Below are 56379 nucleotides of genomic sequence, written 5' to 3' on the forward strand. Positions count from 1 at the left end.
AGGGTTTGATCCATGCCCAGCAGTTTGGCGTAGGCACGCACATAGCCGCGCGCGAACGTGTGGCCTGGCAGTTGATCGAACTGTCCGGCTTCCAATTGAGTAAGGCGTTGGGTGGTCAGATTGAGCTGACCGGCCACGTCGGCCAGCGACCAGTTCCGGTTTTCGCGGGCTTTACGCAGCGTCTCGCCGGGGTTACTGCGAGGGACCGCTAGAGCTTCTGGATGCACCGCTTTCATCATTGCTCCGACATGTATTGCTTGTATTCCGGCGTACCGGGATAGAGACGTTTGAGCTGCAGGCCAAGCGTCGCCGCTTTGTCGCGGTCATCGAAAATCTTGGCCAGTCGAGCGCCAAGCAGCAGGCTTTCAGCATTTTGTTCGGTGATCTTGCTGAAGGCGTCGTAATACTTGCGCGCAGGCACGTATTCCTTGTCTTCATAGGCCAGCTTGGCCAACTCCAAATGCGGGCGCGCCTGACGTTTGTTCAGACGAATCGAGCGTTCGAAGTATTGTTTGGCCTGGGCGCGATCTTTGAGTTTCAAAGACACCAGGCCAAGGTTCTGGAACACCCGCGAGCGCTCCGGGTACATGTTGTCTTTTACCGCTTCGAGATAGCGGTCTTTAGCTTCCTGGTAACGGCCTTGCTCGTACAGGAATGCCCCGTAGTTATTCAGAAAGCGCGGATCCGGACGGCTGGAGATGGCTTTACGAAAATGCTCATCGGCCAGTTCCGGTTCCATTTCGGTTTGGAACAGGATGGCGAGCGCGCCATTGGCGTCGGCATTGCTTGGGTCAAGCTCCAAGGCCTTTTTCAACGGCACTTTGGCCTGTTCGGTGTTGCCCTGATTGAGGTAGCCGATGCCCAGTTGAATGTACGCATCACGCGCTTCGTCACGCCCTTTGTCGGTTTTCATCGGGTCGACCTGACCCGTCGAGACACAGCCAAACAGTAAGCCAGTGAACAGAAGCAGCAGCGCAGTGCGCAATGTCATAGGTGTCCTACCTTAGGTTCGGTTTGCAGCGGTACGTGGAGCGTCAGCCTCGTTGCTCAGTTGGCGCACGGCAATGTAGCGCTCGCTACGGCGGGTGCGATCCATAACCTGGCCAACCAGTTGCCCGCAAGCAGCATCAATGTCTTCGCCGCGCGTGGTGCGCACGGTGACGTTGTGCCCTGCTTTATACAGCAGGTCTTGGAAGCGGCGAATACTGTTGTTGCTGGGCCGCTCGTAACCGGAATGGGGGAAAGGGTTGAACGGGATCAAGTTGATCTTGCAAGGAATGTCCTTGAGCAACTCGATCATCTCCTCAGCGTGTTCGGTGCGGTCGTTGACGTCTTTGAGCAAGGTGTACTCGATGGTCAATACACGCTTTTCGCCGAGGCGCGCCACGTAGCGTTTGCACGCGGCGAGGAGCATGGCCAGAGGATACTTCTTGTTGATCGGCACGAGTGTGTTGCGCAGCGCATCGTTGGGCGCGTGCAGCGACAGGGCCAGGGACACGTCGATGACTTCGCCGAGCTTGTCGATCATCGGCACCACGCCCGAGGTGGACAACGTCACCTTGCGCTTGGAGATGCCATAGCCGAGGTCGTCCATCATCAGGTGCATGGCGGCGACCACGTTGTCGAAGTTCAACAGCGGTTCGCCCATGCCCATCATCACCACGTTGGTGATGGCGCGATCAATTTTCGCCGGCACACTGCCGAACGATTTGTTGGCGATCCACACCTGGCCGATGATTTCGGCCGCCGTCAGATCGCTGTTGAAACCTTGTTTACCGGTGGAGCAGAAACTGCAGTCCAGCGCGCAACCGGCCTGCGAGGAAACGCAGAGGGTGCCGCGACTGCCTTGGGGAATGTATACGGTCTCGACACAGCTGCCAGAGGCCACACGCACGACCCATTTGCGGGTGCCGTCGGTGGAGATGTCTTCACTCACCACCTCCGGCCCACGAATCTCGGCACGGGCCTCGAGCTTTTCGCGCAAGACCTTGCCGACATTGGTCATGGCGGCGAAATTATCGACGCCAAAGTGGTGAATCCACTTCATCACCTGACCGGCACGAAAACGCTTCTCCCCGATAGAGTCGAAGAATTGTTCCATCTCAGGCTGGGTCAGACCCAGGAGATTAATTTTGCCGGTAGCTTCAGTCATGTCTTCACCCTCGCCCGTTCGCTGATTAGCGAGTACGTGCAGTTACTTCGGTTGCAGCGAAGAAGTACGAAATTTCGCGAGCAGCAGCGGCTTCGGAGTCCGAACCGTGAACGGCGTTGGCGTCGATCGAGTCGGCGAAGTCAGCGCGGATGGTGCCGGCGGCAGCTTCTTTAGGGTTGGTAGCGCCCATCAGTTCGCGGTTTTTGGCGATGGCGTCTTCGCCTTCCAGAACCTGAACAACAACCGGACCGGAGATCATGAAAGCAACCAGCTCGCCGAAGAAGCCACGAGCGCTGTGCTCAGCGTAGAAGCCTTCAGCTTCAGCTTTGGACAGTTGTTTCATTTTCGAAGCAACGACGCGCAGGCCGGCTTTTTCGAAACGGGTAACGATTTCGCCGATTACGTTTTTAGCAACGGCGTCGGGCTTGATGATGGAGAAAGTGCGTTGAACAGCCATGTGAAGCTCCAGAAACTGAGAGTTAAGCCAAAAATTAAACCCGCGAATTATACGCGGGTTCCTGTTAAATGCGTAGGGCTGGCGCCCAGCTGTGGTGCGCCAACTGAGGCGAAATCAGTCGGCTTCTTCGATCCACGCCGCCTGAATGGCCTCTAATACTTTCTCACCGCCACGTTGCGGATCGTCGTTGAACTCAGGCAATGCAGCGACCCAACGTTGCAGGTCGACGAAGTTGACGTAGCGCGGATCCACGTCGGGCTTGCTGTCAGCCAGTTGAATGGCGATTTCCAGAACATCAGTCCACTTCAGACTCATGACACTTCCTTGAATCAATGCGGCGCTTCGGCGGCGTGATTGAGCGAGTATTTCGGAATTTCGACGGTGATGTCTTCGGTACCAACAATCGCCTGACACGCCAGACGCGACTGAGCCTCAAGGCCCCAGGCACGGTCGAGAAAGTCCTCCTCGAGCTCGTCCGCCTCTTCCAGGGAATCGAACCCTTCGCGCACGATGCAATGGCAGGTCGTGCAGGCGCAGACGCCGCCGCAGGCGCTTTCCATTTCAATATGGTGCTCGTGCGCCAAATCCAAAATGGAAGTGCCCGGTTCAGCCTCGACAACCATGCCTTCAGGGCAAAATTTCGGGTGGGGCAGAAAAATAACCTGCGGCATCAGTTGTCCTCAATTTCATTCAGATTGCGCCCTGCCAGCGCGGCTTTCACCGTCGAGTCCAGACGGCGGGCAGCAAAGGCGTCGGTGACCTGCGACAGGCGCTTGGTCTGCTGCTCGATGGCATAACCATCCGAGCCTTTCATCAATTCACTCAGTTCCTGCATCTGCAGGTCGATGACCATGCGCTCTTCGGCGTCGAGCAACCGCTCGCCGTCCGCTTCCAGCGCGGCTTGAACGGCCTCAATCAAACGCTGCGCATCCACTTGCTGCTCGCGCAACACGCGGGCGACCTTGTCATCGCCGGCGTTCTGGAACGAGTCCTGAAGCATGCGGGCGATTTCGCCGTCGGTGAGCCCGTAAGACGGCTTCACCTGGATGCTGGCTTCAACGCCGGACGCCAATTCGCGTGCGGCAACACTGAGCAGGCCATCGGCATCCACCTGAAAGGTCACGCGAATTTTCGCCGCGCCGGCCACCATGGCGGGAATGCCGCGCAGCTCAAAGCGTGCCAGGGAGCGGCAGTCGCTGATCAGCTCGCGCTCGCCTTGCAGCACGTGAATCATCATGGCCGTCTGGCCGTCTTTATAGGTGGTGAAGTCTTGCGCGCGGGCAACCGGAATCGTGGTGTTGCGCGGAATGACTTTCTCCATCAAGCCGCCCATGGTTTCCAGCCCCAGGGACAGCGGAATGACGTCTAGCAACAGCAGCTCTTCGCCATTGCGTTTGTTGCCTGCCAGGGTATCGGCCTGGATCGCGGCACCAATGGCCACCACTTGATCTGGGTCGATGTCGGTTAGCGGCGTGCGGCCAAACAGCTCGCCTACCACGGTACGCACACGCGGAACGCGAGTTGAGCCACCAACCATGACCACGGCTTTGACTTCATCCACTTCGATGTTTGCGTCTCGCACGGCGCGGCGGCAGGCTTTGAGGCTGCGCTGCAACATGGGCTCGATAAGGCTATCGAAATGGGCGCGCGACAGCTCACCGCTCCAGTCGCCGAAGCTGACGCCCACAGAATCGGCGTCGGTCAGCGCTTCTTTGGCAGCACAAGCGGCCTGCAACAAACCGCGCTGCTCACCGGGGGCGATGTCGGTGGAAATACCCGCCTGCTCAACAATCCAGCCAGCAATGGCATGGTCGAAATCGTCGCCGCCCAGCGCGGTATCGCCGCCGGTGGCGAGCACTTCGAACACGCCGCCAGTCAGGCGCAGAATCGAGATATCGAAGGTGCCACCACCCAGGTCATAAATGGCAACTACGCCTTCAGCGTTCTGATCCAACCCATATGCCACGGCGGCGGCCGTCGGCTCGTTGAGCAGGCGCAGCACGTTAAGGCCGGCCAGGCGGGCGGCGTCCTTGGTGGCTTGACGCTGCGCGTCGTCGAAATAGGCGGGAACCGTAATGACTGCGCCGACAAGGTCGCCGCCCAAAGCAGCTTCGGCACGCACACGCAGCACTTTTAGGATTTCGGCAGACACTTCCACGGGGCTTTTAGCGCCCTGCACCGTTTCGATAAATGGCATGTGCGATTCGCCGCTAACAAAACGGTAAGGCAGCTGTTCACCGAGCTGCTTCACGTCAGCCAGGCCACGCCCCATAAGGCGTTTGACCGACAGCACGGTATTGAACGGGTCACTCGCGGCGGCGGCTTTGGCAGCGCCCCCGACCTCAACGTGATCGCTGTGATAACGCACGGCGGACGGCAGGATGACCTCGCCATCGGCGTCGGCGATGGGCGCCGAAACGCCACTGCGCAACGCCGCTACCAGCGAGTTGGTGGTGCCCAGGTCGATACCAACGGCCAAACGCCGTTGATGCGGTTGCGGGCTTTGCCCGGGTTCAGCGATCTGCAGTAATGCCATGCTTGTCTGCGCATCAGGCGCGCCGCCTGGGCGGCGCGGAATTAATCGTCGAGGCGCTCTTCCAACTGGCGCACTTCGTAGCTGAGCTTGTCGAGGAACTGCATGCGGCGAACCAGGCGCTCGGCCTCGTCTATGCGCGCAGTCTCATCCCAACAGGCGGCAAAACGGTCGCTGAGCTCATCCTGAGCAGCCTTCAAGCGACGTTTGAATGTGGCGACACCGGCCAGGTCGGCGCTGTCTAGCAGGTCTTCAAGTTCCTCGCGCCATTGCATTTGCTGCATGAGGAACTCGGGATCCTGCACGGTGACTTCCAGCGGCAGCTCGTGGCCACGCAACGCCAGCAGATAACGCGCCCGTTTTGGCGCGTTTCTCAGCGTCTGGTAGGCGTCGTTTAGGCTCGCCGAATGCTCCAGCGCCAACCGCTGCTCACGCTCAGAGGCGTCGGCGAAGCGGTCGGGGTGCACGCTACGCGCCAGCTCGCGATACCGCGTAGCCAGCTGCTCAAGATCCAGACGGAAGCTGGGTTGCAGGTCAAACAATGCAAAGTGACAAGGGGTGCCCACAGCCAGCCTCAGATGTTGAAGCTCTCGCCGCAGCCACATTCGCCGCGCACGTTAGGGTTATTGAACTTGAAGCCTTCGTTCAAACCTTCTTTGACGAAGTCCAGTTCAGTACCGTCGAGGTACACCAGGCTTTTCGGGTCGATGATCACTTTCACGCCGTGACTTTCGAACACCTGGTCTTCGCCTTGTGCTTCGTCGACAAACTCCAGGACGTAGGCCAGGCCCGAGCAGCCGGTGGTGCGAACACCCAGGCGAATACCGTCACCTTTGCCACGCCCGTCGAGGGAGCGGCGTACGTGTTGGGCCGCCGCTTCGGTCATGCTGATAGCCATGAGAACTCCTTAGTCGCAAACGACTGCTGGTTAGAGCAGGCCTTTCTTCTGCTTGTAGTCGCGAACGGCCGCCTTGATGGCGTCTTCGGCGAGTACCGAGCAGTGGATCTTCACCGGTGGCAGAGCAAGCTCTTCAGCCAACTGGGTGTTCTTGATGGTTTCGGCTTCATCCAGGGTTTTGCCCTTCATCCACTCGGTGGCGAGGGAGCTGGAGGCGATAGCCGAACCGCAGCCGTAGGTTTTGAACTTGGCGTCTTCAATAACGCCCTGATCGTTAACCTTGATCTGCAGACGCATCACGTCGCCGCACGCCGGCGCGCCGACCATGCCGGTGCCGACATCAGGATCTTCCGCGTCCATCTTGCCGACGTTGCGCGGGTTCTCGTAGTGGTCGATGACCTTTTCGCTATAAGCCATGATTCATTTCTCTCTCATCAGGAGCAGGTGCCGCTCTTATTGGCAGCTAATTAATGTGCCGCCCATTCCACTTTGGAAATATCGACACCTTCTTTAAACATGTCCCACAGCGGCGACAGCTCGCGCAGTTTGGTAACTGCCTCGCGTACTTTGGCTGCGGCGTAGTCAACTTCTTCTTCGGTGGTGAAACGGCCGAAGGTGAAACGGATCGAGCTATGTGCCAATTCGTCGTTGCGGCCCAGGGCGCGCAGTACATACGAAGGCTCCAGGGAAGCCGAGGTGCAGGCCGAACCGGACGAAACCGCCAGGTCTTTAAGCGCCATGATCAGCGACTCGCCTTCCACATAGTTGAAGCTCAGGTTCAGGTTGTGCGGCACGCGAGCGGTGCTGCTGCCGTTCACATACAGCTCTTCCAGGCCGTCGACCTGCTTGAAGAAGCGCTCGTTCAGGGCAGCGATGCGCTGGTTTTCCTGAGCCATTTCTTCTTTGGCGATACGGAACGCTTCGCCCATGCCGACGATTTGGTGAGTGGCCAAGGTGCCCGAACGCATGCCGCGCTCGTGACCGCCGCCGTGTGTCTGAGCTTCAAGACGTACACGTGGCTTACGGCTGACATACAGGGCGCCGATGCCTTTAGGACCATAGGTTTTGTGCGCCGAGAAGGACATCAAATCGACCTTCAGCTTGCTCAGATCGATATCGACCTTGCCGGTGGACTGAGCCGCATCGACGTGGAACAACACGCCGCGCGAGCGAGTCAGCTCACCAATGGCCGCGATGTCGTTGATAACGCCGATCTCGTTGTTGACGTGCATGATCGACACCAGAATGGTGTCTTCACGCAGCACCGCTTCGATCATAGCCGGAGTGATCAGGCCATCTTCCTGCGGGTCGAGATAGGTCACTTCGAAGCCTTCGCGCTCAAGTTGGCGCGTGGTATCGAGCACGGCTTTGTGCTCGATCTTCGAGGTGATGATGTGTTTGCCCTTGCTCTTATAGAAGTGCGCAACACCTTTGATTGCCAGGTTGTCCGACTCGGTGGCACCGGAGGTCCAGACGATTTCGCGCGGGTCGGCATTCACCAACTCAGCCACCTGACGGCGACCGTTTTCCACGGCTTCTTCAGCTTTCCAGCCAAACACGTGGGAGCGCGAGGCCGGGTTACCGAAGTTACCGTCGACCAACAGGCATTCGCTCATTTTCTGCGCCACACGAGGATCAATCGGTGTAGTCGCGGAGTAATCGAGATAAATCGGCAATTTCATTGATGTCTCCTAATCAGGTGTAGGCCGGTCAGCCTGGCGCCCTACTCAATCGATGGCGGACGCTTCAATTTTATCCATGCGTGGCGTTCTGCCTGAGCAGTGACGCTGATCCTGGCGCCTGGCGATGTCTTGCACCTCGTGACGGGTGACAAGGTCGGCCAAACTGATACCACTAAGAAATTCGTGAATTTGCTGGCTCAGGTCGGACCACAAGTGGTGGGTCAGACAGGTGTCGCCATCGTGGCAACCGCTCAAGCCTTGGCAGCGCGTGGCATCGACCGACTCGTTCACCGCGTCGATCACCTGCACAACCTGAATGCCGCCCATGTCACGGGACAACTGATAGCCGCCACCGGGACCACGCACACTGGAAACCAGATTTCCGCGACGCAATTTGGCGAATAGTTGCTCGAGATACGACAGGGAAATGCCCTGGCGCTCGGAAATATCCGCCAGAGAAACCGGACCATGCTGGGCATGAAGTGCCAAATCGAGCATGGCGGTCACGGCGTAACGGCCTTTGGTAGTCAGTCGCATGGCTTGTACCGCAAGATCACTGAATATGCCGTAAGTATGCTATTCCCGAGTATTTAGGTCAACTATAAGACCGATTAAAACACTCGGGATTGCGCAAAATGGAGGGCGCGAATCATAGCAAAAAACGCATAGCGGCGCGCGTCAGGCGGCGGGCTTGTCGTCCAGACCTTTGCAGACGTCGTTGAAGTCTTCGTCACGCAATGTCGGCAGATCTTTCGCGCAATAATCGCTACCCAGCGCCTTGAGCGCCTCGCACATGCCTTCCAGGCGACCGTCTACCGCCTGCAGGTGATCCAGCATCTGGCCGATGGCTTTGGCCACGGGATCGAGGCATGTCAGGACTGACGCCATAAGCGTCGAACCCGAGCTTTTCGGCGATGGCCTGGCGCTTGGCTTCTGCTTCGTCATCAGCCTTGACGATGATGCGCCCCGGAATGCCGACAACCGTCGCACCGGCCGGCACCGGCTTGGTTACCACCGCATTGGAGCCAACCTTGGCGTTCGCGCCAACCGTGAACGGCCCGAGCACCTTGGCGCCCGCTCCCACTACCACACCGTTTTCCAATGTTGGGTGACGCTTGCCTTTGTTCCAACTGGTGCCGCCCAGGGTCACGCCTTGATAAAGGGTAACGTCGTCGCCAATCTCGGCGGTTTCGCCGATGACGATGCCCATGCCGTGGTCAATAAAGAAGCGCTTGCCGATTTTGGCGCCCGGGTGAATTTCGATGCCGGTCAGCCAGCGACCGAAGTTCGACACCATGCGCGCCAGCCATTTCCAGCCGGCCAACCACAACCAGCCAGACAGGCGATGCAACCAAATGGCGTGCAGACCCGGATAGCACGTCAGAACTTCGAAAGCGTTACGCGCCGCCGGGTCTCGGTGGAATACGCTTTGAATGTCTTCTCGTACGCGCTCAAACATCGTCACTTCTCCGCTTGTGTGGCTCACCGCGAGCGGCTTTTTGAGTCTCGGTCAAAATGCCGCGCAGAATATTCATTTCCGACTGACTTACCGCGCTACGGGCAAACAGCCGACGCAAGCGCGACATCAAATGCCGGGGGTTTTCCGGGTCGAGAAAACCGATCTGCACCAGCGTCGTTTCCAGATGACCGTAAAACCGCTCTAACTCGTCCATGGTCGACAACTGCTCGCTGCGCGGCGACGCCACTTCTGTTTTTTCCGCGCGCTTGCTTTGCCCCTGACTCGCAAGCCATGCCATGCGTACCTCATAAGCGAGCACTTGCACGGCGGCAGCGAGATTGAGCGAGCTGAAATCCGGATCGGACGGAATGTGAACGTGGTAATGACAGCGCTGCAGCTCTTCATTGGTAAGGCCGGCATATTCGCGACCAAAAACCAGGGCTACGTCACCACCCTCGGCAGCGCGCTCCACGGCGTGCACGCCACATTCGCGCGGATCCAGCATCGGCCATGGCATACGACGATCGCGGGCACTGGTGCCCAGCACAAGCGTGCAACCGACCAGCGCCTCTTCCAGCGTGGCGACGACTTGCGCGGCCTCAAGAATGCCATCGGCACCGGAGGCCCGTGCACTGGCTTCATGGCTGGGAAAGTCTTGCGGATCGACCAACACCAGGCGCGACAAGCCCATGTTTTTCATCGCCCGCGCGGCGCCGCCGATATTGCCGGGATGACTGGTATTGACCAAAACGACGCGGATATTTTCCAGCAACGAAAGCGCTCACACGGACAACAAAGGGAGGCAAATCTTACAGAAGCACCCCGGCAAACACCATGCGCACGCCAGGTGGGCCTTCTTCATCTATGGTTTTCTGTTAGAATGCTCGGCTTTCTTTAACGACCCAGGTGACCCTCCATGCAGCCTATGCTGAATATCGCGCTGCGCGCCGCCCGCAGCGCCAGTGAACTGATCTTCCGCTCCATCGAGCGCCTGGACACCATCAAGGTCGACGAAAAAGACGCCAAGGACTACGTGTCCGAAGTGGACCGCGCCGCTGAAACCAGCATCATCACCGCGCTGCGCAAAGCCTACCCAACCCACGCCATCCTCGGCGAAGAAACCGGCCTGCACGCCGGCAGTGGCGACGGCGAAGACTACCTCTGGATCATCGACCCACTAGACGGCACCACCAACTTCCTGCGCGGCATCCCGCACTTCGCGGTCAGCATTGCCTGCAAATACCGTGGCCGCCTGGAACACGCCGTCGTGCTCGACCCAGTCCGCCAAGAAGAATTCACCGCCAGCCGTGGCCGTGGCGCTCAGCTGAACGGCCGCCGCTTGCGCGTTAGCGGTCGCACCAGCCTCGAAGGCGCCCTGCTCGGCACCGGCTTCCCGTTCCGCGACGACCAAATGGACGGCCTCGACAATTACCTCGGCATGTTCCGCAGCCTGGTCGGCCAAACCGCCGGCATTCGCCGCGCCGGCGCTGCCAGTCTGGACTTGGCGTACGTGGCCGCCGGTCGTTTCGATGCATTCTGGGAAGCGGGCCTGTCCGAATGGGACATGGCCGCAGGCGTGCTGCTGATTCAGGAAGCTGGCGGTTTGGTCAGCGACTTCACTGGTGGCCACGAATTCCTGGAAAAGGGCCACGTGGTAGCCGGCAACACCAAATGCTTTAAGGCAGTGTTGACGGCCATTCAGCCGCACCTGTCGGCTCAGCAAAAACGCTAAGCCTAAGAACAATAAAAAACCGGCCAAGCGCCGGTTTTTTTATGGGCGAAAAAAAGCGCCCCGAAGGACGCTTTTTTCTTACTGCTGGACGGGCTGGTTCTGACCCAGAATCAGCTGACCGGTTTTTTCATCGACCGGAATTTGGCTGCCCGGATCACGATCCATCCGCACCTGACCCACTTTGTCTTTCAACTGGTACTTCACGTTGTAGCCGACCAGCTTGTCGCTGGTGTCGGTGACCGTATTGCACTTGGTTTCGGTGGTGGTATAGGTGTCATTGGACTGCATGTTTTCCTGCACCTTGTTACCGGCATAACCGCCGCCAACCGCACCCGCTACGGTGGCAATTTTCTTGCCGTTACCGCCGCCAACCTGGTTACCGAGCAGACCACCTGCCACAGCGCCCAATACGCTACCCACGATTTGATGTTGATCCTTGACCGGTTTTTGCCGAGTGACGGTTACATCTTTGCAAACTTGCCGCGGAGTCTTGATGGTTTCGTTGATCGGTTCCACCGCGAGCACTTGCGCGTATTCAGGACCGCCACCCACCAAGCTGTAAGTTGCAACAGCACCTCCGGCGGTAACACCTACCGCGCCCAGCACCGCACCAACTAGCATCGACTTGTTCACTTGAACCTCCTGGTTTACACCGAGACGCCGTAGCGCCTTTCTCCTAGCCTTGGAGTCTTTTTCCTACAGCCAGTTCAAAATTGCCGACGAAAAAAAACCGCGATGGGCTGCTCAGCACCATCGCGGTCTGGTCGACAAAGCGCCTTATGGGCGTTCGTCTACCTCTTCTGAAGACACTGGCGGAATAAGGTCTTCGACACTCAGGTTCAGCCAGATCAGCACGACGTTGGCGATGTAGATCGACGAGTAAGTACCCGCCAACACGCCGATAAACAGCGTAATCGAGAAACCGTAAAGGTTATCGCCACCCCAGACCAGCAACGCGCCGATAGCCAGCAAGGTCGAAATCGACGTTGCCATGGTGCGCAGCAGGGTTTGCGTGGTGGAAATGTCGATGTTCTCGACCAGCGTGGCTTTACGCAGCACACGGAAGTTTTCCCGCACACGATCGAATACCACGATGGTGTCGTTGAGCGAGTAACCGATGATCGCCAGTACCGCCGCCAGCACAGTCAGGTCGAACGTGATCTGGAAGTACGAGATCACACCCATGGCCACGATTACGTCGTGAATCAGCGAGGCGATGGCGCCCAGACCGAACTTCCACTGAAAGCGGAAAGCCAGGTACAGCATGATGCCGCCCAAGGCCAGCAACATGCCCAGGCCGCCCTGGTCGCGTAGTTCTTCACCGACCTGCGGGCCGACGAATTCAACGCGCTTCACGGTCGCCGGGTTATCACCGTCTACCGCACGCAGCGCATCGGCGACGCGTGTGCCCAGTTGCGGATCATCGCCCGGCATGCGCACCAGCAATTCGTTCGCAGCGCCGAAGCTCTGCACAACGGCATCGTTGAAGCCGGCCTTTTGCAGTTCTTCACGCACTTGCAGCAGGTTGGCGTCGCGCTCGTAAGTCAGCTCGATGAGCGTACCGCCGGTGAAATCCAGGCCGTAGTTGAGACCTTTGGTGAACAGGCTGAACAGCGCAATCGCGGTGAGCACCAAGGTGAAGCCGAACGCGATGTTGCGCACGGCCATAAACTTAATCGTACGTTTCATAGCGGCCCCTTAAATCCACAACTTCTTGAAGTCACGACCACCGAAAATCAGGTTAACCATGCCGCGGGTAACCATGATGGCGGTGAACATCGAAGTGACGATACCCAGCGACATGGTCACCGCGAAGCCTTTGATCGGCCCGGTACCCATGGCAAACAGGATGCCGCCGACCAACAGCGTGGTCAGGTTGGCGTCGAGAATCGCGGCATAGGCGCGGTCGAAACCTTCGTGAATCGCGCGCTGTACCGACATGCCATTGGCAATCTCTTCACGTATCCGCGAGAAAATCAGCACGTTGGCGTCCACCGCCATACCCATGGTCAGCACGATACCGGCGATACCTGGCAGGGTCAGCGTGGCGCCCAGCAGCGACATCAGCGCCAGCAGCATGACCATGTTGAACGCCAGTGCCACAGTGGCCAGCACACCAAAGAAGCGGTAGATGCAGATGATGAACAGCGACACCAGCAGCATGCCCCACAGCGAAGCATCGATACCTTTGGTGATGTTGTCCGCACCCAAGCTTGGGCCGATGGTGCGTTCTTCAGCGAAGTACATCGGCGCCGCCAAACCACCAGCACGCAGCAGCAGAGCCAGTTCAGACGACTCGCCCTTGCCTTCCAAGCCGGTGATACGGAACTGGCTGCCCAGTGGCGACTGAATGGTCGCCAGGCTGATGATTTTCTTCTCTTCTTTAAACGTCTGAACCGCTACGTCTTGCTCGACACCGTTGACCATTTGCTTGGTGTAGCGCGTGGTCGGCTTCTGCTCGATAAAGATCACCGCCATGCTGCGACCGACGTTGCTGCGCGTAGCGCGGCTCATCAATTCGCCGCCATGGCCGTCGAGACGGATGTTCACTTGCGGACGGCCGTTCTCATCGAAGCTGGCCGAGGCGTCGGTCACCTGATCACCGGTGATGATCAAGCCACGCTCCAACGGCACAGCCGGACGACCCGGCTCGCGGAACTCAAACGACTCAGTGGTCGCCTTGGTCGCATCAGGGCCAGCCGCCAGACGGAACTCCAGGTTGGCGGTTTTACCGAGAATACGTTTGGCCTCGGCAGTGTCTTGCACGCCTGGCAGCTCAACCACGATGCGGTTGGCACCCTGGCGCTGAACCAGCGGTTCGGCCACGCCCAGTTCGTTGACGCGGTTACGAACCGTGGTCAAGTTCTGCTTGATCGAGTATTCGCGAATTTCAGCCAGCTTGGCTGGGGTCATTTCCAGACGCAGCACTTGCATGCCATTGCGTTCGACTTCGGTCACCTGGAAATCTGTGAAATCTTTGCGGATCAGTGTTTTCGCTTTGCTCAGCGACTCATCGTCACTGAAGCCCAACTGAATGGCGCCATCTTGCTCGGGCAAACTGCGGTATTTCACGCGCTCTTTGCGCAGCAGGCTCTTCACATCGCCTTCGTACACTTTGCGGCGCGCGTCCAGCGCTTTGTCCATGTCCACTTCCAACAGGAAGTGCACGCCACCGGACAAGTCCAGACCCAGCTTCATTGGGCTGGCGCCCAGGTTGCGCAGCCAGGTCGGCGTGGTTTGGGCCAGGTTCAACGCCACCACGTAGTCGTCGCCCATCGTTTTGCGAATGACGTCTTTGGCCGGCAGTTGCTGTTCTTTCTTAACCAGACGGATCAGACCGCCCTTCCCCTGCGCAGCCAAGGTGGCCGCTTTGACCTCGATACCTGCGTCGGTCAGCGCCTTGCTCGCGCGGTCCAGGTCAGCCTGGCCGACCTGCAATGCGGTGCTGGCACCGCTGATCTGTACAGCCGGGTCATCCGGGTACAAGTTCGGCGCAGAGTAAATGAAGCCGATCACCAGAACCGCGACGATCAGCAGGTATTTCCACAGAGGGTATTTGTTCAGCATGACGCCGCCCGCTTATGACGCGGGGCGCCTTTAGCGCCCCGTCGAATGGTAAAAATGGTGGAGTTTAGATGGCTTTCAGCGTGCCCTTGGGCAGCGTGGCACCAATGGCGCCTTTCTGAATTTTCAGTTCAACGGTGTCGGATACTTCGATGACCACGAAATCGTCAGTCACTTTGGTGATCTTGCCGGCGATGCCACCGGAGGTGACCACTTCGTCGCCCTTCTGCAAATTGCTCAGCAGGTTCTTCTGCTCTTTCGCGCGCTTGGCCTGGGGACGCCAGATCATGAGGTAGAAAATGACCATGAAGCCGACCAGGAAAATGATCGACATGCTGTCGCCGCCCACCGGGCCAGCAGCAGCGGCTGGTGCCGTTTCAGCGAGCGCATCGGAAATGAAAAAGCCCATGTAAAACTCCTGTTAAAGATTCTTTTATAAGGTGAACGATCAGTCCAGCGGCGGTGTGGTGAGCCCGCGCCGGGCGTAGAAGGAATCGACGAAGGCGGCCAATGTACCCTGTTGAATAGCCTCGCGCAAACCAGCCATCAGGCGCTGGTAATGACGCAAATTGTGGATGGTATTCAACATGCTACCGAGCATTTCGTCGCACTTATCCAAGTGGTGCAAATAGGCCCGGGAGAAGTTCTGGCAGGTGTAGCAATCGCAGGTCGGATCAAGCGTGCTGTTGTCTTGCTTATGAGCCGAATTGCGGATTTTCAGAACCCCGGTATCAACGAACAGATGACCATTGCGCGCGTTACGCGTGGGCATCACGCAGTCGAACATATCCACACCACGGCGCACACCTTCGACCAGGTCTTCAGGCTTGCCAACACCCATGAGGTAACGCGGTTTGTCCGCCGGCATCTGCCCTGGTAGGTAGTCCAGCACGCGAATCATCTCTTCCTTCGGCTCGCCGACCGACAAGCCGCCGATGGCCAAGCCGTCGAAGCCGATTTCGCTGAGGCCTTCCAGCGAGCGCATGCGCAAGTCCTGGTGCATGCCGCCCTGAACGATGCCGAACAGTGCGGCAGTGTTGTCACCATGGGCAATCTTCGAACGCTTGGCCCAGCGCAGCGACAGTTCCATGGAGGTGCGCGCTACGTCGAGGTCGGCCGGATACGGCGTGCACTCGTCAAAAATCATCACCACGTCGGAACCGAGATCGCGCTGCACTTGCATCGATTCTTCCGGGCCCATGAACACTTTGCTGCCGTTGACCGGCGAGGCGAAGGTCACGCCCTCTTCCTTGATCTTGCGCATGGCGCCCAGGCTGAACACCTGAAAGCCACCGGAGTCGGTGAGGATCGGACCTTTCCACTGCATAAAGTCATGCAGGTCGCCGTGCTGTTTGATGACTTCCATGCCGGGGCGCAGCCACAGGTGGAAGGTATTGCCGAGGATCATCTGCGCGCCAATCGCTTCGATGTCGCGCGGCAGCATGCCCTTCACCGTGCCATAGGTGCCCACCGGCATGAATGCCGGCGTTTCGACGACGCCACGCGGGAAGGTCAGGCGACCACGGCGGGCTTTGCCATCGGTGGCCAGCAGTTCGAACGTCATGCGGCAGGTGCGGCTCATGCGTGCTCCTCGGGTCCGCGCGCGGCGGGGTTGCGGGTAATGAACATGGCATCACCGTAACTGAAGAATCGGTAACCCTCGGCAATGGCCGTGGCGTAGGCCGCCATGGTTTGCGGGTAGCCGGCAAATGCGGAAACCAGCATCAGCAATGTCGATTCCGGCAAATGGAAATTGGTCACCAAGGCGTCGACCACATGAAACGGCCGGCCTGGGTAGATGAAGATGTCGGTGTCGCCACTGAAAGGTTTGAGCTGACCATCGCGCGCCGCGCTTTCCAGCGAGCGCACGCTGGTGGTGCCCACTGCAATCACCCGACCGCCGCGCGCGCGGCAGGCGGTAACGGCGCCGACCACCTCTTCGGTCACCTCCAGCCACTCGTTATGCATGTGGTGGTCTTCGATCTTTTTCACGCGCACCGGCTGGAAGGTGCCAGCGCCAACGTGCAACGTAACGAACGCCGTCACCACACCCTTCGCGCGAATGGCTTCTAGCAGCGGCTGATCGAAATGCAGCCCGGCGGTAGGCGCCGCCACGGCACCGGCACGCTCGGCGTACACGGTCTGATAACGCTCGCGGTCGGCGCTGTCGTCAGGGCGATCTATATAAGGAGGCAACGGCATATGGCCGACGCGCTCAAGCAGGGGCAATACGTCTTCGTTGAAGCCCAGCTCGAACAACGCATCGTGGCGCGCGAGCATCTGCGCTTCAGCGCCGCCATCGATGAGAATGGTCGAACCCGGCTTTGGGGATTTGCTTGAGCGCACGTGGGCGAGCACGCGGCGGTTGTCCAGCACGCGCTCCACCAGCACTTCCAACTTGCCGCCAGAGGCCTTCTGGCCAAACAAGCGCGCGGGGATGACGCGGGTGTTGTTGAACACCATCAAGTCGCCCGGACGCAGGTATTCCAACAAATCGGAAAACTGACGGTGCGCCAATGCACCGGTCGGGCCGTCGAGGCAAAGCAGGCGGCTGCCCTGGCGCTCGGCCAAGGGGTGACGCGCAATCAGGGCGTCTGGCAGCTCGAAATTGAAATCGGCAACACGCATGGTGGGAGGTCATTTTTCAGGGGCGCGAAGTTTAACGGAAATACGCAAAATTCACCACGCGACCCCGTTGACCACACGCAAACCTCTCCCTATACTGCGCGCCCTATGTGCCCTGGTGGCGGAATTGGTAGACGCGGCGGATTCAAAATCCGTTTTCGAAAGGAGTGGGAGTTCGAGTCTCCCCCGGGGCACCAAGCACATTAGAAAGGCCTTGCTAAGCAAGGCCTTTTTTTTATGCCTGCGATTTAGCTATAAGCATCGCGGCTAAAGCCGCTCCTACAGACCACGCGTACCTGTGGGAGCGGCTTCAGCCGCGATGCTTTTAGGGCGTTGCTTGTTGCCAACCCCCGCCCAGCGCCAAAAACAAATTGATCTGCGCCATCGCCACCTGCGTATTCGCTGCCGCCAACTGCGCGCGCATGTCGGTGTAGGTTTTGGTCGCTTGCAGGTCGGCCAGAAACGACGCGCGGCCGGCCTGGAAGAACTGGTGCGTCTGGTCCGCCGCCTGCTGCGCCGAATGCTCGGCGTCGGCCAGGGCGTCGCGGCGGTCGAGCATGGCGCTGTATTGCACCAGCCCCGTCTGTGTTTCGCGTACGGCGTTGAGCACCACACCGTCGAAATGCGCCAGCGCCGCTTGCGTCGCCGCCTCGGCTTCGCGAATGCGGGCTCGAGCGCCGTTGGTGGGAATGGTCCAGCTGATGAGCGGACCGAAGCCCCAACGATTAGTCGCCGGCTCGCCCAGGTGCTCAAGAATGCCCACCGTGCCGACCGTCGCGCCAATGCTGATGTTTGGGTAAAGCTGCCCGGTCGCCACGCCAATCTTCGCCGTGGCGGCGGCTAGATTGCGCTCGGCCTGGCGGATATCCGGGCGCCGTTTAAGCAGCTCCGCACCATCGCCCACCGGCACCAGTTGAGCGATATGCGGCAGCTCGGCGCACTCACTTACGCCGGCAGGCAGTCCACTAACCGGCTTGGCCAACAGCATCGACAACGTGAACAGTCCCGCCTGCTGAGCCGCGTCGTAGCGCGGCATTTCCGCGCGCAGCGATTTGAACTGGGTTTGCGTGCGCGTCACCTGGGTTTCATCCCCTCGCCCGGCATCGCGCAGGCGCTGCACCAGGGTCACGCCTTTTTCTTGCAAGTCCAACGACTGCTGGGCGATATGGCGCTCTTCATTGGCGGCACACACCTGGGTGTAGGCGCGAACCACTTCGGCCACCAAGGTGATGCGCGCCGTATCTGCTGCGGCCTGAGCCGCATCAGCGTTGGCCTGGGCCGACTCGATGCCACGCTGCAAGGTGCCCCACAAATCGAATTGGTAGGAGGTGTTGATCGAGCCGCTGCCGATGTTCGCCACCGGCACTTTCTCCTCCAGCAGGAATGCCTCGCCGGACTCCTGCAAACGCTCCGCGCCAAACCGCGCGCTGCCGCTGAAGCCACCTTCGGCCTGCGCCTCTTCTACCTGCGTGCGGGCACGCGCCAGGTTGGCGGCCGCCACACGCAAATCGGTGTTGGACGCCAACGCCTGCTGCACCAATTGGTCCAGGCGCGCGTCCTGGTAAAGCCGCCACCAATCCGCCGGCACCGGCGCCGACACCACGTCGCTATTGCCCGTTGCCAATTGCCCCTGCAAATCGCCACGGGCGACCGCCGCATCAGTGGGCAACTGGTAGTCCGGGCCAACCGCCTGGCAGGCGGACAGCACCGTGGCAAAGCCGATCACTGCATAGCGCTTCATTGCCCAGGCTCCGCCTTGTCGCTGCCCTCGATAATCGACACCGTCGCCGTGCGCCCGGCAATCATGCGGAAGTCCGCTGGCACTTCGTCCAGCGCAATGCGCACGGGAATCCGTTGGGCCAATTGCACCCAACTGAATGCCGGGTTCACGTTTGGAAGAAGGTTGCTGCCGCTGCTGCGATCGCGGTCTTCCACCGCAGCGGCCACGCTTTGCACGTGGCCGCGCAGGCGGGTGTTGTCGCCGAGCACGCGAATGTCCACGGCTTGGCCGACGCGAATGTGCTGCAGCTTGGTTTCTTCGAAATAACCGTCGATATGGAACGACTCGCTGTCGACCACCGACAGCACCGGCCGGCCCGCTGTGACGAATTCATGGGCGCGCGGCGCGCGGTCGTTGAGGTAGCCGTCGACCGGGCTGCGAATCACCGAGCGCTCCAGGTTGAGCTTCGCGGCATCTACCGCCACCTGCGCGGCCGCCACAGCGGACTGCGCGCGGCTCTCGCGGGACTGGCTTTCTTCCAATTGTTCGCGCGCCACCAAATTGCCCAAGCCGCGATTACGCTTGGCTTCGCGCTGCGCCTGGGCGAGCGCTTCCTTGCGCTCGGCGGCGCTCGCTTCGGCCTGACGCAGTGCCAGGGTGAAGCGCTCCTGATCGATGGTGAACAGCACATCGCCGCGCTTGACCGGCTGGTTGTCATGCACGTTCACGCCCTCGATCAGGCCAGACACATCAGGCGCGATCTGAATCACGTCGGCGCGGATATGCCCGTCGCGCGTCCACGGCGCAAACATGTAATACATCACCATGCGCCACACCACGACGGCCGCCAGGGTCACCATCAACAACGTCAGGACCACGCGGCCCAAGGTCAACATCGGTTTTTTCATAGCATCAGGCTTCGGCAAATGGCATCCACCGCGCCAAGCAGCACGGCATACAGAGCAACGTTAAACAGGGCCCGGTGCCAGACCAGGCGATAGAAGTGCGCGCGGTTCAACAGCCCGTGCACCAACAGGTACAACACATAGGTAAACGCCATCATCACCAGCAGCGTGGGTAGAAACACGCCGCTGATATCCAGATCACCGATCACAAAGAGGCTCCATCGATACCGTAAGGAAGTTGCTCGGGCTCCTGACTCGCTTCAACCAGCACTTCCGCGCCCGGCAACAAGGCCAGCCGCAAGCCGCTGAGGGCGAGCAAGCTGTGCAAGCGCGCCTGCTCGGCGTCGGCGCAGGCCGATACATTCAGCGCCCGTCGCGCACGGTCCATGGTCATCAACAGACCCACAGGCGCCGGCAGCCGCTCACCCGCTTTCAGGCAGGCGCGAAAGTACTCGCCCACATCCGCCACCACTTGTTGCAACTGGCCCTGCGCCGCCTGCGGCAAGCGCGGCAAATACGCCAGCACATCGAGCAAACACAGCGCCACGCGCAGATCACGCAACGCGCCGCCGGTGTCTTGAGCGGTCTGGGTCAGGCGCGGCAAATGCTGCATCAGCCGGTCGAGCATGCGCACGCCCATGCGCCGGTGCTCGGCCAACGTCGCCGGTTCGGTGAGAGAGACGATGTCGCGCCAGCTGAAACGGGTCATGCGCTTGGCCGCCACCTCAACGCCAAACGGGCGCATCACCAGGGTCCAGACAAACGCAAACAACAGCCCCACCGGCCCGGCGAGGTTGCTGTTGATAAAGGTCATGAAGTTGGCGTCGTAGGCGCCCTGGATGCTGATAAACGACGAGGTGTTAACGATGGTCAGCAACATGCCCAGGTAAAAGCGCGGCTGTACGGTGAGCGTGCCCACGCAAATAAAAGGCACGGCAAACGCCAGCACCAGCATGGGGAAATCGTGCAGGTTTGGCAGGATCAGAAACAGGTAGAGGCTGGCAAACAACACCGACATCGCGGTCCAGAAAAAGAACCGATAAATCTGCGGCGCCGGGTCGTCCATCGCAGCGAAAAAGCTGCAGGCTACGGCGGCCAAAATGACGGCGCTGCCGCCGTCGGTCCAGCCCAGTCCGATCCACAACAAGGAGGCGACAATGATCGCGCTGACGGTGGAAAACACTGAATACAGCATCAGACCCCGGTCGAAAAACGGCGTTAACCGACCCAGGCGCCAGTGGCGATAAACCGCGCGCCACGGAGTTTGTTCATCCAGCAGCAGCGCGTGCTGCAAGCTGCGGCAGTCTTGCCACAAGTCGATCCATTCACCCAGCCGATACAGCGCGTTGGACAACAGCAATTGCCGTCGCTCATCCAATGCTTCGGCGCTGGGCTGCAGCGCTTCAAGTTGGTCGCGCACGGCGCGCCAGCGGGCGGGGTCAGCGTCTTCGGTGGTGCTCAGGAGCCACTGCTGGGTCTGCTCCAGAAGCGGCGCGAGCAGCGCGACCAGATCAGGCGAGCGACGTTCGATGGCGATCAGCGCGTCGTCCAGGCCGTCGATTACCGGCAGTAGATGAATCATCCGCCCACGCAGCTCTTTGCTGTTGCGCACCGTCTGCGGCTGCGCCCCTTCGTGGGGAAGTTGGCCGATCATCAGCTCCAGCGAGTTAAAGCTGGCGACCATGGCGGCGCGCAGATTGCCCACCTCGGCAGGCGACGCGCCACGGGTAAGAAAGTGCTGACTGTAGCGTGTGGCATCGGCGAACCAGGCCTGGGCAGCATCCATGAAAACCGGCGCCAGGCGACGCGGCCAGAACACCGCGCCCACCACGGCGGCGCACACGATGCCGAGGAAAATTTCCTGGGTGCGCGACGAGGCGATATCGAACACCGCGTTGGGGTTATCCACCACCGGCAGAGCAATCAGCGGCAACGTGTAGCCCGAAAGCATCAGCGCGTAGCTGTTGGCCGTGCGCAGGTGCAGCGACAAGAACAGCAGCGTGCCGGTCCACAGCGCGACCACTATTGAAAGGATCAACGGCGCCTGCACAAACATCGGCACGAACAACACCGCCGCTGCCGCACCGACGAATGTGCCGACCGCGCGGTACAGAGCCTTGGAGCTGGTGGGGCCGACAAAGGGACTGGAGACGATATACACCGTGGCCATCGCCCAATAAGGACGCGGCATCTGCATGATCATGGCGATGTACAGCGCGAGCATCGAGGCGGCGAAGGTGCGCCCCCCGTAAAACCAATCGCGCGCCGGTGGCATGCCGGCGAAAAAGCCGCTCATGTAGACGCCCCACCCTGATTCCGGCCGGCGTTTTCAAAGGCACGCATCACGCGCAAGGTCGCTTCGAGGTCAGCCACGGAAATGTCTTTGAGCACATCGCGGCGCAGGCGCACCAACTCGTTTTCGATCGACTCGGCCAGCTCGCGACCGCGCGGCGTCAGGCTTAGGGCTTTGGCGCGGCGGTCGTCGGGGTCTTCGCAGCGACAGACCAGACCGGCGCGGCAGAGCTGGTCAAGCAAGCGCACCAGAGAGGGACTTTCCAACCCCGCCGCCTGCGCGACCGCCACCTGCCGCACCCCATCGCCCAGGCGCACGATCATCAGCAGTGGCACGGCACAGGCTTCGGAAATTCCATAGTTGGCCAGCGTGGCTTGGCAAATGCGTCGCCAATGGCGCGCGGTCGTTACCATGCCGCTGCTGATACTGAGCTGGAGAGCGTCGAGGGTCATCGGAAACACGAGGAATTAATTAGTTAGCAAGCTAATTGTATTCTCGGAAATTTCCACGCGTCAATTACCGCGTGGTGACTTTACAAGCGTGTTTCAGCGGAACAATCAGCCGCTATTCCGAGCGGTTTTGAAGCTATGCCAAAAAGCTCTGGAAGCACCGTATTCAGGCGCTGTAAGGCCTAATTTCGGGGGTTGTTTTTCGCCACAAAGTTGGCGTATCTTTTCGCCCACTGTGTTTGCATGGGTCGCTGTTGAATCGCGACCTGGTGCAGTAGATCTTCGATTTGCTACATCCCGCTCGGCTTTTCTTACTCCCTGCAACCAGTCCAGCCCTCGATAGAAAACCGAGGCTGTCATCAACTCAAGTTCCAAGGAAATAAGATATGTCGAATCGTCAGAACGGTACCGTCAAGTGGTTTAACGACGAGAAAGGTTTTGGTTTCATCACTCCAGAAAGCGGTCCGGATCTGTTCGTGCACTTCCGCGCTATCGAAGGCGACGGCTTCAAGAGCCTGAAAGAAGGCCAGAAAGTCAGCTTCGTTTCGGTACAAGGTCAAAAAGGCCTGCAGGCAGATCAAGTCCAAGTTATCGGCTGATCCGAACGCGAAACAAAAAGCCCCGCCAAGTGCGGGGCTTTTTGTTGTAGGAGCCAGCTTGCTGGCGAATCCTGAAAACGCCATTCGCCGAGGTTTGCAGGGTTCGCGACCAAGGTCGCTCCTACAACAGAGCCGGCCGACGAGACAGCGAGTTTTTTCCCAACACCACTTTTGCAGTAAAGTGCCTCGCGCTTTTCACTCACCGCGAGCCTTGCATGTCCAAACGTCTTCTCCAGCCCCAGGGTGAGTTTGCCCCTGTTGCCCTGCCCCGCCGCCTTGCCGCGATGTTTTATGACTTTCTGTTGTGTGTGGCCATCGCCATCGTTACCGGCCTGCTCTATCAGCAAGTGGTGCTGCGCCTGATCTTCGGCAGCGAGCGTTTGCAGGAGTTGGCCAACAACCGAGCGCTGGATGTTGATCCGGTATTTTCCACGGTGGTGCTGCTGGCTATTTTCGCCTTCTTCGCCAAGTTCTGGACCCACTCGGGCCAAACGCTCGGCATGCAAGTGTGGGGCGTGCGCGTGCAGAACGCCGATGGCAGCGCCATCAGTCTGTGGCAGGCGTTGTTGCGGTTTATGGTGTCGATTGCTTCGTGGCTGTGCCTGGGCTTGGGTTTTTTCTGGGTGCTGTGGGACAAGCAAAAACGCAGCTGGCATGACATCTATTCGGAAACGCGCTTGGTGCATATTCCGAAGAAGAAAAAGACTTAAAGCATCGCGGCTAAAGCCGCTCCCACGGGTGTTTCATTGGCCAACAAAAAAAGCCGGCATTAAGCCGGCTTTTCTTTGCGCGGGATTTACCCCGCCCGCCTCAACATCCAGAACCCTGCCACCGCACAGATCAAGCTCGGTATCAGCACCGCCAGCAGCGGCGGGAAGCCGAACACCAGGCTCGAGGGTCCGAGCAGATCCTGGGCGATGCGGAACACAAAGCCCACCAGCACGCCGGTGAACACGCGCTGTCCGAGGGTTACCGAACGCAGCGGGCCGAAAATGAACGAGATGGCCATCAGCACCAGCGCGGCGGTCACCACCGGTTGCAGCACTTTGGTCCAGAACGCCAGCCAGTATTTACCGTTGGCCAGACCCTGGTCGGCCAGGTAGTGGATGTAACGCCACAAGCCTGTCACCGACAACGCTTCCGGCTCCAGCACCACCGTGCCGAGCAGTTGCGGGGTCAGTTGCACGTCCCAGCGCTCGGTCGGGGTTTGCACCACTTCAGTGTTGCGCTCGTGGAACACGGTGGTGGCGACGTCTTCAAGCTGCCAGTGATCGCCCTGGTACTGGGCTTTCTTGGCGAAGCTCGACGACTGCAGGTGCCGCTCTCTGTCGAATTCGTAGCGCGTCACGCCATACAGCACGCCGTTGGGTTGCACGGCGTTGATGTGGACGAACTCGTTGCCCTGACGGTGCCACACGCCGCGCTTGGAACTCTGCGCTTCGCCGCCGCCCTGGGCCATGGAGCGGCTGGCCTGGCCAATGTTTTCGCTCCACGGTGCGAGGTACTCGCCAATCAGCACGCCGGCCAACATCAGCACCAGCATTGGCTTCATCACTGCCCAAACGATACGGCCGACCGACACACCGGCCGCTCGCATAATGGTCAGTTCGCTGCTGCTGGCCAGGCTACCCAGACCAATCAGGCAACCGATCAACGCGGCCATCGGCAGCATTTCATACACCCGCCGGGGCGAGGTCAGGAACACGTACCACGCCGCGTCGTCCAGGCCGTAGCTGCCTTGCACGTCGCCGAGTTCGTCGATAAAGGCGAACAGCAACGCCAGGCCAACGATGATGCCCAGCACCGACAAAATGGCGAAAAACACCGCTTTGCCGATGTAACGATCCAACTTAACCATGCGCCAACTCCCGCGCCATGCGGCGACCCGCCAACTTCAGGCGCATCGGCTCCCAGAATTGCAGCGTCAGACCAATCAGCAAAAATAAACCGTGTACCCACCACAAGCCGAGGCTCATGGGAATTTTGCCCTTGTCCAACGCGCCGCGAGCAGCGATCAGCAACGACAGATAAGCCATATAAAGAAGGATGGCCGGCAGCAGCTTGAGGAAGCGGCCCTGGCGTGGGTTCACCCGCGACAGCGGCACCGCCAGCAAGGTGACCACAAACACCAGCAGGGGAATCGATATGCGCCATTGCAGTTCGGCCTGATGGCGTGGCTCGTCACTGCCGATCAGCTCGCGGGTGGTCAGCGCTTCACGCTCGCTGATGTCGCTGCTGACTTCCGGTTTCACCAGCAACACGCCGTAGGTGTCGTACTTGATGGCGCGGTAATCGGCGGCGCCGGGGTTGCCGTCGTAGCGGTAGCCATTTTCCAGAATCAGGTAGCGGCTGCCGTCGGGCTGAATTTCCTGGCGGCCTTTATCGGCCACCAGCACGGTGATACCGCGCTCTTTATCGCCCTCTTTCGACAGGCGTTTTTCGGAAATAAAGATGCCGCCCAACTGGCTGCGGTCATCTGACATTTCCTGGGTGTAAGTCACGCGCGTGCCGCTGCGCATGGCCTGGAAGCGGCCGGGAACCAGGGTGTCGAATTCGGTGAGGGCGTCTTGCTCGTTGAGAATTTTCGCCACCTGGGCCACGCCTTGTGGCGCCAAGCCCATGCTCAGCCACGCCACAATCAATGCTACCAGCGTGGCCGGCGCCAAGGTGTAGGCCAGCAGGCGCTGTTGGCTCATGCCGGTGGCGGCCAGCACGGTCATTTCGCTGTCCAGGTACAAACGCCCGTAGGCCAGCAAAATACCCAGGAACAACCCCAGCGGCAGAATCAGCTCAAGAAAGCCCGGCAGGCGAAAGCCCATGATCAAAAACAGCACGCCCGGATCGAGCGCACCCTGCGCAGCCTGCGCCAGGTACTTAATGAAGCGACCACTCATGATGATCACCAACAACACGGCACTCACCGCGCTGAGGGTCAGCAACACTTCACGGGACAGATAACGGAAGACAATCAAACCAGACACTCCAGGGTTGTCAGGCTCAGGCGGCTAAGCTCAAACTAGCCGTCTGTTGCCGGCCCAATAAGGCCGGCGACCGAAAAATTTGCAGGTGTGCGGACGAAACCAACGTGGGTCACGCCTGCCGAACAACGACAAGGACGCGGAGTTTACTAGAGCCAGCTGCGCAGTCCGAGCCCGTTTTTCAAAAAGGCCTTTGCGTGCCGCGCCGTTTTCACACCGTAAGAACGCGGCATTATCCTGTAATACCTACCGGTTGTCTTGGGGACTCCTCGCCATGGAATTTGTTGTTAAGAACGCACGTCCAGACGCACTGAAAACCGCCACCCTGGTAGTCGCCGTCGGCGAAGACCGCGCACTCAGCGGCGCCGCCCAGATTCTCGATGTCGCCAGCAACGGCGCACTCAGCAGCGTACTCAAGCGCGGCGACCTGACCGGCAAAGTCGGCCAAACCCTTCTGCTGCAAAGCCTGCCCAATCTCAAAGCCGAGCGCGTGTTGCTGGTCGGCGTTGGTAAAGAGAGCGAACTCTCTGACCGTCAACTGCGCAAAGTAGTCACCGCCGCGCACACTTCCTTGAAAAGCCTGGGCGGCAAAGACGCGGTTCTGGCCCTCGATGATTTGCAGGTAAAAGGTCGCGACACCTACAGCAAAACCCGTCTGGTGGTGGAAACCCTCGCCGACAACCAATACAGCTTCGAACAATTCAAAAGTCAGAAGAGCAAACCCCGCCCTCTCGGGAAAATTACCCTGCTCACTGAAAAGGCCAGCCTCGCCGACGTCGAGCGCGCCAGTCTTCAAGCTCAAGCCATCGCCGCCGGCATGGCCTTTACCCGCGACCTGGGCAACCTGCCGCCGAACATCTGCCACCCCACTTACCTGGGCGAGCAAGCCAAAGCCTTGGGTAAAGCCTACAAGTCGCTCAAGGTCGACGTGCTGGATGAGAAAAAACTCAAAGACCTGGGCATGGGCTCGTTCCTGGCCGTGGCCCAGGGCAGCGTGCAACCGCCGCGCCTGATCGTGCTGCAATACAACGGCGGTAAGAAAGGCGAGCAGCCGTTTGCCCTGGTGGGCAAAGGCATCACCTTCGACACCGGCGGTATCAGCATCAAGCCCGCCGCCGGCATGGACGAAATGAAATACGACATGGGCGGCGCCGCCAGTGTCTTCGGCACCTTTAAAGCCGTGCTGGAAATGCAGCTGCCGATCAACCTGGTGGGCGTGATGGCCTGCGCCGAAAACATGCCCAGCGGCAGCGCCACGCGCCCAGGCGACATCGTCACCACCATGAGCGGCCAGACCGTCGAAATTCTCAACACCGACGCTGAAGGCCGTCTGGTGCTGTGCGACGCCCTGACCTACACCGAGCGCTTCAAGCCACAGGCGGTCATCGACATCGCCACCCTGACCGGCGCCTGCATCGTCGCCCTGGGCAGCCACACCTCCGGCCTGCTCGGCAACAACGACGAGCTGGTGCAACAGCTGCTCGCTGCTGGCCAAACCGCTGACGACCGCGCCTGGCAGTTGCCATTGTTCGACGAATACCAGGAGCAACTCGACAGCCCGTTCGCCGACATCGCTAACATCGGCGGGCCAAAGGCCGGCACCATCACCGCCGCCTGCTTCCTGTCGCGCTTCACCAAAAACCTCAACTGGGCGCACCTGGACATCGCCGGCACGGCGTGGATCAGCGGCGGCAAAGACAAAGGCGCCACCGGCCGCCCGGTGCCATTGCTGACGCAATACCTGCTGGATCGCATCAAGGTTTAAAACGGCGCTGTTCGTGTGGGAGCGGCTTTAGCCGCGATGTTTTTCCGAGCATCGCGGCTAAAGCCGCTCCTACAAAGAGCGTTTTACGCATTCTGAGAACCCACTCCACCATGCCCCGCATCGAATTCTACGTCCTGTCCTCCACCGCCCCCGCCGACCGCCTGCGCGCGGCGTGTCAGTTGGCGATGAAGGCCTGGCGCCACGGTATGCCGGTGTTCATGCGCGCCAGCGATGAAGCGCAATGCAGCGAGGTGGACGAACTTTTGTGGCGTTTCAAGGCCGAAACATTCGTACCCCACAGCCTGCACCGCGACGCACCCGATGCGCCGGTGGTGATTGGCCTGGACGACGAGCCGGCGGCCAGCCAAGGCTTGCTCATCAACCTCAACAGCAGCCTGTCACCCCATGTGCAGCGTTTCAGCCGGGTGATCGAAATCGTTAACCAGCAACCCGAACAATTGGCGAACTCGCGGGAAAACTTCCGCACTTACCGCCAGCAGGGTTATGACCCCAAGCGAGTTGAACTGTAGCCTGCCCATGGACACACCAAAACCGCCGCAAAAGCCCAACCACCTGCTCGACGATCTGGAGTCGATTCGTGAGTTTCTGAGCCATAAGGAACCCACTGCTTCAGGCGTTGCCGACGAATTTGCGGATTTACCGCTGCTCACCGACTCGGTGGAAATGGGCCAGATTCCGCTGCTCTCCGACATCGTCGCGCCCGGCCCCACGGCGCCAGTACCTGCCACTGCGCCGCCCCCGCTTCAGCCACAGCCACACCTCCACACGCAGCCCCAGCCGCGCCCGAGCATTCCCGCTGCACCCGCCCATGTGCCGCCGCCTGCTGTCGCCCGACCAGACCCCTCGCCCGCCGCCGTGACGCCAACGCCTCCGCCAGCCAGCACCGCGCAAACCGTGCAGCGCAGCCTGCAATCGAGCAACACCACCAGCGACCTGCTGCGCCTGGACGCCGAACTGCGCGCCGCCGCGCAACTGATTCTGCAAGACGTCATCGACGACTTCGTGCCGCAAATTGAAGCCGAACTCAAACGCCGCCTCGAAGCCCGCCTGACCCGACTGTTGCCGCCGCGTAAGGGTTGAGCCGGCCCGATGGCTCGCCCGCCTTAACGGCGAGTCACCCCATAACCCGCCCTAAACAACCGTCATCCCCGCGAAAGCGGGAATCCAGGCTCGCGCAGAGGGATGCGATTCCAAAGCAGCCGCAACCATTTCCCCGTCGGACCGCTTCCCGTCGGACCGCTTATAGCCCCGGCAAACCGGCGGCCCACCTCAACCCCGCATCACTCGCGTTCCCCGATCGCAGCCATCCCCGTTATACTTCCCGGCTTTCCGATTAGCTGCCAAAACAGGGTCCCGATCCGCATGGACAAGACGTACCAGCCCCACGCCATTGAAACCTCCTGGTACGAAACCTGGGAGTCGAAGAACTATTTCGCCCCGCAAGGTAGCGGCGACTCCTACACCATCATGATTCCGCCGCCGAACGTCACCGGCAGCCTGCACATGGGCCACGGCTTCAATAACGCCATCATGGATGCGCTGATTCGCTTCCGTCGGATGCAAGGCCGCAACACCCTCTGGCAGCCCGGCACCGACCACGCCGGTATCGCCACGCAAATGCTCGTAGAGCGTCAGATCGGCGCCCAAGGCCTGAGCCGCCACGACTTGGGTCGTGAAAAATTCCTGGAAAAAGTCTGGGAATGGAAAGGCCAGTCCGGCGGCAATATCAGCCGGCAAATCCGCCGCCTCGGTTCCTCCGTTGACTGGAGCCGCGAAAAATTCACCATGGACCCCGACCTGTCCGAAGCCGTGCAGGAAGCCTTCGTGCGCCTGCATGAAGACGGCCTGATCTACCGTGGCAAGCGTCTGGTGAACTGGGACACCAAGCTGCACACCGCCATTTCCGACCTTGAAGTGGAAAACCACGACGAGAAGGGCTTCCTCTGGAACCTGCGTTACCCGCTGGCCGACGGCGCCAAAACCGCCGATGGTCTGGGTTACTTGGTAGTCGCCACCACCCGCCCGGAAACCCTGCTGGGCGACAGCGCCGTGGCCGTGCACCCGAGCGACGAGCGCTATCAGGCGTTAATCGGCAAATTTGTTGAGCTGCCTTTGGTTGGCCGCCGCATCCCTATCGTGGCCGACGAATACTGCGACCCCGAATTCGGCACCGGCTGCGTGAAAATCACCCCGGCGCATGACTTCAACGACTACGAAGTGGGCAAGCGCCACAACCTGCCGCTGATCAACGTACTGGACAAGAACGCCGCCCTGCTTGGCCGCGCTCAGGTGTTCAACATCGACGGCAGCGTCAACGCCGAGTTCGAAGCCAGCCTGCCGCAGCAATACGCCGGCCTCGACCGCTTCGTCGCGCGCAAACAAATGGTTGCCGACCTCGACGCCCAGGGCTTGCTGGAAAAGGTCGATGACCATGCACTGAAGGTGCCGAAGGGCGACCGCTCGGGCACTGTGATCGAGCCGTGGCTGACAGATCAGTGGTACGTGTCCACCAAGCCACTGGCCGAAAAAGCCATCGCCGTGGTCGAGAGCGGTGAAATTCAGTTCGTGCCCAAGCAGTACGAAAACATGTACTTCAGTTGGATGCGCGACATCCAGGACTGGTGCATCAGCCGCCAACTCTGGTGGGGCCACCGCATTCCGGCGTGGTACGACGAAGCCGGCCACGTATATGTAGGCCGTGACGAAGCGGAGGTGCGCGCCAAGCACAACCTCGGCGACATCGCCCTGCGCCAGGATGAAGACGTGCTCGACACCTGGTTCAGCTCGGGCCTGTGGACCTTCTCGACTCTCGGCTGGCCCAACCAGACCGAAGCGCTAAAAACCTTCCACCCCACCGACGTGCTGGTGACCGGTTTCGACATCATCTTCTTCTGGGTTGCCCGGATGATCATGCTGTCCACCCACCTGACCGGGCAGATTCCGTTCAAGACCGTGTACGTGCACGGTCTGGTGCGCGACGGCCAGGGCCAGAAAATGTCCAAGTCCAAGGGCAACGTGCTCGACCCATTGGACATCGTCGACGGCATCGACCTCGACACCCTGCTGGAAAAACGCACCAGCGGCCTGATGCAGCCGAAAATGGCCGAGAAAATCGCCAAGCAAACCAAGGCTGAATTCCCAGAGGGCATCGCCAGCTACGGCACCGACGCCCTGCGCTTCACTTTCTGCTCGCTGGCCTCCACCGGCCGCGACATCAAGTTCGACATGGGCCGCGTCGAGGGCTACCGCAACTTCTGCAACAAGCTGTGGAACGCGGCGAACTTCGTGATCGAAAACACCGATGGCCAGGACACTGGCGTTAACGGTGAAGAAGTCGAATTGTCGTCGGTAGACCGCTGGATCATCTCCCAGCTGCAACGCACCGAAGCCGAAGTAACCCGTCAACTGGACAATTTCCGCTTCGACCTCGCTGCCCAAAGCCTCTACGAATTCGTGTGGGACGAGTACTGCGCCTGGTACTTGGAACTGGTTAAACCGGTTCTGTGGGATGAGAACGCGCCGATCGAACGTCAGCGCGGCACCCGTCGCACGCTGGTGCGCGTGCTCGAAGTCATCCTGCGCCTGGCGCACCCGTTCATGCCGTTTATCACCGAAGAAATCTGGCAACGCATCAAAGCGCAGGCCGGCGTCAGCGGTGAAACCATCATGCTGCAAGCCTGGCCCGTGGCTAACGAAACACGCATCGATGCCGCTGCCGAAGGCGATATCGAATGGGTGAAGGCGCTGATGCTCGGCCTGCGCCAGATTCGCGGCGAAATGAACATCTCCATGGCCAAACGCATCGACGTGTTCCTGCAAAACGTCAGCAGCGAAGACCAGCGTCGCCTCAACGACAACGCACCGCTGCTGAATAAACTGGCCAAGCTCGATAACGTCACCGTGCTGGCCGCTGGCGCTGAAGCCCCCATGTCTGCCACCGCCTTGGTGGGCGACATGCAGGTGCTGGTGCCCATGGCCGGGCTGATCGACAAGGACGCAGAACTGGCGCGCCTGGACAAAGAGATTCAACGTCTCACCCAGGAAGTGCAACGTGTTGGCGGCAAACTCGGCAACGCCGCGTTCGTCGACAAGGCACCCGCCGACGTCATCGCCAAAGAGCGCGCCAAACTGGCCGAGGCCGAACAGGCCGTGGCCAAGTTCAATGAACAGCGCGATCGCATCGCCAGCCTCTAAGCTCTCTACTCCACGGCCCTGATTTTCAGGGCCGTTTCTTATCGAGGTCGCCGCCATGGATGTCAGCAAAACCAAAAGCAGCTACTACCGCCGCCTGTACGTGGCGTGGTTGATCGACAGCGGCGGCGCCACCAATGTGCCGGCCTTGATGGGTGTCACCGGCATGCCTCGGCGTACCGCTCAAGACACCTTGCTGGCCCTGGCCGACCTGGATATTGACTGTCAGTTCGCCCAGCAAGCTGGCGAGCGCAACAACGCCGGGCACTACGAAATTCGCAGCTGGGGCGCCATCGACAAGCAGTGGATCGCTGCCAATCTGCCGCAAATAAAGCGCGTGCTGGGTTATCCGTAATGTCCGCAAAAAAACCGGCACCGGCTGAGAAAAAAGCCGTGCTGCACCCACGCAACCGCCATCAAGGCCGCTACGACTTCGCCGAGATGATCAAAGCCAGCCCCGAGCTGGGCGCCTTTTTGATCATCAATCCCTACGGCAAGCAAAGCATCGACTTCGCCAATCCTGCGGCAGTAAAAGCCTTTAACCGGGCGTTGCTTCAGCAGTTCTATGGCGTTCGCGGCTGGGACATTCCGCCGGCCTACCTGTGCCCACCCGTGCCTGGCCGCGCCGACTATTTGCACTACCTTGCCGACCTGCTCGGCGCCAGCCATGACGGCGTCATCCCGCGCGGCGCGGGCGTGCGCGGCCTGGACATTGGCGTCGGCGCCAACTGCATCTATCCGCTGATTGGTCAGCATGAGTACGGCTGGAGCTTTGTCGGCGCCGACATTGATGCGCAGTCGCTGGCCTCGGCCGCCGCCATTCTCAATGCCAACCCGCAGGCTGCTGCGGCTATCGAATTGCGTCAGCAAGCAGATGCCACGCATATCTTCGAAGGGCTGATCGGCAGCGAAGAACGCTTCGACTTCACTTTGTGCAACCCACCCTTCCATGCCTCCCTGGACGAAGCCCGCAGCGGCAGCCAGCGCAAGTGGAAGAACCTTGGCAAGCTCGACCCCAACCGCACGCTGCCCGAGCTGAATTTTGGTGGCCAAAGCAACGAACTGCACTGCGAAGGCGGCGAGCTGGCGTTTATCAGTCGCATGGCGGAAGAAAGCGTGGCCGTCGGCGCGCAAGTGTTTTGCTTCAGCACCCTGGTGTCGAAAGTCAGCAACGTCGCCTTGCTACAGGCGCGACTACAAGCACTCGGCGCCGGCGATGTTCGCGTGGTGGATATGGCCCAAGGGCAGAAACAAAGCCGCTTCGTGGCCTGGACCTTCCTCGACAAAAACCAACGCCGCGCGTGGCGTAAGGCGCGCTGGGCCTAACGCGGCCGGCAGCTGTAGCGATAACACGCAATTTCTTGCCATGCCGCCCCGCGGGCATCGGAACGGGAAGGAGTAGCGCGACGCCATTGCCATCGCACCGAAAGAGCCAGCCTACAGAGCGCGCGCGCTGCTCAATAGAACATCGCTACCTGACGATTTCCGCTTTCAGGAGCCACCATGTTCACTGCCCGCGCCCTCTCCCTTCTGCTTCCGCTCTGCCTGCTGCTTAGCGCTTGCAGCGCGCCGCCCATACAAGATTCGCGAGACGTCTACGCCCAGGTACTTGAACAGCAGGCCGAAGAAACGGCCGTGATGAGTGCGTTCAATCCGGGGCTGATCGCGCTGATCGAGCGCGCGGATTCCGGCAATTTCCTGTTCCGCGGCAACATGCCGGTAAAAGACAAACAGTTCACCTACAACGAACTGCGCATGGCGTTGCAGCAAGCCGCGCCGGGCCAGTCATTGCCCGATCAGTTCTACTTGGTGGATATCAGTTTGGTGAACGGCATCAACCGTCAGGAGGCGGACGATCTGAAGGTAGAAAAAACGTTTTGGGAGAAAAACAGCGCGCTTGGACGGCTGATCAACCATCCGGTATACGGCAGCTTGACCTCGCCGAACGACTACTCGAAAAGCGTGCGTAAAAAGCTGGAAAAAATACCCACGCTGAGCAACACCGACGTGCTGCTGGAAAACATCCAGAGCCTGCTTCAGGCACCCCAGCAATCCGGGCTGCCCTTGGTGCTGTACATCCATTGCGAAGCCGGTAAAGACCGCACCGGCGAAATCGCCGCTGCCTATGCCATGAAATACCAGCACGCCTCTTATGCCGACGCGTACGCCAACGGCAAACGCATCGCCAAGCGCGACCTTGGTAAATACAGCCGCAATGAACTGCAGTGGTACGCCTACTTTTTGAAGGACATCAAGAAGGTGACGACCGTTGGCGATATTCGTTAAAAGCATCGCGGCTAAAGCCGCTCCCACAGAACTCCGACACTCCGGAACCGGGTGGGCGGCTTTTCGATCGGCCGCGCTGCTCTTCTCTGGGATGCGATACCCGATCCGTAGGTTGGGCTGACAAAGGAAGCCCAACAGCACCCGCAAACCCTACCCCGCCTGCACCTCGTGCCCAGCCCCCAACGTCGCGCTCGGCACGCCGAAGAGCAGGTCGAAGCCCCACTGGAACACAAACGCGTACAGCAGAAAAAACAGCATCAGCGAGAAGTCTGTGGCCAGCGCCTGCCACCAACCGATGCCCAGCCCCCACACCAGCATCGGCACTGTCATCAGCAACAAGCCCAGCTCGAAAGCAATGGCATGCAGCACGCGCCGCGCCACGGTGCGCTGGGGTTTGCGTTGGCGCTTTTCCCAGCCTTCGAACAGGCTGTTGAACACCATGTTCCAGGCCATCGCCACCAAACACAGCGACAACGCCAAGGCACCGGTTACCGCTAAACCACCATCAAACGCCCAGGCCATGGCCGGGGTAATAAACAACAGCGCCACCGCTTCGTAGCTGATCGCCTGAACCACCTTGCGTTTTTTGCCTTGCATCACTGCGTACTCACGCTTGCCAATGTGCGGCCACTGTATTTCTAATGCACTGAAACCTTCAGTCAGCTTGTTTCAGGAAAACTGATAGATGAGCCTCAGCAAAGATGCCGTGCAAGTCTTCCTCGCCGTGCTCGACAAGGGCTCGTTCTCTGCGGCCGCCCGCAGCATTGGGCGTGTGCCTTCGGCCGTGAGCATGACCATCAGCAATCTGGAAGCCGACCTCAATTTGGAGCTGTTCGACCGTTCCGGCCGTGAGCCGCAACCCACCGCCGCGGCGCTCGCCCTGCAAGCCAAGGCTCGTTTCATGTTGCAGCAGTTCGAGCTGTGGGAAGCGCAAGCCTTGGCGTTGTCGACTGGATTGGAGAGCTGCCTGAGTCTGGCCATCGCCCCGGAACTGCTTGCCTCCGATTGGGCCACACCTCTGGCCAAGCTGGCCGAACGCTACCCAACGCTCGACGTGGAAGTGCTGGCCGCGCCCGAAGCCGACGCGATTCGCCTGCTGCATGAAGGCCGTGTGCAGCTGGCGCTGGTGTTCGAGAATCCCAACTTCGACAGCCGCGAGTGCTGCCAGGAAACTATCCAGGAAACCTTGCTGGCGGTGATTGCCCCGAACCATCCCGCTATCGCCAGCGGCCGCCAACTGCGAATCGATGAACTGGCCGAACACCGGCAAATCGTCGTGGCGGGCCGCGACCCGGAGCCGCTGCAACCGCGCTTTCTGCAAGCCCATCACCACTGGCGCACCGACAGTCACACCGCCGCCCTGCGCATGATGCAAGCCGGGCTCGGTTGGGGCTATTTGCCGGAGTCGCTGGTGCGCCCAACATTGCAGGCCGGCAGCCTGGTGGAATTGCAGCTGAGCAACATTTCTCAACTGTCGTTGTGGGTCGACCTGGTGTGGTCAAACAGCAAGCCATTGGGCCTCGGCGCACAGCACTTTATCGAGCTGGTACGCGAACAGCGCCAACAGGCCACCAAGCGCTCTAAACCGCACTGATTCGGGGCATTAAATTGCCCTGTCGAAGCCGCAGAGTTCTGATAGCCTTCCGGTTCCTTCGACTGGCCAGAGCAGGTGAAACATGACTGAGGAGACCGACCGCATGGCCGTGTATGCCCGTCGTGTTTATGTCGTTTGCCGACTGTTTCTGGCCGCGCTGTTTACCCTTCCCGTGATGGCTTCAGCCGAACCGAATAACACCGCCGGCAAGTTGCGCGTACTCACCGAACATTCGCCACCTGGCGAATACCAAGAAGCATCCGGTCGCGTCACCGGGCCAACGGCCGAGATGGTGCGCGAGCTGATGCGACGTGCCGGCGAAAGCGCCGAAATCGAACTGCATCCCTGGAAGCGCGGCTACGACTACGCGCTGAGCGACCAGCCCGTCGCGCTATTCGAAACGGCCCGCACCCGCGAGCGCGAAAGCCTGTTCAAGTGGGTGGGGCCGATCAAGCACATCTCTCGGGGGCTGTATGCACTCGAAGAGAATGCGCAGCCACTGGAACGCCTGGAAGATGCCCGCGCCAGCTCCGGCATTTGCGCCTACAACGGCGACAGCAGCGCCGACCTGCTGGTGCAGCAGGGCTTCGCTAACCTGGCCCTGCCGACCTTGCCGGAACAATGCCTAAGCATGTTGCTGCACAAACGCGTCGCCATGTGGGCCACCAGCGATGTCGAAAAAGACGCCTTCCTGGCCAGCCTCAGTCTGCCGCCCACCACCATCACCCGCGTGCTTAAACTGGAAATGCGCGAGTTGTACATCGCTTTCTCCCTCGCCACTCCCGACAGCACCGTGCAGCGCTGGCAAACCGCACTCGATGAGATGAAACGCGACGGCACCCTGGCCACGTTTTATCGCGGCACGTATTCAGAAGAACAAATCAGCTCGGTGAGTTCGGTGGAATAAGTCTCCACATCACTCCTGTAGGAGCGGCTTTAGCCGCGATGGGGCGGGCCTGCACACCGCGCCCTGCACCGCCACTACATCAACAGCTCGCGGCTGAAGCCGCTCCTACAGTGAGTTCGGTGCAATAAGTCTCCACATCACTCCCTGTAGGAGCGGCTTTAGCCGCGATGGGGCGGGCCTGCACACCGCACCCTGCACCGCCACCACATCAACAGCTCACGGCTGAAGCCGCTCCTACAGTGAGTTCGGTGCAATAAGTCTCCACATCACTCCCTGTAGGAGCGGCTTTAGCCGCGATGGGGCGGGCCTGCACACCGCACCCTGCACCGCCCCACATCAACAGCTCGCGGCTGAAGCCGCTCCTACAGGAACGTGCATCAGCCGGGCGTCACCGCATACCGCCGATCCAGTGCGCTGTAGCCCAACCCCACACTTTTGTGCACTTTCAGCTGCACCGGTATCCGCTCTTTCAGGGCTTCCACGTGGCTGATGATGCCGATCATTTTGCCGCTGGCGTTCAGCGCGTCGAGCGCGTCGAGGGCCACCTCCAGCGTCTCGCCGTCGAGCGTGCCGAAGCCTTCGTCGAGGAACAGCGAGTCGATGCTGGTTTTGTGGCTGACCAGGTCGGACAGAGCCAATGCCAACGCCAGGCTGACGAGAAAACTCTCGCCGCCCGACAGCGTTTTGCAATCGCGGGCGACGTCGCCTTGCCAAGTGTCCAGCACTTCAAGTTCCAGTTCGCCGCTGCCGCGCCGCGCTAGTTGGTAGCGGCCGTGCAGGCGCTGTAGCTGCTGATTGGCGAGATAGACCAGATGATCGAGTGTCAGGCCTTGGGCGAACTTGCGGTACTTGGCGCCGTCCGCTGAGCCGATCAAACCGTTGAGGTGCTGCCACAGGTCATGCTCGGCGCCCTTGTCTGTGATCGCCGCAAACAACGCTTGCTGACTGGCACGGCGAGTGGTGTCGCTGTGCAGTTGCGCGCGGATTTCACCCTGGCGTTGGCTGAGCTGTTTGAGCTGCTCGTTCAGCTGCTGCGCCTGGGCATCCAGCTGCTCGCTCGCCAGCTCGGTCAGCGGCGTGGCTTGTAAGCGCGCGAGCGCTTCGCTGCTGGCGGCATGCAGGGCCTGGGCTTCGGTCAGGGCTTTTTCCAGTGAGGTTTTCAGCGCCTGCAACTGCGCCTGTTGCGCCTCGCTCAATAGTGCTGCCTGGTACGCCGCCTCGTCGGCAAACGGGCTCTGCGCGAGCGCCTCGTGCCAGACCTGCTGCGCCGATTGCAGGGTGCGTTGATCCGCTTCCAGCAGTTCGCTGAGGGTCTGGTGTTTCCCCAGCAAGGCGCTGACGTGTTGCAGCGCAGCGTGGTAGTCCTGCTCAACCGCTGCCAGGCGAGACAATGCATCGTCGTCCTCAGGCACCGGCGCCAGTGCTTCCTGGCCTTGGGCTTGCCAACGTTGCTGCCACTGCGCGGTGACTACGGCGGCGGTATTCAATGCATGCTGGGCGTCGACCAGTTGCCCTTGCACATCAAGCAGCGCGCGCTGGCGCGCTTGGAAGCGGCTCCATTCCTGTTCACGTTCCGCTATCCACTGGGCGCCGTCTTCAGGCAGGGCGTAGCCCAGTTCAGTCAACGCGGCGGCCAGGCGTGTTTGCTGGTCGCGGCGTTGTTCGATCACACGAGCCAATTGCTCGTCGAGCTCTGCCTGCTGCTGCGCCGTGGCGTGCTGATCTTTGTGAAGCAGCGCGAGCTGCTGGAGGCGGTCGCGATGGTGCAGCTGCGCCGCTTGACTGGCGGTGCGCGCCGAATCGATAGCGGCCTTGAGCACGTCCACCGCCGCGAGTCGCTGCTGCAGATCTTCGAGTGCGTGCTGATGACGCGCCTGCTCCGCCTCGAGTCCGGCGTTGTCTTCCAGGTTCACGTTCAATGTGGCGCACTGCTCGGTCCATTGCTGGGCTTGCTGCACTCGCTCACGCTCCACGTTTTGCTGTTGCTGCGTCTGTTGCTGGGCGCGCTCTACCAGCGCGGCCAGCTCGGCGCTGACGGCTTCGCCCTGGGCCCGCAGCGTGTCCAGCTGGTTCTTTTTCGCCAGCAATTCCCGTTGCGTCGCCGAGCTGTCGAGCTGTTGATAGGCACTGACGGCCGGATGCTCCAAGGCGCCGCACAACGGGCACGGCTCATGCGCTTGCAACTGCGCCCGGTAGGCATCCAGCGCCTGAATGCGCTGCTCTTGCTCCAGCAATTTTTCCTTGTCACGCACCTGTTGCTGCACGTCTTTGTACTGCTCGCGCAGCGCGATAAGGCTTTGCTCCTTGGCGTCTTTTTCCAGTGCTAACTCAGCTAACGCCGTTGCCAATTGCTGGGCCTGTTGCGCCAGTTGTTGGCGTTGCAGGCCAATCTGCTGCAAGCGCTCCAGGCCATGCCCTTGAGCGACCAGACGTTGACCAAGGTCGCGCAGTTGAGCGTCGGCCTGGCCGGCCAACAGAGTTTGCAGCTGTTGGTGCTGGGCCTGTTCGGCGGCCTCGGTGCGCTGTAGTTGCTCCTGCGCCTCGCCCACTTGCGCCGTCACCGTGTTCAATTGCTGCGCGACGCTGGTGGCGGATTGCGCGAGCGCTTGGTGACGCTGTTGCAGTTGCGCAATGGCGGCGGCCAGTTCGGCGTCGGCGGCGAATTGTTCGCGCCATACGCCAAGTTTTTCGCCCCACTGGGCATGATGCGGTTGCTCGGCGAGCTGCTGACTCAACGTCTGCAACTGGTCAGACAATTGCGCAGCCCGCGTGTGGCGAGCGGCGGCGATGTGTTGACTCAGCTGACACGCCTGCCAGAGGTCGCGCTGCACCTGTTGGCTGGCCTGGCGCTGGGCCTGCTCGGTGCTTTCCAGTTCCTGAGTGCGTTGCGCCACGCACTGCAACGCCCGTTGCCAGGCACTATGGCTGGGCTGCAATTTCAGCGCCGGGGCGCTGGCGGCAAGGCGCTGCAAGTGCGGCTCTGCCTCGGCCAGTTGGGCGCTGGCGTGTTGCGCCTGAGTCGCGGCCAATTGCGCCTGACGCTCGGCTTTTGCGAGGTCTTCGCGCCACTGCCGCTGCTGCTGAACCTGCTGCTGTTCGGCAAGCAATACCGCCTCGCTGGCGCCCAGCTGTGCGCCCTCCTCTTCCAGCACCTGACGCTGCTCGTCGCTAAGCAACTCGACGCCCTCGGCGCGGGCGCGCAGGTGGCCCAGCTCGTCACGCACCTCGCGGGTGCGCTCGAATACGCGCTGGGAAATCTGCCCATAAATGTCGGTACCGGTCAGCTCTTCCAACAGCTCGGCGCGCTGATTGGCGTTGGCTTCGAGAAACGCCGCAAAGCCGCCTTGCGCCAGCAACATGGACTTGGTGAACCGCTCGAAATCGAGCCCCGTCAGGCTTTCGGTCAGCCGGTACTTTTCGTTGATCTTGTCGCTGAGAATTTCGCCCTCGCCGGTGCTGGCATCCACCTTGGCCAGCTCGACCTTGGGCGCCTGCAATGCGCCGTCGCTTTTGTCCCGCGCGCGGCGTTGGCTCCAGAAGGCCCGATAACGCTGGCCCTTCACTTCGAACTCCACCTCAGCCAGGCAATCGGCGGTATGGCGGGTCATTAATTCATTGGCACTGGCCGACAACGTACTCATGCGCGGCGTGCGGTGGTAAAGCGCCAGGCAGATGGCGTCGAGCAATGTAGTTTTGCCGGCGCCCGTCGGCCCGGTGATGGCGAACAAACCGTTGTCTTTGAACGGCTCGGCGGCGAAGTCGATCTTCCATTCGCCCTTCAGGGAGTTGAGATTCTTCAGGCGCAGGCTGAGGATTTTCATACCTCCTCCTCGCGTAACTCGCTGACCACTTGCCGGTACAAACCGTGCAAACGCTGGTGCAGTTCCGGTTCGACGGTTTCGCTAGCGAGGCGCTGGGCGAACACATCGTCGGTGCTCAACTCATCCAGCGTTTCCTTGGCGTTGCCTTGCAGGCTGGCGCTGGCATTGCCGCGCTCACGGCGAATTCGCAGCACCTCCACCGGCAACCCTTCAGTCATCGCCTGAATGCGGGTTTGCAGATCGCTCAGGTAGTCATCGCCACTCACACAGACTTCCACCCACACCGGCCGCTCGGCCGTGCCCTGCTGCGCCGCTTCGGTGATGGCCTGCTGCAACTCGACCAGCGAACCGCGAACCGACACCAACGCTTGCGAGCGCGGCACCGACAGCGCCTGGATGTTGGCCAACTCGCGCCCGGCAAACTCCACCAACAACACTTCTTTGCTCTGTTTGGCTTCGTCGAAGCTCAACGGAATGGGCGACCCGCAGTAGCGAATATGCTCCAGCCCACCGACTTTCTGCGGTCGATGAATATGCCCAAGGGCAATGTACGCAGCCGGCGGGAACGCACTGGTGGGGAAGGCTTCAAGGGCACCGACGTAAATCTCGCGCACCGACTCGCTGGCGCTGGCGCCGACGGTGGTGAGGTGGCCCGTGGCAATAATCGGCAGTGCACCGCCCAGCTCATCGCGGCGCGTTTCGGCCAGGGCAAACAGCTGCTGGTAATGCTCGTGAATGGCCTCTTGCAGCGACAGCTGTTTGTCTTGCGCGCTCTGCCCGGCCTGGCTATGCATGACATCGCGAGGACGAATAAAAGGAATACCGCACAGCAACGCAGCGGGGTTGCCGGCGCGGTCGTTAAGCACCAGCAGTTGTTCGCTAAGCGGATTGCACACGGCAGGAATAACACGGGTATTGAGGTGCGCCAGCAGGCTTTTGCTCTCGCCGAGCATGGCCACCGAATCATGGTTGCCACCCAGCACCACCAGCTGCGTGCCGGTGGCGCGCAAGGCGACGATAAATTCGTTATACAACTCGCGGGCGTAACTGGGCGGGGCGCCGGTGTCGAAGATATCGCCGGCAATAATCAGCGCGTCCACGGCGTGCACCGCACATTGTTCAATCAACCATGTGGTAAAAGCCTGGTGCTCGGCTTGGCGGGTCTTGCCCATAAAATGCTGGCCAAGGTGCCAGTCAGAGCTGTGCAGAATGCGCATCCCGGTTTTATTCTCGCGGTTTTCAAGGCGCCAACCTTGAATCAAAGCGCCCCCCTTGGCAAATCACACCGCGCTGTCGTCGCAGCGCTATGGAGCTTGATTCCCATGACAACAGCCAGCTACATCGACTTGTTGATCAGCGATTGCGATGGCGTACTGATCGACAGCGAAATCGTCGCCGAGCGCATCCTGCGCGATGCTTTGGCCACCCTGGTTCCGCGCCATGAATTGGATGTGGTGCTGCATGGCACGTTCGGCCTGCAAGGGCGCGATATTCTGGCGCGAGTGCAAGCGCACTTCGGCATCGAATTGCCCGCCAGCTTTATCCGCGACCTGCAACACGGCACCGCCTCGCGCATTCACGAACTGGCGCAACCCATTCCCGGCGCCCGCGAAGCCTACCTAAGCATCGACCTGCCGTTGGCCGTGGCCTCCAACAGCAACCTCGATGGCATCGTTCGTTCCCTGCATCGCTGCGAACTTACCGAACGCGTCGACAGCGGCATCTTCGCCGCCGAACAAGTACCCCGCCCCAAACCCGCGCCAGACGTTTACCTATTCGCCGCGAAAACCAACGGCGTGCCGCCCGAGCGCTGCCTGGTAGTGGAAGACAGCAGCACCGGCGTCACCGCCGCGCTGACCGCCGGCATGCGCGTAATTGGCTTTCTCGGCGCCAGCCATATTCCACCGGAACACGGCGAAACCCTGCGCGAATTGGGCGTAGAGCACCTGATTAAACACATGGATGAACTGCCAGCGCTGGTCGAACGCCTGCGCCGCGAGCCGCCGAAGAGCGTGTTGGTGTAACGCAAACCGCGGATGCCGTAGGAGCCAGCTTGCTGGCTCTTACAGAGCACCTGCTCGACACGGCAATCGCAATGTCGCTCAGTGGCGCCTGCTGGGCTGGCTCGAACCCCAGGTCGATGCCAGTAATCGCCGCCACAAGGCCTTTCAGGCACTTCAGGACGCGGGCTACATCAACGCCATTTGCAACCTACACCGTCTAAAGCCGCTCGCCGATTCCGGCGGGAACATGGCCTTAATTCCTGAAGTGTCATTAGCCGCTGCCGCTTGTTTCCGACACAACAAATCATGCCGTCTTCCATCGCTTGCCAGCCTCGAAGCACATAGTCCCAGCGTCGGCCACCAATCGGTTCCCCATGACGCACGGGCGCGGCTGACGGCTCTGCTGGTCCGTGCGTGCAGCGCTGGAGACTCCTTCATGCTTTTCTCTCGAACCCTGCTCGCCGTTGCGTTGAGCACCGCACTTATCCAGACAACAGGCTTTGCTGCGCCGCCTTTGACCATGATCGACGGCGTTGCGCAGGTGTCTGAACAAACCAGCAATGCCTGGGTTGAAATCAACAAGGCCGCCTTCGAGCGCAACATTCGTACGTTGCAATTGGCACTCGCCGACCGCTCGCAAATTTGCGCCATCCTCAAGGCGGACGCCTACGGCCACGGCATCGGTTTGCTAATGCCGTCCGTGATCAAAATGGGCGTGCCGTGCGTGGGTATCGCCAGCAACGAAGAGGCACGCGTGGTCCGTGCCAGCGGTTTCAAAGGCCAACTGGTGCGGGTTCGTGCCGCCTCATTGAGCGAGGTGGAAGCCGCATTGCCGTACGGTATGGAAGAGCTCGCGGGGAACCTGGCCTTTGTTCAACAAGCGGACGCGCTGGCGGCTAAGGCGGGGAGAAAACTCGTGGTTCACCTGACGCTAAATGCCGGTGGCATGAGCCGCAACGGGCTTGATTTGAACAGCGAACAAGGGCGGCTCGACGCGCTCGCCATTACCCAACTGCCCAACGTGCAGGTGAAGGCGATCATGACGCACTTCGCGGTAGAGGATGCCGCCGACGTACGCAAGGGGTTGAACGTTTTCAACGAGCAAGCGGCCTGGGTTATCAAGGAGGCGAAGCTAGATCGCAAGGCGGTCACGCTGCATGTCGCCAATTCCTTCGCCACGCTGGAAGTGCCCGAATCGCGGCTGGACATGGTGCGCACGGGCGGGCTGTTGTTTGGCGATACGGTGCCCTCGCACACCGAATACCGACGGGTGATGCAATTCAAAAAGTCGGGTGGCGTCGGTGAATCACTACGCGGCGGGCAACACTGTTGGGTATGACCGCACCTTCACGCTCAAACGCGATTCAAAACTGGCCAATGTCACCGTGGGCTATTCGGATGGCTATCGCCGCGCGTTCACCAACAAAGGCATCGTGCTGATCAATGGGCAGCGGGTGCCGGTGGTGGGCAAGGTGTCGATGAATACGGTGATGGTGGATGTCACCGACGTGCCCTCCGTGAAAAGTGGCGACGAGGTGGTGCTGTTCGGCAAGCAAGGATCGGCCGAGATTTCCCAGGCGGAAACCGAAGAGATCAACGATGCGCTGCTCGCTGACTTGTACACGGTGTGGGGCAATTCCAACCCGAAAATACTGGTGAACGACTAAGCCGATGGCGTGTGTCGAAGGGCGGTGCCTGCCTTCGACACACGTTCACACCCTTGCGTTGTGGATTAGAACTCCCACGCCTTAACCACCACATGGGTTTTCACCTTGCGCATACCGGGGAATTTTTCGATTTCCCCGCGCACTTCCGCCAGCCGTTGCATCGACGGGGCTTCGATGTAAACCAGCATGTCAGTTTCACCGCTGATGCCGTTGCAGCGTCGTACTTCGCTGAATGCGCGCAGGCGGTCGACGTAGCTTTCGCACGGGCCGCCGTCGTAGAACAGTTCCAAAAATGCTTTGATCGCGCTCTGCGGTTCGCCGATGCGGGCGTGATAGCCCTGGATGACGCCGGTTTGTTCGAGGTGGCGCACCCGCTCACTCACGGCGGAGCGCGACAGGTTTACTTCGCGGGCGATCTGGCTCACGGCCAGGCGGGCGTCGGCACGCAGTAAGGCAACGATCTGTTGATCGAATTTGTCCACGGAATTTCTCGCTGAAAGCAGGTTGACGGCGACTTCCGCCAGTTTGCCGGGCAATGCCGACAGTCTGTCTAAACCGCAGTAATAACGCGCGGCTTACCATGGGCAACGACGGACCGCAGAGCATACCCCATGAGTCGCTTGAACCAAGAACTAAGCCTGTTGCAGGGCATCGGCCTGCTGAGTACTTCACTGCTCGGCACGGGCATTTTCGTGGTGCCGGCGTTGGCCGCCACTGCGGCAGGTGGCGCCTCGCTATGGGCGTGGGTGTTGCTGATTGCCTTGGTGTTGCCGGTGGCGTTTACCTTTGCGCAATTAGGGCGAAACTTTCCCCACGCGGGCGGCGCACCGCATTTGATCGGTCGGGCATTTGGGCCACGTTCCGAGCGCGTCAGTGCGCTGTTATTTCTCGCAGCGCTGCCGGTCGGCTTGCCGGCGGCACTGAACATTTCCACCGGGTTTTTCCAGGCGCTGTTCGACATGGGCCGTGGCCAGGCGCTGGCGATTCAGTTGGCAACGCTGGGTGCCATGTTGCTGCTCGGGCAACGTCCGGCGAAAGCCTCGGGCGTGGTGCAGGGCGTAATTGCGGTCGCGATTATCGCCACGGTCGCACTGATCTGGTGGGCCGGTGATTTGCCCCACGCCAATCAACCGCTGCTGCCGGATTTGAACGGTTCGTGGCACCTGATGCCGGCCGCGTTGGGCGTGATGTTCTGGTGCTTCGTGGGCATCGAAGCGTTCACTCACATGGGCGAGGAATTCAAACACCCGCACCGCGATTTCCCCCTCGCCTTGCTTCTGGGCGTGCTGCTCGCGGGCCTGGTGTATTGGGCCTGTTCACTGACGGTGCTGAGCTTCCATGCGTACGGCGATGTGACCACCGACGCCGCTTCCTTGCCGCGCATGTTGGACCAACTGTTCGGCGCCAAGGCCCGCTGGCTGAGCGCGCTGATTGGCTACCTGGCCTGCTTCGCGTCGATGAATGTCTATGTGCAAGGGTTTGCGCGGCTGATCTGGAGCCTGGCCGATGAAGGCAAGCTGCCGCGCCCACTGGCGCAACGCAACCAACACGGCGTTCCGGCCCGCGCGCTGTTAGTGGTAGTGATCAGTTGCGCGGTGTGCGCCAGTTTGACTGCGCTGCTCGATGTTTCGGTGGACCAATTGATTCGCTACGCCAACGGCAACTTCGTGCTGATTTATCTGTTCAGCATGGCGGCGGGCTGGGTGCTGCTCAAAGGCCTGTGGCGCTGGGTAGCGGCGTTCAGCGCATTGCTCTGCACGTTGGTGATGGTCGCGTTAGGCAATGACGCGTGGTACGCGGTGGGGCTGTTGCTGCTCTTGGCGGCGATGGACCTGATGCGCTCCCGGCGCACGACTCCTATCGCGCATTAAGTCCACGCTTCGCGAGCAAGCTCGCTCCTACGTAAGAACGAGCTTGCTCGCGAAGCGCTTGATGTGCGGATCTCAGCAAGCAAAAACACGTCTTCGCGGTTACGCTCTATCCACTGTCGAGCGCCGCTAGGAATGTGCAATGCGTAGGATTTTGCGAGATCTCAAGATCATGCTGCTCACCAACCTGTGGATTGTGCCGGTGGTGGCAGCGCTGGTTGGCGCCCTGTTCTATTTCGTCGCTCCGCCGCCGCCGATGCATGCGCGCATGGCCACCGGCGCAGCGGGCGGCGGTTATCACGCCTTCGCGGAAAAACTCAAAGCCGAGCTGCAGAAGCAAGGCTTCACCCTGGAGCTGGTGCAAAGCCAAGGCTCGCAAGACAACCTCAACAAGCTCGCCAAAGGCGAAGTTGAACTGGCGCTGGTGCAAAGCGGCCAGGAAGTCAGCATTGCCACAGACGCGCGAAACAAGCTCAGCGGCCTGGGGGTGATGTACCGCGAGCCGCTGTGGCTATTTCTCGGCAAGAACGCCCGCTTCGATCGCCTCGCCGACTTGATGACCCTACGCGTCGCCATCGGTGCGCAGGACAGCGGCACGCAAGCGGTAACGGCCGCGCTGTTTGCCGCCAACCGTATCGAACCCGCGCAATACCCCGGCACCTGGCAGGCGCTGGGCGGCGGCAAGGCGGCGGACGCGTTGATCGCCGGTGAACTGGACGCCGCGTTTTTCGTCGGTCCGGCAGAGAACGCGTTGATCCAACGGCTGGCGGCCGACCCTACGTTGCAACTGGTAAGCCTGCGTCGCACGGCCGCCTACCTCGCGCGGCTGCCTTACCTCACCGAGCTGCAAGTCGGCGAAGGCATGCTCGACATGGCGCAGAACACGCCCGATCACGACATCGTCACCCTCGGCCCGATGGCAACCCTGGTGAGCGGCGAAAACTTCCACCCCTCGCTCACCGCCTTGATTCTTGAAGCGGCGAAAACCGTGCTGAAAAACGGCAGCCTGCTCGACCCGGCCGGCAGCTATCCGGCGCCGCCGCCGTTGTCGCTGCGCACCTTGGACGAGGCCGACTATTACTACAAAAAAGGCCTGCCGATTCTGCAACGCTACTTGCCGTTTCGCATTGCATCCTTGGCCGATCGTTACATCATCCTGGCGATTCCGCTGCTGGTGTTGCTGTTCCCGTTATTCAAAGCCATTGGCCCGATATACCAATGGCGCATCCGCGCGCGCATTTACCGCTGGTACAAACACCTGCGTGAAATCGACCAGTTGCTTTACAAAGGCAAACTGCCCAGCGACCTCAGCGCCGAAATCATCCGCCTAGAGCACTTGGAAGACGAACTGGCGCGGGTGGAAGTGCCGCTGTCCTACTCCAACGAGCTGTATGAGCTGCACATGCATTTGCGCTACATGATCGAGCGCCTTCAGGCGTTGCAGCGGCGACGCGCGCTCGTTGCCGAACACGCGCCGGCCAACGGCGTTTAAAAGCGCAGCTGCAGATAGCGCGCCGGACGCCGCCAGGAAGGCGTCATCGCGCCATTGACCAGGCGTTTGCTCAGCAGCCGCAATAGGTGCTTGAACGGCGGATGACGCTCGCGCTTGGCCAAGGCCTTGCCGGCCCGAAAATACCAAACGGCCAACTGGCTATCGTTGCCCTCCACGGCCTTGGCATAGCCTTTAAGCAGGTGCCACACCGCGCTGAAGTACGGGCGCAGCGTGGCGTCGCCGATGCTCTGTAACCAATGGGCCAGCGCATCATGCTCTGCTGTCACTGCGGCATCGAATGCCAGCCAGACCATGGCGTCTACGCCGTCCGGTTCACGTTCATGTGAACGCAAGGACACGGCATGGGCGCTCTTGTGGCGACCGCGAATTCGCAGCGCCGTGGCCACGTTGTCGATGCCCCACACCGGCACGTCGTCGCGCTGCCAATCGCTTAGCCAGGCGAACATGGTTTCGTAGCGACCGTGGCGCATCAGCGCATAGGTCAGCGTGCCCCACAGCGCACCATCCGTAGCAATGGCCGGGCGGGCAGCGTCCAGCGCCAGGCTCAGTTGGCGGTTGCAGTTCTGCCGGTCTGCCAGCAGCGTCAGCATGGCGGCTTTCGCCGCATGGTTCGGGTCGTTGCGCAGGGCTTTTTTGAACGCCTTGACCAGCGGTTCAAGCCCCCATTTACGTTCCTGTGCCCGGAACCAGGTATCGAACGCCGCCTCGTGCAAGGTGCCCTGTTCGACGCCCACTTCGAGCTGGCGGGCGAGCACTTTGTCTTTCCAGGGATAATCACTCATCGCCTGTTTCCAGGCGTTCTGCGCCTCACCCTCCGTAGCCAGCGCCAGCAGCGCACGTTCCTTCAACGGCAAATCGTTGGCGGCCCGCGCCACTTTCAGGCCCAGCGTCCACGCCTCCGGCGACGGGCAGGACTGTAGCAAGCGCTGCACCGTTTCCAGCGCTTCGACCGGCGAGCGCAATTTCAATTTCAGGTCGACTTCGCGGTAGCCGGCGAATGCGTACTCGGGGTCCAGCGCGAAGGCCTTTTCAAACATGGGCAGCGCCTCTTCGTCACGCCCGCTAACCAACAATGCGTGCCCGAGGTAGCCGTAGCTGACAGCCGACTTGGGTTCGATGTGCACTAACTGCTGAGCCGCGGTGAGGTAGTCGGCATAACGCTCCTGAGCGTCGTACCACTTGGCTAACTCTTCCCAGCCGTCGCGGTACGTTGGGTGCAGCTCGACGAGCTGCCGCATACCGGCAATTGCCGTGTCTACCTGCTCCGCTTCATACAGCGCGCGCGGGCCGAAAACCGCCAACTCCACCGGCACAGAACCACCCCAAACTGGTGCGGCCAGCAGCGCATGCAGCTCGTCGTAGCGTTTGGCTTGCAGCAGCAGGTTGAGCAGGCGTTCGTTGCCTTGGCGATGACGCGGCGAGTAGCGCAGCGCTTCACGCAGCGCCCGCTCTTTGGCTTCAGCGTCTGCTTCAAGAATCGCCAGGGCCAACCAGGCGTCAACATCGGCACTGCGCCGCTGAACCAATTCCTGCGCCAGTTGCAATGGCCGCTGGGGTTCTTTCAGCGCTTCGCAGTAGCGGCGCAATTGGTTCCAGGCCCAGCCGTTGCCGGGCTCGTCGCGTAACACGCGTTCGGCCTCATCGGCGGCGTACACATAAATTTCCTGCTCGCCCAGCACATAGGCCAGGTAGGCGCGCAGCTCGCTGTCGTCAGGCTCGCGTTTGAGCACATCGCGCAGCAGGGTTTCGGCCTCCGGCAACCGCCCGCCCAGCTCCAGCAGGCAATCCACGTAGAGGCTGACGGTGGCCGTCCAATGGGGACTGATGCGGAAACTTTCACGCAAGGTGACGAGGCTGTCTTCGAGCTGACCCTGTTGTTTTTGCAGGTCGGCTTTTTCCAGTGACAAACGAGGCAGGAACGGGAAGCGCTCGATGGCACTTTGCAACACGCTGCCGGCTTTTTCCGGCTGGCCCATGCGCCCATGTTGGCGCGCCAACACCACCCACAGCTGCCAGAGATCGGAGCGGTGGTGCAACGCGTCGCTCAATTGTTCGAGCAGTTGTTCCGGCTCAATCAGGCCTTGCGCCTGCTCGGCGTAAGCCATCCAGCCGGCACCGAAGGTAATCTGGCGCGCCAGTTCACTGTGAATAAATGCAAGGTCTTGCTGGGCTTCTTCTCGGCTGTCGCGGGTGTCGAGCAGCACACCGATGGCGTAGTCGCTGTCGACGCTCAGACGCAGAGCGGTGCGCAGTGCGTCGCGCGCTTGCTCACGCTGGCCATGTTGCAGCAACACATAGGCCAGGGTTTGGTAGAGCGCGGGCGTGTTGGAGTTGAAGCGCTTCGCAAGTTCGCACAGGGTCAATGCCTCGTCAGGTCGGCCCTGGCGGGTTAGCACAACAGCCAGTTCGCGCAATGCCCAGGCGTCTTGCGGGTGGTGCTCAAGCAAGCGCCGCAACGCTGCCTCAGCGTGGGAAAGGGAAATACGCTGAGCGCGCTGCACATGTAATTCGGCGATGCCGTAATGGTGTGGGTGCTCGGCTATCAGCCCTTGAACATAAGCGTCCGCCGCTTCATCGCCTTCCGTAAGCACCAACAGGCGCACCAGCATGCGGTGCGACACCATATTCAGCGGTTCTAGTGCAGCCGCTTCCTGACACCAGACCAGTGCCTGGTTGAGATCACCATTGCTGCGCTGGCTGCACAGGACCGAGGCGCGCAACCAACTGCTGCGGCGGCTGTAGGGTTCGGCCTGCTGCAGCCAGGCCAGCGCCTGCTCATGGTCGCCGTGGCGGCTGCAAAAGCTCGCCAGACTCAGCAGCACATCGGCGTCTTGCGGTCGCCATTGCTGCGCCTGCTCCAGGGCGGCGCGGGCTTCGTGGTTCATTTCCAGTTCTTCGAGGAACTCGCTGAGGGTCAGGCTCGGGCCTGAGTCCAGTCGCCCCAGCCGCGCCTGACGCTGACGTAGAAATAGCAGGCCTTCATCCACCCGCCCGACGCAGCGCATGGCACGGAAGTATTCGCCGGCGAAGCTCTCCAGGGTGCCGTTCAGGCAACTGGCAATGCGGTACAACTCGCACGCTTGCTCGCGCAGCCCTTCGCTCCAACGTTGACCGGCCAGTATTCGCCAGCCGTGCGGCTCGAAAGACGATTGGCGCAACGCGCGCTCCACCAGCAGTTGCACCTGCGCGTTCATGCGCTCGTCCGCGCTCAGCAAGTCGGCGTAGCGCAGCGTAATCAGCGGATCGCTCCAGCGTTCCTGGCCGTGTGATTGCAACCACGCCAGTTGCACATCGCGCGGCTGTAGCACTGCCAGGGACGACGTTTTCGACAAAATAAGGTTGGAGTCGGCGGGGAAACGCTCCAGCAGCTTTTCCACCGCCTCCAGGGTTTGCTGCTCGCGACCGTCGTAGCCGTACAGCGCGCGCTGGGCCTGCAAGGTCAAGCGATGGTCCGGGGCAGAGGCCAGCAGCTCGTCGACGCACGCCACCGCGTCGGCACGCTGGTGGTTTTGCAAGGCTGCGTTGAACCGGTAATAGATGTCCCATAGCTCGCGGTCGGGCAGGTGCACGCCGTCGATTCGCGCTGCTTCGTCCATCGGCAGCATCAACATCCCGCGCGGCCCCGCCACGGCCTGATTGATAAACAGCGGCTCGGCCAGGTACTCGGCGAATTGTGACTGCGCCGGATCACGAATCAGCAGCGAGCCGCGCGGTTCGTCGTAGCCCACCACGGCCTGAAGGTGACCGCTGCCGGTGTACTGAACGGTGAGCGTAAAGGGCACGCCGCGCTCAATTAGCGCCACGCTGGTCGGCCAGTCGACGGTGAATTCCACGGTCAGCCACTGGTTGTTCTGCGCCCAGGTGCGCTCAGCTAAATGGCTGGTGCCGTCGTAGCAGATAGCCTCTGCAACGTCGAGGTGCGACACGGCGCGGCCCCAGTAGCCCGACAGCGCGGTCAACGTGGCCGGGGCGCAGGTCATGTGGTGTTGACGAATAAACGTGACCGGCAGCACCTTGCGCTGCCCCTGCGGCGCGGCCAGGCGTTCGCGTATCGCCTGATAGAAGCCGCCGCCGGCCGCTTCGGCGTAGCCCGCAGCCGCTTCGTAGTCTCCGCGAAGACAGGCGATGTCGCAGCGCCGACCGGCGTACCAGTGCCCCCCGTTTTTATCGGCCAACAGCGCCCATTGCTGGGAGCGGTCAAACCACTCCCACGCTTCATCCAGGTGCTGACGCTCCAGCAACTGTTCGGCCAGTTGCCCGCACATCGCCGAACTTTCCATGCGCGCTGCAGCCGCCCGCAGGCGAGCCAGGGCCTGTTCGTCCTGGTTTAGCTGAAACTGCAAATCGGCCGCCTGCAACAGCGCATGGTGATGGTCGGGATGGCGCAACAACGCCGCTTCGCAGAGTTCCAGCGCTTCGTGAAAACGATCTTCGCGCTCGAGGCTATAGCTGCGCTGTACGTCCAGCCACGGATCGTCCACCGCACAGGCTTGCACCTGGGCGTGCAACTCGGCGCTGCGGGAGAAGTCGCGAAGCTGGGCGTAGACCCGTGATTGAAACGCCAGCCACTCGGCACGGTGCGTGGCGTGTTCGGGCCACCACTCGGCGAGCTGGCGCATAAACTGCCAGGCCCGATACGGCCCTCGCCGTGCCAGCAGAAAATAGGCATAGCGCAGCCGCGATTCGGGTGCCAGCGGATAGCGTTTGTAGCCAAGGTAGGCCAGCACATCGGCCAGACGCGGTACGCCCAGTTGGTTGACCAACCGCGACGCCAGCGCCATAGCAACCGGGCCGCGCCATTGGCGGTAGTCCCCCAGCGATTGCGCCAGGCTGTGAGCCTGAGCAAACAGGCCTCGCTCCACCATCGCTTCGATGTGAGCAAGGTTTTGCGCGGTTGCAGCGCTCTCCATCTGGGGCGCAAAAGTGCTTGAAGAATGCATCGACACCGTCCGTGGCCAGCAATAAAGCCGCTACTTTAGCCAGTCAGGATGACCGTCCACAAGCTCGCCGCCGTGCCCTTCGGCCCAATAGCTCAGGTACACTTCGCGCCACGTGCACGCGGGTCTGGCCAAAGCAATTCTGGCGGCTTCTGCGCTGCTACCCGAATTCGCTTCAAAGGTAATCCCATGCCCATCCGCCACTGCATCGTCCACCTGATCGAAAAGAAACCCGACGGCACGCCCGCCGTGCTCCATGCCCGCGACAGCGAGTTGGCCGAGTCGCAAGCCATCGAGAACATGTTGGCCGACCTCAACGAAAGCTATAACGCCAAGCAGGGCAAAGCGTGGGGCTTTTTCCAGGCGGAGTCGGGGGCGTTTCCGTTCAGTGGCTGGTTGCAGGAGTACCAGGCGGGCAATCAGGATTTCACCGCCTTCAGCCGTCAGGCCGTGGAGCACCTGCAAAAGCTGATGGAAGAGTCGAACCTCTCCACCGGCGGCCACGTGTTGTTCGCTCACTATCAGCAAGGCATGACCGATTACCTGGCCATCGCCCTGCTTCACCACAGTGAAGGCGTGGCGGTAAACGCCGCGCTGGACGTGACCCCCGCCAAGCACCTGGACCTCGGTCAACTGCACCTGGCGGCGCGCATCAACCTGTCGGAATGGCAGAACAACAAGCAGTCCAAGCAGTACATCTCGTTTATCAAAGGCAAGAACGGCAAGAAGGTGTCGGAATACTTCCGCGACTTTATCGGCTGCCAGGAAGGCGTCGACTCACCGAGCGAAACGCGCACCCTGCTCAAAGCCTTCAGCGACTTCGTGGAAAGCGAAGACCTGCCCGAAGAACAGGCGCGCGCCAAGACCGATACCCTGGTGGACTACGCCACCAGCCAGGCCAAAATCGGCGAGCCGATGACGCTGCAGGAGTTGTCTGGCCTGCTGGACGAAGAACGGCCGAAAGCCTTCTACGACCACATTCGCAACAAAGACTACGGCCTTTCGCCGGAGATTCCCGCCGACAAACGCACCCTCAGCCAATTCCGCCGGTTCACCGGGCGGGCCGAGGGGTTGTCGATCAGCTTTGAAGCGCATTTGCTGGGCTCGAACATCGACTACAACGAAGAACAAGGCACCCTGACCATCCGCAACTTGCCTACGCAGTTGATGGATCAGCTCAAGCGTCGCAAGGACTGACCGCGCCTGGGTCAACGTTCATCGCTTGCAGGAAATCGAGGCTAAAGCCTCTCCTACAAGAGATCCGTTTCCCCAACGGAACCCGTTCCCTGTAGGAGAGGCTTCAGCCTCGATGCTTTTGATCTTCGCCGACCTCACACCACCCAAGATCGAGCGAGTTAGAGCCGGCCGACGCGCAGCCGAGCGACCTCAGAAGTCCTGCACGGTGGGGCGCAGCAAGATATCGCTGACATCCACATCCGCCGGCTGTTCAATGGCGAAGGCAATCGCCCGCGCGACCGAGTCCGCCGGAATGGCCATTTTGTAGAACTCATTGACGGTGTCGCTGCTGGCCTTGTGCGAGCTGCCGTGTTTCAGCTCGGTGTCCACAGCGCCCGGCGAAATAACGGTGGTGCGAATCGCCCCGCCCACTTCATGGCGCAAGCCGTCGCTGATGGCGCGCACGGCGAACTTGGTGCCGCTGTAAACGGTGCCGCCCGGGCTGAATACTTTGTGGCCGGCGATCGAAGCGACGTTGATGAAGTGGCCGCTGTTCTGCTGCTGGAAGCGCGGCAAGGCGGCGGCGATGCCGTAGAGCAGACCTTTGATGTTGATGTCGATCATGCGGTCCCACTCGTCCACTTTCCCTTCGCTCATCGGCGCGATGGACATCAAACCGGCGTTGTTGATCAGCACGTCTACCCGGCCAAAGGTGTCGACGGCGCCTTGCAGCAGCGCTTCAACATCGGCGCGCTGGGTGACATCGGTGGTGTAGGCCACGGCCTTGCCGCCGGCAGCGGTCAGCTCACTGACCAGTGTGTCGAGGCGGTCTTTGCGGCGCGCGCCGAGCACCACCGAGGCGCCGAGGGCCGACAGACGACGGGCTGTCGCTTCACCCAAACCGCTGCTGGCGCCGGTGATCACCACTACTTTTCCAGAAATGTTCGTGCTCATGCTGCAATCCTCAAGGTGTCGGGCCATGTAGTTGGCTCCGGTTGAAGGCGAGTATGGAGAGCAGGCTTGCAACTGAAAATGGAACAGATAAGATTTGGCTATTCCTAATTCTGGAACAATCAAACAAGGCGCCCGCTAATGCTCAACCGCATGGAACTGCTGAAAATACTGTGCGCCGCCGCCGAAGCCGGCAGCTTTCGCGAGGCGGCCACGCGCCTAAGTATTTCGCCACAAAGCGTGACGCGGGCGATCCAGGAGTTGGAGCAGCAGTTCGGCGAAATCCTGTTTCACCGCAGTACGCGCCAGGTGCAGATAACCGCGTTCGGCCAGCGGGTGGCCGCGCAGGCGCAGCAGACACTGGAAAGCGTGGATGAGCTGTTTCAACGCAACACCCGCAGCCAGGCGGTCGCTCTAAGCGGCAGGGTTGGCATTACCGCGCCCCATGCCATCGGCCGACGTTTTCTGGTGCAACTTTTGGTGCCAGCTGCTGCGCGAGCATCCTGGTTTGCAGGTGGAATTGCGCCTCGAGGACGAAATGACCGACGCCGTGGCCGGGCAAATCGATATCGGCATTCGCGTCGGCATGATTCGCGACCGTCGCTACATCGCCCGGCCCATGGCCAAAGTGCCGCTGCATGTGGTCGCCAGCCCGGCGCTGTTGGCCAGTGGCGGGGAACCGAGGTCGCTTGAGCAACTGCAACAACAGCCGCTGAGCGCGCTGATCGACCGCCGCAGCGGCAGGCCCTGGCCGTGGATGTTTGCCAATAACGAGCAGCTATTCCCCGAGCCCGCCGCGTTTATCAGCGACGACCCGGAGGCGGAGTTGGAAGTGGTGTTGGCCGGCCTGGCCTATGCACAAATACCCAGCTATTTAGCCGTGCCGCATCTGCGCAGCGGGGCGCTGGTCCGCGTGCTGGATGCGCTGGCGCCAAGCCCTTGGGATCTGTTTATCTACCGCCCGCAGCGAGGCCCGGTGTCGCCTCGGGTGCGCCTGGTGTTCGACCATTTGCTCGCGCAGTTCAGCGATAAAAACCTGTTCCCCGAGCAGCCTTAAGCCGGTGTCAGACATTCCGGCGCATTGAGTTTTGGGTCGTTCACAAAGTGCGCCAGCGCCCGCTCGCGCAACACCGGGTTGGGCTGGCATAACAATTCCTGCAGCGCCGGCAGTGGCGCATCGTCGGCCAGCCAGACGTCCTGGCCCCGGGCATCGAGAATCAGCGGTCGGCGCAAGCCATTCGCCGGCTGCGTCACTACCGCCACGCTCAGGTAGGTGTGGCCTTCCACCGGAAACGCCTCCCAGACAGCCGCGAAATAAAGCGGCGATTCTTCGCGGGTAATCCAGTAAGGCCGCTTGCGCACCGTGCCGCGCCATTCGTAAAAACCATTGGCCGGCAGCAGGGCGCGACGCAGGCGAAAGGCCTCGCGAAACATCGGTTGTTCGGCCAGGGTTTCGGCGCGGGCGTGGGCGGGGGTTTTCGACAGGTCAGTGAGCCACGGCGGCGTCAGGCCCCAACGCGCGAGGGCGGCGTGTCGTTCGCCTTCTACCTGACGCAGCATCAGCACCTGGCTGGCCGGGGCGATGTTCCAGCCCGGCTGTTGCGCGGCAGGAAAACCAGGAATTGCCGCCAGC

General features: G+C 60.8%; 50 protein-coding genes, 1 tRNA gene and 4 pseudogenes (2 of these 55 running past the window's edge). 20 read left to right on the forward strand and 35 right to left on the reverse strand.

Annotated features, from left to right (window positions below; all coding sequences use genetic code 11):
* From ACZZZP_RS17865 to trmJ, 14 genes and pseudogenes are all read right to left on the reverse strand, one after another.
* On the reverse strand, positions 1 to 236 hold the 5' end (the start) of the coding sequence (locus tag ACZZZP_RS17865; protein WP_463383630.1) for a helix-turn-helix domain-containing protein. It extends 793 nt beyond the left edge of the window; the window shows 236 of its 1029 coding nt (coding positions 1–236); its start codon is at positions 234 to 236; the stop codon falls past the left edge of the window.
* On the reverse strand, positions 236 to 991 hold the full coding sequence (gene pilW, locus ACZZZP_RS17870; RefSeq protein ID WP_463383631.1) for a type IV pilus biogenesis/stability protein PilW: 756 nt from the start codon (positions 989 to 991) through the stop codon (positions 236 to 238). Before pilW ends, ACZZZP_RS17865 begins: the two co-directional genes overlap by 1 nt.
* Before the next feature lie 12 nt (positions 992 to 1003).
* Positions 1004 to 2152: a dual-specificity RNA methyltransferase RlmN gene (gene rlmN / locus ACZZZP_RS17875; protein ID WP_122452576.1), complete on the reverse strand. Its 1149-nt coding sequence runs from the start codon at positions 2150 to 2152 to the stop codon at positions 1004 to 1006.
* A 25-nt stretch (positions 2153 to 2177) separates the two neighbouring features.
* Positions 2178 to 2609, reverse strand: coding sequence for a nucleoside-diphosphate kinase (gene ndk / locus ACZZZP_RS17880; protein WP_108095966.1), 432 nt, complete (start codon positions 2607 to 2609; stop codon positions 2178 to 2180).
* 114 nt (positions 2610 to 2723) lie between these two features.
* Entirely contained in the window at positions 2724 to 2924 is a 201-nt protein-coding gene (iscX, locus tag ACZZZP_RS17885; RefSeq protein WP_122494102.1) for a Fe-S cluster assembly protein IscX, read from the reverse strand.
* Between the two features lie 14 nt (positions 2925 to 2938).
* On the reverse strand, positions 2939 to 3280 hold the full coding sequence (gene fdx, locus ACZZZP_RS17890) for an ISC system 2Fe-2S type ferredoxin (protein WP_122452574.1): 342 nt from the start codon (positions 3278 to 3280) through the stop codon (positions 2939 to 2941).
* On the reverse strand, positions 3280 to 5145 hold the full coding sequence (gene hscA / locus ACZZZP_RS17895) for a Fe-S protein assembly chaperone HscA (protein ID WP_463383632.1): 1866 nt from the start codon (positions 5143 to 5145) through the stop codon (positions 3280 to 3282). The genes fdx and hscA overlap by 1 nt, the downstream gene beginning before the upstream one ends.
* Before the next feature lie 41 nt (positions 5146 to 5186).
* On the reverse strand, positions 5187 to 5708 hold the full coding sequence (gene hscB, locus ACZZZP_RS17900) for a co-chaperone HscB (protein ID WP_463383633.1): 522 nt from the start codon (positions 5706 to 5708) through the stop codon (positions 5187 to 5189).
* An 8-nt stretch (positions 5709 to 5716) separates the two neighbouring features.
* The gene (gene iscA, locus ACZZZP_RS17905) at positions 5717 to 6040 is read right to left on the reverse strand and encodes an iron-sulfur cluster assembly protein IscA (protein WP_122494105.1); all 324 of its coding nucleotides are present in this window, start codon (positions 6038 to 6040) and stop codon (positions 5717 to 5719) included.
* 30 nt (positions 6041 to 6070) lie between these two features.
* Positions 6071 to 6457, reverse strand: coding sequence for a Fe-S cluster assembly scaffold IscU (iscU, locus tag ACZZZP_RS17910; RefSeq protein WP_108095972.1), 387 nt, complete (start codon positions 6455 to 6457; stop codon positions 6071 to 6073).
* Between the two features lie 50 nt (positions 6458 to 6507).
* On the reverse strand, positions 6508 to 7722 hold the full coding sequence (locus ACZZZP_RS17915; RefSeq protein ID WP_122494106.1) for an IscS subfamily cysteine desulfurase: 1215 nt from the start codon (positions 7720 to 7722) through the stop codon (positions 6508 to 6510).
* Positions 7723 to 7767: 45 nt separating this feature from the next.
* Positions 7768 to 8259, reverse strand: coding sequence for a Fe-S cluster assembly transcriptional regulator IscR (gene iscR / locus ACZZZP_RS17920; protein WP_122452570.1), 492 nt, complete (start codon positions 8257 to 8259; stop codon positions 7768 to 7770).
* A gap of 141 nt (positions 8260 to 8400) precedes the next feature.
* Positions 8401 to 9181: pseudogene (gene cysE, locus ACZZZP_RS17925) on the reverse strand (serine O-acetyltransferase).
* Positions 9174 to 9953, reverse strand: a complete 780-nt coding sequence (gene trmJ / locus ACZZZP_RS17930) for a tRNA (cytosine(32)/uridine(32)-2'-O)-methyltransferase TrmJ (RefSeq protein WP_122494108.1) — start codon at positions 9951 to 9953, stop codon at positions 9174 to 9176. The pseudogene cysE and the gene trmJ overlap by 8 nt, the downstream one beginning before the upstream one ends.
* Before the next feature lie 144 nt (positions 9954 to 10097).
* On the opposite strand from trmJ, the gene suhB reads away from it, so the two are divergent.
* The gene (suhB, locus tag ACZZZP_RS17935; protein WP_122494109.1) at positions 10098 to 10913 is read left to right on the forward strand and encodes a type III secretion system regulator SuhB; all 816 of its coding nucleotides are present in this window, start codon (positions 10098 to 10100) and stop codon (positions 10911 to 10913) included.
* Positions 10914 to 10991: 78 nt separating this feature from the next.
* On the opposite strand, the gene ACZZZP_RS17940 is transcribed toward suhB, so the two are convergent.
* From ACZZZP_RS17940 to queA, 6 genes are all read right to left on the reverse strand, one after another.
* Complete coding sequence (locus ACZZZP_RS17940) at positions 10992 to 11546, reverse strand: glycine zipper 2TM domain-containing protein (protein ID WP_122494110.1); 555 nt, start codon at positions 11544 to 11546, stop codon at positions 10992 to 10994.
* A gap of 144 nt (positions 11547 to 11690) precedes the next feature.
* Entirely contained in the window at positions 11691 to 12602 is a 912-nt protein-coding gene (gene secF, locus ACZZZP_RS17945) for a protein translocase subunit SecF (RefSeq protein WP_122494111.1), read from the reverse strand.
* 9 nt (positions 12603 to 12611) lie between these two features.
* Complete coding sequence (gene secD / locus ACZZZP_RS17950; protein ID WP_463383635.1) at positions 12612 to 14480, reverse strand: protein translocase subunit SecD; 1869 nt, start codon at positions 14478 to 14480, stop codon at positions 12612 to 12614.
* Positions 14481 to 14544: 64 nt separating this feature from the next.
* A complete protein-coding gene (yajC, locus tag ACZZZP_RS17955) occupies positions 14545 to 14886 on the reverse strand; it encodes a preprotein translocase subunit YajC (RefSeq protein ID WP_122452563.1) in 342 nt (113 codons plus the stop codon).
* A 39-nt stretch (positions 14887 to 14925) separates the two neighbouring features.
* Positions 14926 to 16041: a tRNA guanosine(34) transglycosylase Tgt gene (gene tgt, locus ACZZZP_RS17960; protein WP_206000611.1), complete on the reverse strand. Its 1116-nt coding sequence runs from the start codon at positions 16039 to 16041 to the stop codon at positions 14926 to 14928.
* A gap of 14 nt (positions 16042 to 16055) precedes the next feature.
* Complete coding sequence (gene queA, locus ACZZZP_RS17965; protein WP_463383636.1) at positions 16056 to 17105, reverse strand: tRNA preQ1(34) S-adenosylmethionine ribosyltransferase-isomerase QueA; 1050 nt, start codon at positions 17103 to 17105, stop codon at positions 16056 to 16058.
* A gap of 109 nt (positions 17106 to 17214) precedes the next feature.
* On the opposite strand from queA, the gene ACZZZP_RS17970 reads away from it, so the two are divergent.
* Positions 17215 to 17299, forward strand: a tRNA-Leu gene (locus ACZZZP_RS17970).
* 128 nt (positions 17300 to 17427) lie between these two features.
* On the opposite strand, the gene ACZZZP_RS17975 is transcribed toward ACZZZP_RS17970, so the two are convergent.
* From ACZZZP_RS17975 to ACZZZP_RS17995, 5 genes are read right to left on the reverse strand one after another with little or no spacing between them, the layout of a single operon-like run.
* Positions 17428 to 18843, reverse strand: a complete 1416-nt coding sequence (locus tag ACZZZP_RS17975; protein ID WP_463383637.1) for an efflux transporter outer membrane subunit — start codon at positions 18841 to 18843, stop codon at positions 17428 to 17430.
* Positions 18840 to 19730, reverse strand: a complete 891-nt coding sequence (locus tag ACZZZP_RS17980; RefSeq protein ID WP_463383638.1) for an efflux RND transporter periplasmic adaptor subunit — start codon at positions 19728 to 19730, stop codon at positions 18840 to 18842. The genes ACZZZP_RS17975 and ACZZZP_RS17980 overlap by 4 nt, the downstream gene beginning before the upstream one ends.
* Positions 19727 to 19936, reverse strand: coding sequence for a DUF1656 domain-containing protein (locus ACZZZP_RS17985; protein WP_122494117.1), 210 nt, complete (start codon positions 19934 to 19936; stop codon positions 19727 to 19729). Before ACZZZP_RS17985 ends, ACZZZP_RS17980 begins: the two co-directional genes overlap by 4 nt.
* Positions 19933 to 22023 (reverse strand): FUSC family protein, encoded by a 2091-nt coding sequence (locus tag ACZZZP_RS17990; RefSeq protein ID WP_463383639.1) that lies wholly within the window; start codon positions 22021 to 22023, stop codon positions 19933 to 19935. Before ACZZZP_RS17990 ends, ACZZZP_RS17985 begins: the two co-directional genes overlap by 4 nt.
* Entirely contained in the window at positions 22020 to 22472 is a 453-nt protein-coding gene (locus tag ACZZZP_RS17995) for a MarR family winged helix-turn-helix transcriptional regulator (RefSeq protein ID WP_463383640.1), read from the reverse strand. Before ACZZZP_RS17995 ends, ACZZZP_RS17990 begins: the two co-directional genes overlap by 4 nt.
* Before the next feature lie 383 nt (positions 22473 to 22855).
* Here ACZZZP_RS17995 and ACZZZP_RS18000 point away from each other — a divergent pair, with 383 nt between their 5' ends.
* On the forward strand, positions 22856 to 23068 hold the full coding sequence (locus ACZZZP_RS18000) for a cold-shock protein (protein ID WP_122452556.1): 213 nt from the start codon (positions 22856 to 22858) through the stop codon (positions 23066 to 23068).
* Between the two features lie 215 nt (positions 23069 to 23283).
* On the forward strand, positions 23284 to 23778 hold the full coding sequence (locus ACZZZP_RS18005; RefSeq protein ID WP_463536747.1) for an RDD family protein: 495 nt from the start codon (positions 23284 to 23286) through the stop codon (positions 23776 to 23778).
* Positions 23779 to 23864: 86 nt separating this feature from the next.
* On the opposite strand, the gene lptG is transcribed toward ACZZZP_RS18005, so the two are convergent.
* The gene (lptG, locus tag ACZZZP_RS18010; RefSeq protein WP_463383641.1) at positions 23865 to 24926 is read right to left on the reverse strand and encodes an LPS export ABC transporter permease LptG; all 1062 of its coding nucleotides are present in this window, start codon (positions 24924 to 24926) and stop codon (positions 23865 to 23867) included.
* Positions 24919 to 26040: an LPS export ABC transporter permease LptF gene (gene lptF / locus ACZZZP_RS18015; RefSeq protein ID WP_463383642.1), complete on the reverse strand. Its 1122-nt coding sequence runs from the start codon at positions 26038 to 26040 to the stop codon at positions 24919 to 24921. Before lptF ends, lptG begins: the two co-directional genes overlap by 8 nt.
* Positions 26041 to 26320: 280 nt before the next feature.
* Between lptF and ACZZZP_RS18020 the strand changes: the two genes are divergently transcribed.
* The 7 genes and pseudogenes from ACZZZP_RS18020 to ACZZZP_RS18050 all read left to right on the forward strand — a co-directional run bounded on the left by ACZZZP_RS18020 (position 26321) and on the right by ACZZZP_RS18050 (position 34309).
* Positions 26321 to 27811: a leucyl aminopeptidase gene (locus ACZZZP_RS18020; protein ID WP_463383643.1), complete on the forward strand. Its 1491-nt coding sequence runs from the start codon at positions 26321 to 26323 to the stop codon at positions 27809 to 27811.
* A gap of 110 nt (positions 27812 to 27921) precedes the next feature.
* On the forward strand, positions 27922 to 28341 hold the full coding sequence (locus tag ACZZZP_RS18025) for a DNA polymerase III subunit chi (protein ID WP_463383644.1): 420 nt from the start codon (positions 27922 to 27924) through the stop codon (positions 28339 to 28341).
* Positions 28342 to 28771: 430 nt separating this feature from the next.
* A pseudogene (locus ACZZZP_RS18030) lies at positions 28772 to 28912 on the forward strand (DNA polymerase III subunit chi); the annotation flags it as partial.
* Positions 28913 to 29194: 282 nt separating this feature from the next.
* Positions 29195 to 32026, forward strand: a complete 2832-nt coding sequence (locus tag ACZZZP_RS18035; RefSeq protein ID WP_463383645.1) for a valine--tRNA ligase — start codon at positions 29195 to 29197, stop codon at positions 32024 to 32026.
* A 55-nt stretch (positions 32027 to 32081) separates the two neighbouring features.
* Complete coding sequence (locus tag ACZZZP_RS18040) at positions 32082 to 32378, forward strand: winged helix-turn-helix domain-containing protein (RefSeq protein ID WP_463383646.1); 297 nt, start codon at positions 32082 to 32084, stop codon at positions 32376 to 32378.
* Positions 32378 to 33349 carry a 23S rRNA (adenine(1618)-N(6))-methyltransferase RlmF gene (gene rlmF / locus ACZZZP_RS18045; RefSeq protein ID WP_463536748.1) on the forward strand — a complete coding sequence of 324 codons (972 nt, stop codon included), beginning with the start codon at positions 32378 to 32380 and terminating at the stop codon, positions 33347 to 33349. Before ACZZZP_RS18040 ends, rlmF begins: the two co-directional genes overlap by 1 nt.
* A 177-nt stretch (positions 33350 to 33526) precedes the next feature.
* Positions 33527 to 34309 carry a protein-tyrosine phosphatase family protein gene (locus tag ACZZZP_RS18050; protein ID WP_463383647.1) on the forward strand — a complete coding sequence of 261 codons (783 nt, stop codon included), beginning with the start codon at positions 33527 to 33529 and terminating at the stop codon, positions 34307 to 34309.
* A gap of 150 nt (positions 34310 to 34459) precedes the next feature.
* Here ACZZZP_RS18050 and ACZZZP_RS18055 read toward each other — a convergent pair whose 3' ends face one another.
* Complete coding sequence (locus ACZZZP_RS18055; protein WP_463383648.1) at positions 34460 to 34906, reverse strand: PACE efflux transporter; 447 nt, start codon at positions 34904 to 34906, stop codon at positions 34460 to 34462.
* Between the two features lie 88 nt (positions 34907 to 34994).
* Here ACZZZP_RS18055 and ACZZZP_RS18060 point away from each other — a divergent pair, with 88 nt between their 5' ends.
* Together ACZZZP_RS18060 and ACZZZP_RS18065 are read left to right on the forward strand one after the other, a co-directional pair.
* Positions 34995 to 35903 carry a LysR family transcriptional regulator gene (locus ACZZZP_RS18060; protein WP_463383649.1) on the forward strand — a complete coding sequence of 303 codons (909 nt, stop codon included), beginning with the start codon at positions 34995 to 34997 and terminating at the stop codon, positions 35901 to 35903.
* An 82-nt stretch (positions 35904 to 35985) separates the two neighbouring features.
* Positions 35986 to 36810, forward strand: a complete 825-nt coding sequence (locus tag ACZZZP_RS18065) for a substrate-binding periplasmic protein (protein WP_463383650.1) — start codon at positions 35986 to 35988, stop codon at positions 36808 to 36810.
* A 377-nt stretch (positions 36811 to 37187) separates the two neighbouring features.
* Here the strand turns inward: ACZZZP_RS18065 and ACZZZP_RS18070 are convergent, their stop codons facing one another.
* Positions 37188 to 40631 carry an AAA family ATPase gene (locus tag ACZZZP_RS18070; protein ID WP_463383651.1) on the reverse strand — a complete coding sequence of 1148 codons (3444 nt, stop codon included), beginning with the start codon at positions 40629 to 40631 and terminating at the stop codon, positions 37188 to 37190.
* Positions 40628 to 41848 (reverse strand): exonuclease subunit SbcD, encoded by a 1221-nt coding sequence (sbcD, locus tag ACZZZP_RS18075; RefSeq protein ID WP_463383652.1) that lies wholly within the window; start codon positions 41846 to 41848, stop codon positions 40628 to 40630. The genes ACZZZP_RS18070 and sbcD overlap by 4 nt, the downstream gene beginning before the upstream one ends.
* Positions 41849 to 41953: 105 nt before the next feature.
* Here sbcD and ACZZZP_RS18080 point away from each other — a divergent pair, with 105 nt between their 5' ends.
* Together ACZZZP_RS18080 and alr are read left to right on the forward strand one after the other, a co-directional pair.
* Positions 41954 to 42655, forward strand: a complete 702-nt coding sequence (locus tag ACZZZP_RS18080) for an HAD family hydrolase (RefSeq protein ID WP_122494133.1) — start codon at positions 41954 to 41956, stop codon at positions 42653 to 42655.
* Positions 42656 to 43070: 415 nt separating this feature from the next.
* A pseudogene (gene alr, locus ACZZZP_RS18085) lies at positions 43071 to 44301 on the forward strand (alanine racemase).
* 65 nt (positions 44302 to 44366) lie between these two features.
* Here the strand turns inward: alr and ACZZZP_RS18090 are convergent.
* Complete coding sequence (locus tag ACZZZP_RS18090; RefSeq protein ID WP_463383653.1) at positions 44367 to 44783, reverse strand: Lrp/AsnC family transcriptional regulator; 417 nt, start codon at positions 44781 to 44783, stop codon at positions 44367 to 44369.
* A 129-nt stretch (positions 44784 to 44912) separates the two neighbouring features.
* Here ACZZZP_RS18090 and yjeH point away from each other — a divergent pair, with 129 nt between their 5' ends.
* Complete coding sequence (gene yjeH, locus ACZZZP_RS18095; protein ID WP_463383654.1) at positions 44913 to 46172, forward strand: L-methionine/branched-chain amino acid transporter; 1260 nt, start codon at positions 44913 to 44915, stop codon at positions 46170 to 46172.
* A gap of 139 nt (positions 46173 to 46311) precedes the next feature.
* Positions 46312 to 47661: a TAXI family TRAP transporter solute-binding subunit gene (locus ACZZZP_RS18100; RefSeq protein WP_463383655.1), complete on the forward strand. Its 1350-nt coding sequence runs from the start codon at positions 46312 to 46314 to the stop codon at positions 47659 to 47661.
* Here ACZZZP_RS18100 and ACZZZP_RS18105 read toward each other — a convergent pair.
* On the reverse strand, positions 47658 to 52592 hold the full coding sequence (locus ACZZZP_RS18105) for a tetratricopeptide repeat protein (protein WP_463536749.1): 4935 nt from the start codon (positions 52590 to 52592) through the stop codon (positions 47658 to 47660). The genes ACZZZP_RS18100 and ACZZZP_RS18105 overlap by 4 nt on opposite strands.
* Before the next feature lie 216 nt (positions 52593 to 52808).
* Between ACZZZP_RS18105 and yejK the strand changes: the two genes are divergently transcribed.
* The gene (gene yejK / locus ACZZZP_RS18110; RefSeq protein WP_122452532.1) at positions 52809 to 53816 is read left to right on the forward strand and encodes a nucleoid-associated protein YejK; all 1008 of its coding nucleotides are present in this window, start codon (positions 52809 to 52811) and stop codon (positions 53814 to 53816) included.
* Between the two features lie 189 nt (positions 53817 to 54005).
* On the opposite strand, the gene ACZZZP_RS18115 is transcribed toward yejK, so the two are convergent.
* Entirely contained in the window at positions 54006 to 54749 is a 744-nt protein-coding gene (locus ACZZZP_RS18115) for an SDR family oxidoreductase (RefSeq protein WP_463383657.1), read from the reverse strand.
* Positions 54750 to 54899: 150 nt separating this feature from the next.
* On the opposite strand from ACZZZP_RS18115, the pseudogene ACZZZP_RS18120 reads away from it, so the two are divergent.
* A pseudogene (locus ACZZZP_RS18120) lies at positions 54900 to 55019 on the forward strand (helix-turn-helix domain-containing protein); the annotation flags it as partial.
* Here the strand turns inward: ACZZZP_RS18120 and ACZZZP_RS18125 are convergent.
* The gene (locus ACZZZP_RS18125) at positions 54966 to 55133 is read right to left on the reverse strand and encodes a hypothetical protein (RefSeq protein WP_463537002.1); all 168 of its coding nucleotides are present in this window, start codon (positions 55131 to 55133) and stop codon (positions 54966 to 54968) included. The pseudogene ACZZZP_RS18120 and the gene ACZZZP_RS18125 overlap by 54 nt on opposite strands.
* A gap of 151 nt (positions 55134 to 55284) precedes the next feature.
* Here ACZZZP_RS18125 and ACZZZP_RS18130 point away from each other — a divergent pair, with 151 nt between their 5' ends.
* Positions 55285 to 55803, forward strand: coding sequence for a substrate binding domain-containing protein (locus tag ACZZZP_RS18130; RefSeq protein ID WP_463536964.1), 519 nt, complete (start codon positions 55285 to 55287; stop codon positions 55801 to 55803).
* Here ACZZZP_RS18130 and ACZZZP_RS18135 read toward each other — a convergent pair.
* Positions 55800 to 56379: the 3' portion of an SOS response-associated peptidase gene (locus tag ACZZZP_RS18135; protein WP_463383659.1), read on the reverse strand. The gene runs 38 nt beyond the window's last position; only the last 580 of its 618 coding nucleotides appear in the window; its start codon lies beyond the right edge, outside the window; the stop codon is at positions 55800 to 55802. The two genes, ACZZZP_RS18130 and ACZZZP_RS18135, sit on opposite strands and share 4 nt — an antisense overlap.

It is taken from the genome of Pseudomonas sp. AC211 (assembly GCF_979258055.1).

Excerpts from the sequence above, each read along its gene's own strand:
- pilW (WP_463383631.1), bottom strand. The coding sequence starts at position 991 with ATGACATTGCGCACTGCGCTGCTGCTTCTGTTCACTGGCTTACTGTTT.
- rlmN (WP_122452576.1), bottom strand. The coding sequence starts at position 2,152 with ATGACTGAAGCTACCGGCAAAATTAATCTCCTGGGTCTGACCCAGCCT.
- ndk (WP_108095966.1), bottom strand. The coding sequence starts at position 2,609 with ATGGCTGTTCAACGCACTTTCTCCATCATCAAGCCCGACGCCGTTGCT.
- iscX (WP_122494102.1), bottom strand. The coding sequence starts at position 2,924 with ATGAGTCTGAAGTGGACTGATGTTCTGGAAATCGCCATTCAACTGGCT.
- fdx (WP_122452574.1), bottom strand. The coding sequence starts at position 3,280 with ATGCCGCAGGTTATTTTTCTGCCCCACCCGAAATTTTGCCCTGAAGGC.
- hscA (WP_463383632.1), bottom strand. The coding sequence starts at position 5,145 with ATGGCATTACTGCAGATCGCTGAACCCGGGCAAAGCCCGCAACCGCAT.
- iscA (WP_122494105.1), bottom strand. The coding sequence starts at position 6,040 with ATGGCTATCAGCATGACCGAAGCGGCGGCCCAACACGTACGCCGCTCC.
- iscU (WP_108095972.1), bottom strand. The coding sequence starts at position 6,457 with ATGGCTTATAGCGAAAAGGTCATCGACCACTACGAGAACCCGCGCAAC.
- ACZZZP_RS17915 (WP_122494106.1), bottom strand. The coding sequence starts at position 7,722 with ATGAAATTGCCGATTTATCTCGATTACTCCGCGACTACACCGATTGAT.
- iscR (WP_122452570.1), bottom strand. The coding sequence starts at position 8,259 with ATGCGACTGACTACCAAAGGCCGTTACGCCGTGACCGCCATGCTCGAT.
- suhB (WP_122494109.1), top strand. The coding sequence starts at position 10,098 with ATGCAGCCTATGCTGAATATCGCGCTGCGCGCCGCCCGCAGCGCCAGT.
- secF (WP_122494111.1), bottom strand. The coding sequence starts at position 12,602 with ATGAAACGTACGATTAAGTTTATGGCCGTGCGCAACATCGCGTTCGGC.
- secD (WP_463383635.1), bottom strand. The coding sequence starts at position 14,480 with ATGCTGAACAAATACCCTCTGTGGAAATACCTGCTGATCGTCGCGGTT.
- yajC (WP_122452563.1), bottom strand. The coding sequence starts at position 14,886 with ATGGGCTTTTTCATTTCCGATGCGCTCGCTGAAACGGCACCAGCCGCT.
- tgt (WP_206000611.1), bottom strand. The coding sequence starts at position 16,041 with ATGACGTTCGAACTGCTGGCCACCGATGGCAAAGCCCGCCGTGGTCGC.
- queA (WP_463383636.1), bottom strand. The coding sequence starts at position 17,105 with ATGCGTGTTGCCGATTTCAATTTCGAGCTGCCAGACGCCCTGATTGCG.
- ACZZZP_RS17975 (WP_463383637.1), bottom strand. The coding sequence starts at position 18,843 with ATGAAGCGCTATGCAGTGATCGGCTTTGCCACGGTGCTGTCCGCCTGC.
- ACZZZP_RS17980 (WP_463383638.1), bottom strand. The coding sequence starts at position 19,730 with ATGAAAAAACCGATGTTGACCTTGGGCCGCGTGGTCCTGACGTTGTTG.
- ACZZZP_RS17990 (WP_463383639.1), bottom strand. The coding sequence starts at position 22,023 with ATGAGCGGCTTTTTCGCCGGCATGCCACCGGCGCGCGATTGGTTTTAC.
- ACZZZP_RS17995 (WP_463383640.1), bottom strand. The coding sequence starts at position 22,472 with ATGACCCTCGACGCTCTCCAGCTCAGTATCAGCAGCGGCATGGTAACG.
- ACZZZP_RS18000 (WP_122452556.1), top strand. The coding sequence starts at position 22,856 with ATGTCGAATCGTCAGAACGGTACCGTCAAGTGGTTTAACGACGAGAAA.
- ACZZZP_RS18005 (WP_463536747.1), top strand. The coding sequence starts at position 23,284 with ATGTCCAAACGTCTTCTCCAGCCCCAGGGTGAGTTTGCCCCTGTTGCC.
- lptG (WP_463383641.1), bottom strand. The coding sequence starts at position 24,926 with ATGGTTAAGTTGGATCGTTACATCGGCAAAGCGGTGTTTTTCGCCATT.
- ACZZZP_RS18020 (WP_463383643.1), top strand. The coding sequence starts at position 26,321 with ATGGAATTTGTTGTTAAGAACGCACGTCCAGACGCACTGAAAACCGCC.
- ACZZZP_RS18025 (WP_463383644.1), top strand. The coding sequence starts at position 27,922 with ATGCCCCGCATCGAATTCTACGTCCTGTCCTCCACCGCCCCCGCCGAC.
- ACZZZP_RS18035 (WP_463383645.1), top strand. The coding sequence starts at position 29,195 with ATGGACAAGACGTACCAGCCCCACGCCATTGAAACCTCCTGGTACGAA.
- ACZZZP_RS18040 (WP_463383646.1), top strand. The coding sequence starts at position 32,082 with ATGGATGTCAGCAAAACCAAAAGCAGCTACTACCGCCGCCTGTACGTG.
- rlmF (WP_463536748.1), top strand. The coding sequence starts at position 32,378 with ATGTCCGCAAAAAAACCGGCACCGGCTGAGAAAAAAGCCGTGCTGCAC.
- ACZZZP_RS18050 (WP_463383647.1), top strand. The coding sequence starts at position 33,527 with ATGTTCACTGCCCGCGCCCTCTCCCTTCTGCTTCCGCTCTGCCTGCTG.
- ACZZZP_RS18055 (WP_463383648.1), bottom strand. The coding sequence starts at position 34,906 with ATGCAAGGCAAAAAACGCAAGGTGGTTCAGGCGATCAGCTACGAAGCG.
- ACZZZP_RS18060 (WP_463383649.1), top strand. The coding sequence starts at position 34,995 with ATGAGCCTCAGCAAAGATGCCGTGCAAGTCTTCCTCGCCGTGCTCGAC.
- ACZZZP_RS18065 (WP_463383650.1), top strand. The coding sequence starts at position 35,986 with ATGACTGAGGAGACCGACCGCATGGCCGTGTATGCCCGTCGTGTTTAT.
- ACZZZP_RS18070 (WP_463383651.1), bottom strand. The coding sequence starts at position 40,631 with ATGAAAATCCTCAGCCTGCGCCTGAAGAATCTCAACTCCCTGAAGGGC.
- sbcD (WP_463383652.1), bottom strand. The coding sequence starts at position 41,848 with ATGCGCATTCTGCACAGCTCTGACTGGCACCTTGGCCAGCATTTTATG.
- ACZZZP_RS18080 (WP_122494133.1), top strand. The coding sequence starts at position 41,954 with ATGACAACAGCCAGCTACATCGACTTGTTGATCAGCGATTGCGATGGC.
- yjeH (WP_463383654.1), top strand. The coding sequence starts at position 44,913 with ATGAGTCGCTTGAACCAAGAACTAAGCCTGTTGCAGGGCATCGGCCTG.
- ACZZZP_RS18100 (WP_463383655.1), top strand. The coding sequence starts at position 46,312 with ATGCGTAGGATTTTGCGAGATCTCAAGATCATGCTGCTCACCAACCTG.
- ACZZZP_RS18105 (WP_463536749.1), bottom strand. The coding sequence starts at position 52,592 with ATGGAGAGCGCTGCAACCGCGCAAAACCTTGCTCACATCGAAGCGATG.
- yejK (WP_122452532.1), top strand. The coding sequence starts at position 52,809 with ATGCCCATCCGCCACTGCATCGTCCACCTGATCGAAAAGAAACCCGAC.
- ACZZZP_RS18115 (WP_463383657.1), bottom strand. The coding sequence starts at position 54,749 with ATGAGCACGAACATTTCTGGAAAAGTAGTGGTGATCACCGGCGCCAGC.
- ACZZZP_RS18130 (WP_463536964.1), top strand. The coding sequence starts at position 55,285 with ATGACCGACGCCGTGGCCGGGCAAATCGATATCGGCATTCGCGTCGGC.